The following is a 54245-nucleotide window of genomic DNA, read 5'->3' as shown; positions in this document are numbered from 1 at the left end:
ACGCTTTAGCAGAAGACAATCTAGTTCATGGTTCCTTTACAAACTGGATGACAGGAACTCTTCTACAAACAATCGGGGGCGTACCTGCAAATGCCACCCTTGCGATTTCCGCTCTTTCCTCCGCGAGTAGAACGATCAGTTTCACTTGTTCAGCGGCGAACTCCAGTGGTTCTCTTTCGGGAGTGAAAGTTCGTTTTTACAAACATCGACTGCCTGATGCGATTCAAGGAACTACCATTACCAATCAAGTGCGACATTTTGCTATGCAGGGACGGGGATTCGTTTCTGTCATGGATGCTGATAGTGAATGGATCGGTGGTTTAAGAAGAAGGGATCGGTTTCAGGGGCATAGACATGATTCGAGTACTACTGCTTCCAATAATACGGGTTTTGGGAATGGATGGGGTGTGACTACTGCCGAAGTATATATTCCCAGCGGAGTAAAGGTTGAATTACCAATCTCCGACGGAACCAACGGAACTCCCCGTACAGGCAAAACAACCGACGCTCGGGGTATATCAGCTTTTCCTTATGTGTTTGCAAAAAGGGTGCTATGAAAACAAATTTCTTCAGTGCAAAAGTGTGTGCGCAAACCGGTTTTCAGAGTTGTGCGTAGATAGTAAGAAGAATATCATAAAATTGCACAAAATAAAGTTCGCATGCGGATCTTATAAAAACCCGCATGCGAACTTTTAATCTCACTTTACCAAAATGTCAAGCTGCGTAATTCAACACTTAGCTCCCGATGGTTTGCTTCGACGTAACTGACCGCCACGTTTTCTTGTGTCAAGTTCTAATATGACGCGTCAACCGAGGTCGTCCTATTTTTTCGCAGATTTAAGAATTAAAGGAAAGGTTTACTTCCTTAAATCAAAAAAATTAGTATTCCTTTTCAAGGATGACCCATTCCAAACATGTTGCAAAAGAACTGTGGAGAAAATAATTGTCTTTACCGTAAAGTTTATATTTTCTTTACTTATTCGTATTCTATTAAACCATAGAAAACGTTATTCAAAATGAATAACGCAAAGTCCCTAAGGGAGATTTTAATCCTACAAACTTTGAAGAAAGAAACATTGGGCTCTTAAAAAAATTGAAAATGGAGTCCGTATTCTCAAAAACAAACGGATAGGATTTAGTTTCAAAGAAAACCCATTTCGTAAAAATATTTGTATGCTTGCTATACTAATTTCCACTGTCTTGTCGTTGTATATCTTTCTTTCCTTCGGAAGCTTTGCTGAAAGAGTTTTGAAAATAAAATTTCAATTTACGGATAAATTTTTTATAGGTTTATCCGTAACGAACGCCTTTGTATCATTTATATCCTTATTTTTTCCGATTACAACATTAGTGCTGATTGTCTTTTTGATTTTCTGCTCCACGCTTTTATATTTTGTAAAGGAAAATTTGAAGGTATTAGCGTTTAAATTCATTCATAAAGGTCTCGTTCTTGCCATAGCGGCTCCCGTTATTTTATATGCTCTGATCTTTTCCTTAAATCCTCCGTTTGCATATGATTCGGGGCTCTATCACATTCAATCTATAAAATGGATCGAAGAGTATGCGGTCGTTCCCGGTCTTGCAAATATACACGGAAGATTCGGATTTAATCCCAATGTATTTACGATTTTTGCACTTACCTCCTTAAGGGATGTTTTTAATCAGGAAATATTCTCTGTGAATTTTACCGTTTATTCAATATTAGTTTTGCATTATATAAATAGAATTTATGCGATTTCAAAACAGGAAGGATTTACGAACTCGTTCTTGCTAAATATCGCCGCATTCGTCATAATATTGGATCAGATTGTAAATTTATCATCGCCTACACCGGATCTTATTTCCATTGTATTTCCTTTGTATATTCTGACAAACTTACCCAAAACTGGAAGTACCGGATCGGATTTAAGTTTGAAAAATTATTTTCCGTCTATCATTTTATCCGTATATACGATCAGCGTTAAATTGGCAACACTGCCGCTTTTTTTATTAGTTTTCATATTAATTATTAAATTCAGGTTCGAGAAAAAAAAATTATTACTAATAATGTCAGTTATATCGTTCCTTCTTTTACCTTGGTTGACTCGAAATATTATCTTATCGGGTTATTTGATTTATCCATTTCCCGCAATCGATCTTTTCGATTTCGATTGGAAGGTTTCGATAGGAAACGTTATTTCCGAAAAATTAGCCATAACCGGATGGGCAAGAAACCCAGGTGAAGGATACATAGAAGCTTCTCGGATGAATTTTTGGGAATGGTTTCCAATTTGGTGGAGAAATAGGTCGATATTTAGTCGACTCATTTTTTTCGTATCGTTCCTATTTCCGGTGTTGGCGTTGATTCTTACTATATTTAAAAAAATAAAAATAAATTTTCAAACATTCCTCATACTTTCCACTTCCTCGGTCGGCATAATCTTTTGGATTTTTCTCGCACCTGATCCGAGATTCGGTAAAGCATTTCTTGGAGTTGCAGCGATTTCACCGCTCTTTTATTTAGATTTTAGAATTAAATTTCATTGGATAAACCGTTTGAAGAGGCCATCAAAAGTAATTTTCATTTTTTGCTTAATCATAATTCTCGTTTCACTGCTGAATCACAGAACTTATAATAGGCTTAAACGATTCGTTGAGGAAAATTCCGCTTTTTTCGTTCGTCCTCGAAAAATTGAAATTCCTCCGAATCTGGGTTTCAAAACGATTAATGTTAAAGATTTGGAAGTTTTTATTCCCGCGGAAGGAGATCGGTGTTTCGATCATAAGATCCCATGTATGCCTTATAAAAATGAAACACTTACTTTAAGAGGAAAAACTCTACAAACCGGATTTAAAAACATTCAAAATCCATAATGAAGTCGTTCCAATTCGGAATCCAGTGGAAGTTGCGAAAAACCAAAATCAAATAAAAAAGGGACGATGATTTCTCATCGGCCCTTTCTGAATCGAATCGGATTTCCGGTTGATTGGTTTTATTGTTGAGGTGCGGAAGTAGCGAAACGGAAGGTAACTCTTCTGTTTTTAGCGTCTTTCGCATCGAGCCCGGAAACAGGTTCGGAAGAACCGGCGCCTTTCGTAACGATACGGTTTGCGGGAATTCCTTGTTTGATCAGAGCTTGTTTAACTGCATTGGCGCGAAGTTCGGAGTAAAAGATATTCCCTTTTTTAGCGCCTTCAGCTTGCTCGGGACCGATCGCATCGGTGTGTCCGGTAATTTCAAGAGCGTAGCTATCGGGAAGTTTTCCAAGACCTTCTTTGATTACCGGAGCGTTTACTTTCGACCACTCGCTGAAATCACCGGCGGTAACATCCGCTTTTTTGTAGCTGAATCCGGGACGAGTCATTCCGTCCGGATATCTAAATTCCTTAATTTGTTCGTTTAAGGAATCGGCGATCGCTTCGGGAGAATTAACGTCGACGTTTCTGTTTGCTGCAGCGGACTGCTCTTGCCCGGATGGCTCAGGAGCGGCAGTTTCCTCTTTTTTTTCAGCGGAGGAGCAAAGAGTGAATGAAAATGCAATTGCACCGAGCAGAATCAGATTCAAAATCTTTTTGACCATGTTTCTTTCCTTCCTTAGATCTAAGGGGTTTTGGTTTCAGTGTGTCATATTAAGGTTTAGGAAGGAAAATGGAAACTGTTTTTTTAGAGTGCTAAAAACGCGTGAAGTAAAAATCTGGAATCCTCTTTTATTTTCAATGAACATAGAACTAAAAGCAGAGGTATTGGAAGAATTTTCCGGAAATCGATTGGATCGATTCCTGAAATGTTCATTCGGGGACGAAGTATCCCGTGCAACGATTCAGAAATGGATTGAATCCGGGTACGTTCGCAATCAAGACGAGAAAGTTTTCGGCAAAAGTTCCTGGAAGGTGAAAACCGGCGAAAGATATTTACTTTCCATTCCGCCAAGGCCTCCCCTCAACTTGGAACCGATCCCGATGGACTTACCGGTCGTTTTGGAAAGAGATAATTTTCTAATCATTCACAAGCCCGCCGGAATCGCAAGTCATAGTGGACCGGGTGATCGTTCTCCAAGTTTAGTCAACGGACTTCTCTATCATTTTAAAGAGTTGTCAAAAGCGGGAGGAGAAGCAAGACCCGGAATCGTACATCGATTGGATAAACCCACGGAAGGATTGATTCTCATCGCCAAAAACGATCGGGCCCACGGAAAACTTTCCGAACTTTTCAGGAAAAGAGAAATCGAAAAAAAATATTATGCTTGGGTTCAAGGACATCCTCCGGAAGAAACGGGAACCATCGATCTACCGATAGCAAGACATCCGGTAGAAAGATTAAAGATGACCGTATCGCCGAAAGGAAGAAGATCGATAACACATTATAAAGTTCTAAAATACATCAACTCTCGTTCCGGAAGAAAGTTCAGCTTTGTAGAAGTGGGATTGGAAACGGGAAGGACCCATCAAATCAGAATTCATTTTCAAAGTCAGAGATGTCCGGTCGTAGGAGATTTATTGTATTCGAGAGCGGGGTCCCAGTTCGAATCGTACGGATTACAACTATTATCCTACTATCTCAAATTCGAGGATCCGTTTACGGGAGAATTGATCGAAGCGACTCTTCCTCTCGGCGAAAGATTTCTTAGGTTCGAGAAGAATGCTCCGCTATTCTGACCTGAATTAGGTTTTGATCCTTACGATCCGCAAGAACCGGAAAATTTTCCCTATAATCCAGAATCGATTTTTTATAAGCCTTGTAAAATAGAATCGTTTCCGCGTTCTCACCGGCGTCCTCAAAGTCTCCGTTAGGCGCCACCGCAAGAGAATGCCCGTTGTGATGAACGCTTTTGTTGTGTCCCGCGATTCCGATCCGATTGACTCCGAAAACGTAAGCCTGATTTTCGATGGCCCTCGTTTTTAAAATCAGTTCCCAGTGATGAATTCTCGGAATCGGCCAGTTTGCGTGAACGGTGAATATATCCGTTTCACCGGCGAGTCTCCGAAAAATTTCCGGAAAACGAATATCGTAACAGATAAAAGGAGTGATCCTAAAACCGTTCAAATCGTAACCGACTATTTCGGAACCGGAACTGTAATGACGATCCTCGCCGCCGAAAGTGAACGGATGAATTTTAGAATAACGTAATACGATTTCCCCGGTCGGACTAACGACGCTGACTGTGTTGAACGGTTTTCCTTTCGGGTTTTTTCGGATCCAACCCGCGCAGATCGTAGCCCGAGTATCTTTTGCGATTTCTTTTAAAAAGGTTTCGGTCGGGCCTTCGTCCTGTTCCGCGATCCTTTCCGATCTCATCGTAAATCCGGTCGCAAAGGTTTCCGGAAGCAAAATCAAATCCGGATTTTCGTCCGGCTTTTTTTCAAGCGTGGAGTGAATCAGATTTCGAACGTGTTCGTAGTTCGTTTCCTGATTTTCCCAAGAAAGATCGCATTGTACAAGAGCGACGTTCAGTTCACCGTGGTTCAATTTTTTTCCCCCTTCGATTCGTTTTTATCCTTCTGAACAAAAGTTTCGGTATCGTTTTCATTCTTTCGAACGAAAGGTTTTTTCGAAACGCGATGGTACTTAGGACGAATCGTAATTTCCGTAAAACCTAAATTTTCCGGACCGGAAAGGGCGTATTCGAACGCATTCAGAATTTCGGAAACGTTCAGATAAGAATCCGGATCGGAATCTTTTTCGAAATCCAGTCGTTCGTAAAACTCGGTATCTACGATATCCGGATTGATGCTTATAAATTTGACTTCCGATTTTCGAATTTCTTCGAATAAATTTAATCCGAAATGCCTGAGTCCGGCCTTGGTTCCGGCGTATGCGGCCCCTCTAACGGATTCTTTCAAGGCCGAGATCGAATGAATTTGAAAGATCCAACCTTTATTCCTCTTTAGATCCCTCAGAAATAATTTAGTGATTAAAATCGGGGAAACAAAATTGACGACGAGCATCCTTTCCAATTCTTCGAAAGGGATTTCCTCATGCGGAGAAAAATTACCTAAACCTGCGTTGTTTACCAAGATTTTCAGAGGAGGTTCCTCTTTGAGAATATTCAATAATTTGAATTCGATTTTCTTTGTGTCGGAAAGATCCAGTGCGACGTGTTTATACAAAAGGGAATTTTTTAAAAGGGAGGAGTTCGGTTCCGTTCTCGAAATTCCGATTACTTTGTAACCCTTGGAAACTAAAAGTTCCGAAATCGCTTTTCCGATCCCTTTGGAGGAGCCGGTTACGATCGCCAAAGAGTTGTTAGTTTTTAAGTCGGTATTCATTCGGATTTCATTTCGCTTGCGAGTAACCTGTGGATTTTTTCCCGAGGGACGAATTTTTCGAGTTCATTTTGGACGATTGTGAACATTTCTTTTTCCAATTCTTCCGGGTAGGATTTTACTCCTGCGCGAGTATTCATCGGAAGATAAAACAAGTAGGAATCGGGTCTTCGTTTTTTGGAATTCTTAAAATAATCCGAATTCATCCGAAAGGATCCAAGACTGATCTCCCTCAGTTTTTCTCCCGGAATTTCCTCGAAAATTTTTCGAATCAATTCCGAATAAACGGATTTCCAATTCGGGACGTTCAAGATCGGATCGATACAAATACGAACCTGCCAGCCCGCGTTCAAGGCGTTCTTGATATTTTTCAATCGGGACGAAAGCCTCGGAGTCAGCGGTTCGTGTTCCTCAACCGCGGAGTCCGGCGAAAGGGTCCAAGCGAGGATAACGTTCGGAGTCGGTTTCAGATCGGAGATGGATTTGAAATTGGCGCTTTTGGTTCTGATTTCAACGATCAGATCCGGATTCGAGTTCGCAAATAAAATCCATTCTTTACAATATCCTAATATATTTTCCAACGCCAAAAGGTCCGTATCGTAGGAAATACAAAGATAAAGAGGATTGGAAAGTTTGAGTTGTTCCTCTGTTTTTCGGATGTATTCTTCGTTGTTTACGAAAATCACCATATTTGCGGAGGAATACATTCCTTGAAGATAACAATAGGAACAATTGTAAGGACAATTTAAAACAAGAGCGTTGTAATAAAAAAAACGATAACCGAAGTCGGGAGCGACTCCCGAACCGGAATACAAAAATTGTTCTTTCCGTTTTGCTAATATGAGTTTCGGACTTCTTTTCTGTGCCTGAAAATTTTGAGAGGAAGGATTGAATACTTCCTTGTAGGAATCGATCGGAATCGTAACCGATTCGGGAAACTTGGAAAGAATCTCCAAAGTTTTCGGATGATCCTTTGCGGAATCTTCCACATAAATATGGGAGAATCTTTTAGGACTGGTAGAATTGTTTGAGTGCATGTAGTCCCTTTTTACCTTCGTCTCTCGTTTTGACTCCGATTTTTTCCGAGTTCAAGATTCCGATCGTACTCTTCAAAATATCAAGACCTTGTTCCGGGGAATTTCCGGTTCTGATTTTATAACCGATCATCCAGTCTTTCAATTGAATCGTTTCCGTTTCCGATAAGCGTAAAATTTCGGACATGATTAAAAGAGCGGAAGTTTCATCCTGTTTGAGATCGACTCCGTTTCCTTGGGAAATCGGAATCGACAAAATCGAAAGAATATTCGGAAGCGCCTCGTTGATTCTAAGAGAAACTTTATCGGCGGCTCCGATTTCCGATTTCGTAAAATGATCCGAAACCGTTTTAACGATCCGAATTTTATCCGAAGAAAAGAATTTTCTGGAAGCTTGAAAAAAGCCGAAAGCTTCCATGTCGACTAACGTGTCCGGGAGTTCGGAGGTTTCGCTTTCGAATAAGGGTTTATCTACGGTCAACAAAGTCGATTCGAGGATCGGAGATTTAAAAAGAATATCCGGATAAACGCTTTTGGACGAACCCTCGTCCGTGATTTTATGGATTAAAAAGGATTCTCCGATTTTCGAAAATACTTTCGGCGCGCCGCAGATTCCGAAATTCAAAATCCACGAAGAAGCTATAATCGAATTTTTGAATTCGTTTAATAAAAATGCGACGGACATGGCCGAATGAATTTTACCCGTTCCGGAAACGACCAACGTATAACTTTCGTTTTGGAAGACCGGAAAGGGAGTTTTGTCCCGGAAAATTTTCAACCCCAACGTTTCGATCAAGGGTTTCGCTTCCGAGAAAAGTGCGACGGAAATAAAAATCATCTTTCTTTCTTGATATCCGGAAGTAGAATTTGGGACAAGAGAGAAATCATCGACTCGAAAGAAAAGGAACCTTTTATGGATTTGATTGAAAATGTAAAAAGGGAATTTTGGCCGAAATTAAAATCCGTAATGTCCAAGATACCGTTTACGGAAGATCTTGTGGCGTTATATTATTCCATGATGGATTCGGAAACGCCTCTTCGAACCAAACTTATCATCGCGGGCGCATTGGCTTATTTCATTTCTCCGATCGATGCGGTTCCGGATTTTATTCCGGGCGCTGGATTTCTGGATGACGCCGGAGTGATTGCGGCCGTACTGGCAAGTGTTCAATCGGCGATTCGAGAAGAACACAGAGAAAAGGCCAGAAAATTCTTGGAGAAAGAATGAGTTTAGACAACGAAATCAAAATCAGATACGAACATTTCCTGAACTTTGTTCCCAAGGTGATGGAATTTTTGGCAACCACGCAGGAAGAGGCCGATCTTGAAATCGTTTACAAAGGAGAAATCGATCTCGTAACGAAAGCGGATCAGGGATCCGAAAAGAGAATCATCGACGAAATCGAAAGAATGTTTCCTGAGGACGGAATCTTAGGAGAGGAAGGAACCGATAAAAAAGGAAGTTCCGTTTTTAAATGGATCATAGATCCGTTGGATGGAACGATCAATTATTCTCATAAACTTCCTTTGTACTGCGCGTGTATCGGTTTGGAAAACCTGGAAAACAACGAAGTTGTAATGGGAATCGTTCCGCTTCCCGCGATGAACGAAATCTATCACGCTCGCAAAGGTTACGGGGCGTTTAAAAATCAAAAACGAATAACCGTTTCCAAAACGAAAGTTCTGAAACAATCCTTGCTTTGTACTGGCTTTCCGTACGATCGGGAAAAGAAAATAGATCGTCTTATGTTTTTTTATAGAAATTTTTTATTGAAGACGAGAGGCGTTCGAAGGACCGGAGCCGCCGGACTCGATCTTTGTTGGGTCGCCGAAGGAAGGTTCGACGCGTTTTGGGAGGAAGGTTTAAAACCTTGGGATATGGCTGCGGCCTCCGTGATTCTCGCCGAAGCGGGCGGAAGGATGTCGACTTACGACGGTAATACGTTCACTCCTTATATACCGAACTTGGTTGCGAGTAACGGACACATTCATGAAAAGATGATGGAAGGAATGGGAATGGGGGATTATCTCTACGACTTGAGTTAGGAACAAGCTCATAAGTAAATTATAATATAGTATAACGAAGTTTTAATGACGCGAGTTTGGCGTAAAAAGCTGGGCGAATCCAGCCCTTGGCTTTGCCAAGGCTGGACCGCGCTTTCTGCTCTGATCAACAAATTGACGGATCGTTCGAAAAGCGAAATTCTTTCGTCATTCCAATTTGTTGATCTCGCTTCAATCGCTTTCGCATTGATTATATCACTTCCTGACAACTTTTTCTAGGATGCACAAGGTCATCTGACTCCTAGTGCGCTCCTGCAAATTTCCATCAGGTTTTTAGGACAAATTTCTCGTATAATTTTACGGGTAATTGTTTAAGATATTTTAAATTAGACTATTGAAATGTAACTATAAACCTACCGCTTAAGGTCTCATGTATGTAAGCGGATAATCGCCAAAAGAGCTTCCTATAAAATTAAGAACTCGAATATTTTTTCTGAATCGTCTTATCGATCAATCGAAGCAATTTTTCTTTAACGGTTTTCGGATTGAAATTTTGTTCCACGTATCTTTTTCCGTTTCCGCCCATTTCGATCGATTCTTTCGGATGATTCAAAAGGTAATCCAAGGTCGCAAAGAAACTCTTTCGATCGGAATAAAAAAGTCCGCCGTTGCTTCTGAGGCAATGCCCTTTGAGAACGTCCGATCTGCCGTTGACGAGTGCCGGTTTTCCCATTAACCAACCTTCCATGAGAACTATGGAAAAACTTTCCAAAGGAGAAGAGTTGATCAAACAGGCGCAATCCTGAAGAAGTTCGAGTTTTATTCCCTCTTCGACGAATCCTAAAAATTCTATATTTTGATTCTCTAATATTTTAATCGGGATTTTGGAGACGATCTTTCCGGCGATTTTGAGTTTGTGAGGAAGCTCCGTATTCTTTTTCCATTCCGCAAACCATTCCGCCATTTCCAAAAAACCCTTACCTTGATCCACGCGACCGACGTAGAGTAAAAAGGGAACTTCCTCCGAAGTGGAAGAAATTTCTCGCGAATCGGGAAGTTTCGAACTCGCTTGCGAATTCGAGTTTTTTACGTTTTTTGAGGAACTTGAGGTTTTGGAATTTTCGGATGGATTTGAACTTTCTAAAACATCGGGATCCTTTTTTGAAATCGATTCGTCCAAGTATCGATCCAAGTCGAGATTCATTCCGACGATCGAATAGGTACTCGGTTTGTATCCGAGAATCTTCCGAAAAACCTCCAATTCCTCCGGGGTGTTGAACGAATACGAGCTTTGGTCCGTTAGAACTTCCTTATATATTTGCAGATAAGCCGGAGCCTCGTCGTGAAACGTGGGAATAACTACGGATTTTTCCGCGACCAAAGGTAACCCGAAAACCAAAGGATAATAAAGATAACTCACAAAGAAAAAAAGATCGTATTCGCTTTTTCTAAATTCGATAAATTGAATCAGTTCCGGAACGTAAGGGCCTTGTTCCCGTAACCAACGATGGACGTTTTCCTTGTTTTGCTGAGCCAAAATTTTTTTGGAAAGTCGATCGAATCTTTCGATGTTTCTTTGTTTTTCAACGGTGAACTGAACGACCTTATATTTTCCGCCCAAGGAAGCGGATCTTTTTTCGAACCGGATCGGTTTGGATGGATTTGTTCCTTCGTGGAATAAATTTTTCTCTTCAATCGGGATCGAATTCTTCCAAGTGATATAATCCAAACTGCGAGTCGTTAAAACGGTGATTTCGAAGTCCGCGGCCAACAATTCCACGAATTGAAAGATGAGTTTTTCCGATCCTCCGGAAACCTTGTCCGAAAAAATCGGAGAAACGACCGCGATCTTTTTAAGAGAGGGTTTCAATGGTTTTCTTAAGAACGGATTTCGAATCCGTTTTTTTGAATTCTTTCAAACGAAGGTCTTGGCTTGTTAAAATTTGATTTTGAAAAGGAACGTCGGTCAAAATCTTATCGAGCAAAATTGCAAGGTCCGGAAATTTTTTTTCCGTAAAAATAATCCCGGCGCCGTTCAAAGTTTCGGGAACCGCTCCTCCGGAATAGGCAAGAATCGGAATTCTATGAACCATGGCTTCGATCAAAGGAACGCAGAAACCTTCGTGTTCGCTCATGGAAACGAAAACGTCCGCTTCTTGATAGAGATTGTTGAGTTCGACGTCGGAAAGAAAACCGGTGATCAATACGTTCTTTCTCAGATCGTAAAAGTCCAACATCCTTTCCAATTCTTCCCGATAAAGATACAACTCCCTCGAACTGAAACCGGCGAGATAAAATTGAAATCGATCCGAAATCATGGACTTATACGCGTAAGCAAGTCGGATTAAATCGTCCTGTTTTTTATTGGGAGTAATCCTTCCGACAAATAGGATTTTTTTGACGGCAGAATTCGATCTTTCGATTTTCGGAAAATTTTCGGAAAGTTGATACGTGATAGGAAGGATTCCTACATTCTGAAATTCTAATTCTTCCAATTCTTTTTGATTGAACTTGGAAACCGCAAAGACGAAATCGAATCTCTCCTTCATTTTTTTTAAATCTTCTCTTCCTTTTTTTAAAAGGTAGCTCATCTTTAAGTCGTAGGATTCGAAAAAATGATGCGGAGTCACGTTATGGTAAATCAGAATTCTGGGGGATCGGAAACTTCTTAAAAAATCGAACACTCCCGAATGAATCGAATGATGATAGAATAGAATATCTTTCGAGGATTTGCCGTATGTTTTATACTTTTTTACGAAAGGAAGTTTGGACGCGCCTATGTTTTCGGAAAATATATCTCCTTTATATTCCAAATCTCTTAAGTAGTTTCGGATTTCAAGCATTTGGTTGCTGATCGCGTCGCCCGGATTAAAACCCGCAGAAAATTGCTGAACCTGCCTCATACCAGAATTTTCTCACTGAAAAGATTTTCGAACGGAAAAGCATTGTATTCTTTGGCGATTTTCTGTTCCTTTTCCGAGATCTGTTCGCGTAACGTTTTCTTTTCCAAAAGGTTATCGATCAGAGCTGCGAGAAGACTCATGGCGGAAGAGGATTTATTTTTGAAAAGAATTCCTCCGGTTTTCATCGTATCCGGAGTCGCTGCCGCGTAATAAGAGATCACGGGAATTCCGGCCCCGAACGCGTCCAAAACGGGAATGTTGAATCCTTCGTGTTCGCTCATACAAACGTACAGATCCATGGAGTTTAAAAAGGACTCCATTTCGGTATCGTTCGCGTTCAGACGAATTTGAACGTTTCCAGTCAGTCGTTTGCGTAAAATGATCTTTTTAAGAAAATTATAATATTCTTCGAAAATCCGAGGCACGTTTCCGCAGATTAGGAGTTGAACGTTTTGTCTGAATTTTAAAATCGATTCGAGTAATTCCAAAAGGTCTTCCGTTTTTTTATTGGGTGAAAACCTTCCGATAAATCCGATCGTAAATTCTCTTTTGTCCTTTGTGATTTTTTCCCGAATCGAATACTTCTTTACGATGGGAAGAACGAGCGTGTTTACCGCTCCGAGGGATTGTAGGAAGTTCGCATTAAATTGGGAAGAAGGTAAGAACAAATCCGTTTCGTTTTTAAGCGAATATAATTCCAACAAGGAACGTTTTTCTTCGAGTTGAAGAGTGTTGTAAATTTCGGGACTTACGAAATTCTTAAAGTAACTCGCCGGGGTAAAACTCTGGTAACGAACGATTTTTTTTCCGGGAAGATTTCGAAACCAATTCAGGGGATAACCGCAACCTCCGTAGTTCAGAATGTGCACGTCGTTCCGAGAAAAATGAGAAGAAGTCGGATGAACTTCGATAGGAAAGGGTTCTTTCGAAAAATTTTTGAGACAAACGACGGAGTTCGAAACCTTTAAGTTTTCGAGAACGTTTCGAATTCCTTTGATATCGTTTCCGATTCCGTCTCCGTCCCGAAATTCGGTGACGTGTTGATAAACTTTCATTTTCGAAACGAAAGAACGGTGAAACCGTCTTCCGATTTTTTTTCTACGATGTTCCTAAAACCGAGTTGTTTGAGATAATCCCGGATCAGAGGTTCCTGAATTTTCGTAAGTCTCAAGGGCAAAAACGGGGAGGGATAATTGGAATTCTCGTTTGAAAATCGGAAACGAATTTCCGTTCCGGATGAAACGTGGAGGCTGAGGGCCCTGAGTGTTTTTTCAATCAGCCAATGGGGATGAATCGATAAATTCTCATATATTATAACTTTAGAATATTTTGAACAATCGCCTGGGATGGAACCTGGTTCTTCCAGTTTGACGTTTGTCGTTATCGAATTTCCTATAAATTCCGAGCAGGATTTGTTCCAGCTGACCGAATCGAATTCAAAACCCGATTTTAAAAGTTGTTTGAGTATCTTTCCCCAACCGGGCGATAAAACTAAAACTTTTTCGGAGGGATCGATGGATTCCAATAGGAAGTTTTCACTTTCTTCGATCGAATCTTCCGAGTATAAATTTTCATTGGCCCAAAGAAATTCGGGCCTGACTTCTTTTCCGACGGCTTGGTTCAATTCTAAAAATTCGGAATAAAAAGATTCCATTTTTCTTTTCAGATTTTGATTTTCACAGCGGATTAAAATCAATTCGTGTAACACGCTGTAAAAGGCGCGGGTTCTGTTTTCGGAAAGTTTTTTATCTAAAAAAGAATAGAACTCCGCAAAACGAATCAAAAGCCATTTGAGCGGTCCGCGTACGAATCGAAGTTTAGGATTGGAAAATTTCGGAGGAGCGATTCCTTTTTCAAAAAGATGAGCGATTTCCGCGGGATCGAAATCTCTGTAACCTTCCGGACTTGGGGGTGAGAATTTCCAATGAGTGAGTTTTTCTATATCTTCTTTTGTGGAAGGATTTTTCTTGAGCTTGGATTCGATTTCTTCCATGATCTCGCGCACGTTGATCCTAGAATCTCTGATTTCGAATAGTTCCTGAAATTTATCTTCCATGCTCAAAAGGGGAGAGAATTTTATTCGATTGTTTTTTATTCATTTTCTAAAACAACAGTATTTTTACGGAAAAGCAAGAATTCTATGAAGTGCCTTATAACGGGAGCGGCAGGGTTTGTAGGCGGATATCTGCTGAAGGAATTAAAACATTCCTATACCGATTTCTTAGGGATCGGAATTCAACCGGGCCCTGATAGAAAAGAAGATTCCGAACTTCCAAGATCGTATCGATCCGCCGTCTGCGATATCCGAAATCTAGATCAGGTTCGTTCCATCGTCCATGAATTTTCACCGGACGCGATCTTTCATCTTGCCGCACAACCTTTCGTTCCTAAAGCGGTGGAAGATCCGGGTGAGACATTGGAAATTAACGTACACGGAACGTTGAATCTATTGGAATCTTTACGTTCCCTAAAAAAGAAAGTTCGTTTCGTTTACGTTTCCTCTTCCGACATCTATGGAAACGTTCCGGAGTCTTGTCTTCCCGTTCAAGAGTCCGTCTCTCCTTCACCGCTCAATCCGTATTCTTCCTCAAAGTCCTGTGCGGAAATTTATTGCCTACAATATCATCGATGGATTCCCGAACTTGAAGTCGTGATTGCGAGGCCGTTCAATCATACGGGTCCTAAACAAAGTCTTAATTTTGTAATTCCTAATTTTTGTTCGCAGGTTTTGGAAGCTCTCAAACGTTCCGAATCCGAAAGAAAAATTTTAGTCGGAGATCTATCGTCTACGAGAGATTTTTTGGATGTGCGGGACGTTGCGCGTGCTTATCGAATTCTTGCTGAAAAGGGAAGACCTGGCGAAATCTACAATATCTGTTCCGGCAAGGAAGTCGTAATTCGAGACGTCTTGGATAAAATCATTTTGACTTCGGGTACGAAGATTCCTGTGGAAGTCGATCCTTCGCGTTTTCGTCCGGCGGAAATGAAACGTCTTTTCGGAGACAATGGCAAACTTCAAAAACTAGGATGGGAACCTAATTACGATTTATCGGATACGATTCGGGACGTTTATCAGTGGTATCGAATGATCTAAATCAAAAATTACATTAGAGTTGTTGAAAAATTAATTCTCCATTTGTTTCTGTTTCATTCAAATGGACGATTGAAGTAGTTTTGTTAATCGCGACTATTGAATTTTTCAACAACTCTATTATAAAATCCTAAAACGCAGAACCTTTCCAGGTTTTAACGCCGCTTCCTTCGATGGGAAACGGATCACCCAGATATTTCGGATTCGTCTTGAATAAATTCATATCGATCCAGGCTAGAGTTCTTGCAAAAAATTCCCTGAACCTGCTGAAAGGTCCGCTCGTATAAATTCTTCGATCCGATTCAAAGGCTTGAAATCCGAGACCGATCTTATTCGCAAGAAACGCGGCCCGGGGTTGATATACTCTCTGGCTGACAAAAATCAGATCTTTTATCCGAAAAATTTCTTTTGCACGAACCAATGTGTCTAACGTTCTAAAACCCGCATGATCGACGAATACGTCCTTTTCGTTCACTTTGTTTTTAAGGATGTAGAGCAACATCGGTTTTACTTCATTATAATAAATCGAACCGTTGTCTCCCGAGAGAAGAATCTTTTTCACCTTTCCCTGATGATACAATTCCAGAGCGCAGTCCAATCGATCCTTTAAAACTGCGGAAGGTTCGTTTTTATAAACGGAGGCTCCTGGAACGACCGCTACCATTGCGGGACGGGCGGATCTGTGATTTTGATACTTTTCGGTGCGGAGATATAATTCTTCAAAACTAAAATCGATCGCGATCGGCAAGGCTATAATGAGACAAAAAACGAAAAGTCCCCGGTTATATAGTTTGGATTTTTTGAGGAAATTTAGGTTAAACACGAAATCGCGAATCCGTCAAAATCAGGAAGGTTTTTTGATCGGCTTACAAGCCAAATTTCAACGGAGAAAGTTCTTTTTTTCTTTTCAACGGATCCAAGCCCGGAAAAAATTTCGAAACAGGAAACAAACTTTTGAACCAAGGGTCTTATCGATTGAGAAAAAACCTCATGAAACTCCTGAATGCATTTGTCAGAATTACTGTCGCCGGTTGTTTCGTTACACCGGCGGTCATTTTTTCCCAGGAATTGATGGGGCTTCGTTCCGGCATGGATTCCAATCCTCCTCCGGTTCGGCAGTTTGCGCCGATTCGTCAATTGAGAAGTTTCGGTCTCGTGTTCGGAAACGTGGACACGGTAAGAGAAAGATTCGCTCTTTCCGAAAAACAATTGGATGCGATTTCCAAAATCAATGAGAAACACAAACAGGAACATTTCAAATGGCTCCAAAAAATTTCTCCGATCGAAATAGAACTGGAAGGGCTTTTAATGGAGCCTAACGTTGATCTAACGAAAATCAGAAAACTCCTAGTCGAGATCGGAAAGTATACCGCAGAAATTCGGATCAATCAAATCTCACATCGTCTTGCTATAGAAAAAGTGCTTACTCAGGATCAAAAATCCAAAATCAAAGAACCTTCCGCTCGTCCGGAGCCCGGATTCCCCGTGAATCTTTTTTCTCCGGAGAGAATCATCCTTCCTATACAAGGAATTTTACACTGAGGTATCCATGGATCAGAAAGAATTTACCGAATTGATCGACTCGACCAAACATATCGTACTTTCGGCGATTAAGAAGAATTTATTCGAGGAATTTCACGATTCCATCGACGACGTAGTTCAGGAAACTTATTTCCGCGCATACAAAAGTCTTTCCGCAAACAAGTTTCGCGGAGATTCATCCATAAGCACTTGGCTTTATACGATCGCAAGAAACGAATCTTTGAGAATGAATCAAAAAAGATCGAGACAAACCGTGCTTGCCGGTAAGTTGAAAGAGAAAGTGATATTGGAAAATTCGATTCAGGAAAAAGAAGCGGCGTCTGCGAGTTTTACGGATTTTGAATTGAAAGATCTTTTAGCCATACTTCCCTGGAAATACAAATCGGTGTTGAGTCTTGTCGGAGAGGGTTATAAGGAACAACAGATTGCGGAAAAGCTGAGTATTCCCGAAGGGACCGTAAAGTCTCGAGCGTTTCGCGGAAAACAAATGCTAAAGAAAATCTTCGTAGAGAAGTCGTAGATAGGATCGAAGCAGCATGAAATCGAACGGATTCGAGAAAGAAATTTCGGACAGACTTTCGAGCAAGGTCTGGAGTTCTAAAATCTGCGACGCGGTTTACAAAAAACGTCGCTGGAGAATGATTCAGCTTGCGTTCATTACGTTCTTATTCGCGTTTTTTTCCACCTCTTTCGTATGGCTCGCTTTTTTCGAAAATCAGGGAGCGGGACTCGCTCGTAACGAACTTCATTCTTGGATTCAGGAACAGATTTACGGAGCGACTGTCGAAGCTGAATCTAACGTGCAGAATACGATTTATAAAGCGGAAGATCCGATGAAAAACGCTCCCGTTTCCTTGGACGTGGATACTTTGATCGAGACCTCTTTGGACCGAAGGTAACGACGGATATTAGACAATTCTAAATTTCCGACTAAAAACACGCCCGGTTTCCACTTGACCTATATTTCCCCCGGATAGACTCTTAATCTGGAGTCTATTTCGATGGAAAAGGAAATCCGCAAAAGATTGGATCGGGTTAAGGAGAAGGGTCATCAAAGACTGACCGTGCTTCTCATCCCTCACGGCTTCGATAAATCCTTTCATTTTCAAATTTCGGTTTTTACGATTTTCTTTTTGTTCAGTCTTTTGATTTCCATTTTGGGAATCGCCGTTTTCGGAATCGTAAAATACAATAATACAAGAAAACAAATCAACGCCTTGGCGCAAGTCTACGGAAAATACTTCGACGAATATATCGAATACTCGGAACAACTCGAAGGAGTTCAGGACGATTTTCTCGCGCTTACGGAAAACTTAGAGGAAATTTATTCTCTTATCGACGGACACGGAGACGAGATGTTGAAACTTCCGGATGAGTCCGATATCGAAACGATCGCGCTCGCGGAACTAAAAACGGAAGAATCGGCGGACAAGGATCTCATGTTGGGAAGAAGTTATCTTTCGGAAATCTACGGATATCGCACGACGCGGGTTTACATGGACAAACATCGACCCTTGATGGATAGCGTTTATGATTTTCTAAATCTCAGGTACGACGTGATGGATGCGATTCCTTTCGGAGAACCGTTGTATTCCTACAATCTCACCTCTTATTTTGGAACTAGGAGATCGCCTACGACCGGTTATATGGAATATCACGACGGGATCGATCTTGCAAACGTGCCGGGAACTCCGATCTATGCGACGGGTAACGGAAAAATTCATCGAGTCGTTTATTCGAACCGCGGTTACGGAAATCATATCGTAATTCAACACGCGAACGGCTACTTTTCCCTTTTCGGACATTGTACGAAAATTTTCGTGAAAGACGGACAACAAGTTCGTAAAGGAAATCTGATCGCAACGGTCGGTTCCTCGGGAAACGTCACCGGACCTCACTTACACTACGAAGTATGGATCGGGGAATCCAACCGAACCGATCCTATGGAATATCTCAAAATCCCCGTTTATTGATTTCATCGGAGTCGATATGCCAAAGAAAAAAGACGATTCTCGGAAGCTTCTTTCGGAGAAGGAGGCTAAGAAAGTAATAGCCGAACTTTCCGACGAAATCCGCCGTCATCAATATTTATATTATGTAAAAAATCGACCTAAGATATCGGATTTCGATTTTGATAAGTTGTTCCGACAACTTCAAGACTTAGAGGAAGAATTTCCGCAGTTCAAAGATCCGGCAAGTCCTACTTTGGTTGTCGGTTCGGATTTGGACAAGGACTTCGAAAAGTTTCAGCATAAACTCCCCGTATTATCTCTCATCAACACATACAACGAAGACGAACTGATGGATTGGGTCAATAAGACCGATCCGGACGGGTTGTATTCGGTGGAATGGAAAATAGACGGAGCGTCCATCGTATTATATTACGAAAATGGAATGCTTCGGAACGGAGTTACCCGAGGTTCCGGCGGGATCGGGGACGACGTCACCGATAACATTCGAACGATCCGCAATATTCCTCTTCGCCTTCCGGAACCGATTACGGTTTATCTTCGAGGCGAGGTTTTTATGACCTTCAAGGACTTCGAGGAATTCAACGCGCTTTCTTCCGGTAAATACGCGAATCCCAGAAACTTGTCCGCCGGTTCCATCAAACAAAAAAATTCTTCGGATACGGCAAAACGTCCTCTTCGAATTTTTACATACGACGCAACTTTTCCGGACGCCGTGAAAAAATTCAAAACGCACGAAGAGATTCTTTCCAAACTCGAAAAACTCACGTTTCCGGTTCCGCCTAACACAGTTTTTGTGGCCGGATCCAAGATCGCAAAGACGATCAAAGATTTTAAAAAGAAAAAAGATAACTTAGGATTTCCGACCGACGGACTTGTGATTAAACTCAACGACGTTTCCAAGCGGGACGCTCTGGGTTATACTTCTCATTCTCCCAGATGGGCGAGAGCGTATAAGTTCGACGCGGTGATGAAAGAAAGTAAAATCGTCGATATCACTTATGCCGTCGGTCGAACCGGAAAGATTACACCGAGAGCCGAAATCGAACCGGTGAGTCTTGCGGGTACGACGGTTACTTTTGCGACTCTTCACAATCAAGATTATATAGACGAACTCGGAGTCGGAATCGGTGCGATCGTGAGAGTCGCTAAACGCGGGGAAATCATTCCCGCTGTGGAAGAGGTCGTTACTCCGGGCAAAGACGTTTTTAAGATTCCGGATCGTTGTCCTTCTTGTGACACCAAAACGATCAAAAAAGAAACGTTAGTCGATCTGTTTTGTCCGAACCCGGATTGTCCCGATCGAGTGAAAAACGGAATTATCTTTTATTGTCAAAGAAAGCAGATGGATATCGAAGGACTCGGCGATAAACAAATCGAATTCTTATACGACCACGATTATATAAAATCCGTCGCCGATTTGTACGATCTAAAGGATCAAAAGGAAAAGCTGATGGAAGAGGAAGGTTTCGGAGAAAAAAGCGTAACCATTATTCTCAACGGAATCGAAGAATCCAAACAAAAGGATTTTCGTTTTTTGCTTCCTTCGATCGGACTTTCGGAACTCGGTCATAAAGTAACCGAATTGTTGATCGAACACGGAATCGATTCCATGGATGAAATTCTTTCCATCTCCAAGGATCCGAAAAGAATCGAGTCGCTTTTGGAAATTCCGGGTATCGGACCTTCTACGGTTCAGGCGTTTCAAGAGAATTTTGCCGATCCAAGAATCTTAAATCTCATAGAACGTCTTAAAAAGGCCGGACTTAAGTTGAAAGCAGATCCGGTAAAAGTCGCGGACCAACAGCCGTTTGCGGGACAATCTTGGTGTGTCACGGGCTCTTTTGAAAATTTTCAACCCAGGGATAAGGCCATGGACTTGATCGTCTATTTCGGAGGAAGAAAAGTGAGCGCCGTAAGTTCTAAAACCACTCATCTTTTGGCCGGACCGGGCGCCGGATCTAAATTAGAAAAAGCGAATGAACTCGGAATCGCGGTCTTCGATGAAAAACAATTCTTGGATTTGCTGAAATCTTTGAAAATCGATTTTAAGAATCCGATTTAGAACCCGTCCTTAAACCTCGTTTTCATTTCGATAAAACTTTATTTTGATTTAGAGCCCGTTCTAAAATTCTCCGGTTCTATTTTAGAAAGCGACTTTCCAAATTGAACGTATGTTTATTTCTTCGCTTCAAGTGGCGGATTCAAAAATAACTTGATGGGGTCAAGTTCCCTTTCTATTCTTTCTGCCGAAACCCGATTTTCAGAATCTATCTCAAAATAGGAGGTGTAGGACTCGTACAAAATTCGATAACAAAAAAATCGAAGATTTTTTAGAAATGAAACAGAGTATTATGGAATTCTAAAATGTAAAAGCGGAGTCGACAAGGTGTATGTTGTTTTTAAATCCATATTTAGAAAGCGAAGACCGGGATTTTTACAATACGGTCAAAGAGTTCGCAAAGGAAAAGGTTCTTCCTTCCGTGGAGCAAAGGGACGAAGATTGCGCTTGGGCTGACGAGCTCTGGAAGGAGATGGGTTCCATGGGATTATTAGGAATTCCTCTTCCCGAACAATATGGAGGACAAGGAGGTACTTGTTTTCAATGTTGTCTCGCGCAAGAGGCGTTTAACGCGGGTTCGCTGGACGCCGGTTTCGGACTTTCTTGGGGAGCACATATGATCATCGGAACTCTTCCGATTTTATTTCAAGGAACGGACGCGCAAAAAAATAAATATTTGCCGAAACTTGCATCCGGCGAATGGATCGCGGGTTTGGGTTTGACTGAACCGGATTCCGGTTCCGATGCGGCGGGAATGAGAACTTATGCCGAAAAAACTACGGGAGGTTTTGTTCTTAACGGAAGTAAAATGTTCATCACCAACGGACCGATCGGACAAGTGTTTATCGTAATGGCGAGAACCGTAAAGTCTCGAGGGCCGATGGGAATTTCAGCGTTTATCGTTGAGTCCGATAGGAAAGGTTTCAGCGTTTCCAAGGTTTTAAAAAAATTAGGCCACAACACTTCGACAACTGCGGAACTTTCATTCCAAGATATGTTCGTTCCCGATGAGAATTTGTTAGGTCCTTTACACTCCGGATTTTTAAGAATCGGTAAAGCGACTTTGGAATGGGAAAGAACCGTACTTCTTGCCGCATTGATGGGCGGAATGGAAAATACGTTGGAAAGTTGTATACGTTATACTTGGCAAAGACAACAGTTCGGCAAACCGATCCTTTCTTTTTTTGCAATGAAGGAGAAGATCGCGAGAACCTGGGTTTATCTCTGCGCTTCCAGAAGAGTCGTTTATTTTGTAGCTCGTAAAAAAGATTCCGAGCCGGACGTGAGTCTTCCCATGGAAAGTTCCATCGTAAAACTCTTCGCTTCGGAGGTAGGTGAAGAAGTCGCTTCCGACGCGGTGCAGATTCACGGGGGGATGGGTTACATGCGCGAGGTTCCCGTAAGTCGATTTTACAGGGACGTAAAGTTGGCGACAATCGGAGGAGGTACATCGGAGATTCAAAGAAGTATCATTTCCGCGAGTTACGGAGGTTACGATAAGTTTAAAAGTATCATCCAAAGCGCGGCCACGGAAGAAATGAGAAACCTTTCCGAACAAAAAACGGAAGGAACTCCGATCGGGACTTTGATACGTTGTTTGGATTCTTTAATTCGATCCGTGGGAGAAAATCCGGAAAGGAAAAAAAGCCAAGCTCTTGAATTCGGTTTTGCGGATCTTTTGACATTAACGACGATTTTAAAACTGAGCGTTTGGGATTTGACGAAAGACGACAATCACTACAAAACTTCCGATAAGGAAAAGGATCTTAATATTCTCGCGTATTATCTGACCGCACGATATATTAGAGGAATTGCATATTTAAAAGAACTGAATGAGGATGGAGTGAACGAACTTTTGCGTGCGTTCGGAAATCTAAACGCGCCCGAAAAAGAAATAGAAAGTTGTATCGAATTTTTGAAAGAAGGAATTTTGGGTAATGCGGCTTTCGGAGTATAAAGACTAAGAAAACGGACAACCAAAAAACGGACGGCTTTAGGAGAAAATACTTCATAATACACGAATTCGTGGAGAACGTTTGGGCGAATCCCTCGCCGATTTTTTCCGTAAGAAAAAACGGCGAGGGACCGCGCTTTATGCTACAATTCCTTCGGAATTTTCGCTTCAATCGCTTTCGCATCGATTATACCGAATTCACGCTAAATGATCGTATTCTATAAAAATTGCTTTTTTAGTTTCTCCGAAACCGGTTTTATCGACTCCGCCTTGATCCCTGCCACAACCCACTTGCCGTAGCGGAAAGTGACCGATCTTTTTTACGCCGAATGTTCGTTAAGAACTTGTGTTAAAAACTTAAAAATGCGGGAACTCCTGCGTTTTTTCTTTTCGGATTTTGGGACAGGCGCCGAATAAAACGATCGGAGAAATCGAGAATGTATCAAAAAGGGAAATCTTACGAAGAAATTGAAATCGGAGATAAGGCGAGTTTTACGAAAACGATCACCGAGACGGATATTTATCTTTTTGCGGGGATCAGCGGGGACTTCAATCCGCTGCACGTAGACGAAGAATATGCAAAAACCACGATATTCGGAACTAGAATTGCACACGGGGGACTTGCCGCTTCTCTTCTTGCGCCCGTTCTGGGAATGAAACTGCCGGGACTCGGAACCGTTGCTTTGGAAACCGTGACCAAGTTTCGTAAACCGGTTTATCCGGGTGACACCGTAACTTGTACGGTAGAGGTAAAAAATAAGATCCAAAGGACGAAGATGGTCGAAATGAAAATTTTTTGGACCAATCAAAAAGGGGAAACGATCGGAAAAGGAGAATGTAAGGTTCTTCCGCCCGGTTCGAATTCACGAACAAAAATAAAATCCATAAGGTAAATTTATGAGTCCTGTTTTGCTGGGTATAAGCGATTCCGTTGCGTCCGACTTTTCTGAAGAGTATAAAGAATGGTCCGGAGAAAGAAAAGTATTAGAACATTATAAAAAATCAATATCCGATCTGCTCGAATTTTTAGAGATGAAACCGGAAACTCTCAAGGATATTCTTACGGATTTTGTGAGCATAGAACCCGCGTCTTTGGGAAAATCCGGCTATGGACATAGCGTTAAGATCGCAAACGAACTGGGATTTGCCGGATTTCGTTCTCATCTCGTGGATTTGGGAGGAGCAAGTGTGACGGGTGCGCTCGGACAAGCGAGAATTATTCTCCAATCCGATCCGGAGGCGGTCGTATTGATAGCCGCCGCGGATATTCCCAAATCCGCATTCAGACAAGTTTCCGATATGAAACGTCTGAACGAAACCGTCTGTCATCCCGTGTACGAACTCAAATACGGAGCGACTTTGATCGCTATGTACGGACTTCTGATGAAAAGAATGATGTTTGAAAACGACATCACTCGGAAAGATTTGGAAACGATCACAAAAAAATTCAGATCCAACGCGATCTCCAATCCCAGGGCCAATGTTTACGGGCAAGAGATCACTGAAAAACAACTTACCAGAACGATCGCCGATCCTTATTCCGCACCGATGATTGCGATCGTTACCGATCATGGATTTGCGACTCTTCTTCTATCCGAAAAAAAAGCCAAGAAACTTCAATTACAAGGAAAGATTAAAAAAGAAATCGATCCCATGTATCTGATCGGAGCCGGTCACGCCGCACATGCGGAATATTTTATGTTCAAGGGAGACTTTGACACACCGGCGGGAAGAGCGGCCGATCTCGCTTTTGCATCCGCGGGAATTGAAAGTGAAGATATCGATTACGCTTGGATCTATGATTGTTTTACCGGAATGGTGATTCTCCAATCCTCGGAATACTTTGGAATTTCCAAAAAGGAAACGACGGAGAGTTTAAAAAACGGAAACTTAAAATTCAAAAACGGTAAAACGATTTCGATCAACGAAATGGGAGGAATTTTAAATTACCAAGCGGCCATGTCCGTTTCTGCGGCCACGGGATTGATCGATGTTGCCGCCCACTATGGATTGTATTCTAGAACAGTACCCGATATTCAAGTAACTCGTCCGGAAAAATCTTTGCTGGGAGGAAACGGAGGAGTGGATAGTATCAATTCGGTCGCGATTTTTTCATCCACACCTTCCAAACTAAAACCGAAAAAAATAAAGGCCCGGCGTTTGTTTTTAAATCAAAACGGTGCCAAGAATAACGAAGTCGGTACTCTTTATTCTTCAACGACGGTAAATATGAATCCCGGATCTTTTACAAAGGCGCCGTACACTTTGGCGCTTGTAAAAATGAAACCCGGAAGATACGTAATGGTAAACGTTTTCGATTCCAAAGGAGAACTATTAAAAACGGATCAAACGCTTCAACTCGATTCTTCAAAATTAAAAATCGCGAACGAAAACGGTTTTTTAAAAGGAATTTTATCTTAAGCTGAAAGAAATTTCCAAAATCATAAGTCAGACATTTTCCAAGGTTTCGCAAAATTCAGGATTGGGTCGATTTATGCATATCAAGGCTGAGAATATTCAAACGGGTCAGGTTCGAACCTTTAACGGTTCCGATCTGATTTTGGTTCCTGATTCTTCCAACGAAAAAGAAGGAACCATGTTTCTTCACGGAAGAAAGGTCGAAAACTGCCTCAATCTCAGAAAGTATTCCACCTTTTTCGTAGTTTCCGATTCCGTCTCTAAAACCGGATTTCCCGATTCGATTAAATTGCAGGAAGTCGGACCGGACGGATCCATTTTTGAAATCTCCCAAAGTAAAATCGATTGTTATCGAGTGATGGGAATATTTTTAGAATAAGAATCACTTTCTGCTGGATTCGAACCCGACCGATAATAGAATCCGTAATGTAGCATTCTTTTCCTAGGGGAATTCAATCATGGTCCAAAAAAAGAAGAAGACCAAAGCTCGGAAAACCACTCCTAAAAAAAATAAAAACTCCGTAAATTCTTCGGTTAATAAAAACGACATTCGGCTTTCGGACATGTTGGATCTTGCGGCGGAAGAATTTGTGAAAACGATCGAAATTATGTCTAAGTTGACTTCCGGTAACAGGATAAAACTCAAAAATTCTATCAAGGCAGCAGTTAAGAATATTTTGGAAGATTGATAAGAACGATCTTCTTTTCTAAGACCCGTTTTTTATTCAGTCAATTTTTTTCCAAAAAGTCGGAATTGTTTCGTGAAAACTTTGGAAAAAAATTTCCAAAATGATTCGATTTTTTATTAGAATCGTAGTCAATTGTAAGTATGGAAAACTTATTTCTGATCACACTATTATTCTTAATCCTATTCGAGCAGTATAAAACAAGGGTTTCCCGGGAAAGAATTCCGATTCGCGCTTTGAAACAGTACGTCCATCGTTAGTTCTCGAGTCCTTTTGAAGCCGGGAAAGACGTTAAGGCTCTTAAGCGTTCCCGGTTTCTTACTTTTTCACCTTCGCCTTTTTTAGAATCCTTACGTTCATTCCATTCTTTAGAGAGTTGAAACATTCTCATTCCGTTATAACCTTGTCTAAAGACCTATGTACAAAAAACCGATGACACCTACTCGAGCCGTCGAGACTTTCATTCTGAGCAAAAAAAAACAAGAACCCGTTTCCGAAGAAGTGATTTTAGTTTTGGATTCTTTTCAATCTTGGAACGAGATCGAACTTACCGGTCTTCTAAACGCTTCTTTTTATTTTCCGGATATTTTAAACGAAACTAGATCCGAACAATCGATTCGACCGCTTCTTGAAAAATTCAACCGAAGAATCGTAGATATTCCCATTCAATGACTCCTTTTGCAGAACCTAAAGTAATCTATCAAGAAGCGAATCCATACGGAACCTTTACAGCGTACTTAGAGGACGACGGAAGAACCGTTTATCTTTATCTTCAGGGAGAACAAAATCCCGAATTCGGAATCAAGTCCGTGTGGGTTTGTAATCGTGTGGAGGCGCCCGAAAAAAGAAGCGCGGAGGATCTTTCCAACGGATTAGCCCCGATTCTTCTTCGTTCCGAAGTAAACGAATCGAAACCGCATCCCGCTTTGGAAGAAAAAGAAATTTATTTTATCTGGACGGAAGAAGGGGACGGAGTCGCTCTTTTTTACAAAGAAGTTTTGATCGCGTTTCTTCCCCCATGGTCGGGTGTGAAAGGATTTCACGGATATTCGTTTCACACAAAAATAGAAGCCCTTACGGCGTACCCTCTGGGCAATTCGGAGTTCGGGATCATTCCGGATCGTGTGCGTGCGTCTCGAGATTTTTGGGAGGCTCGTTCTAAAACGGGAGGATGGAAGGAAATTCAGGAAAAACGACTTCTCTTTTTGGAATCTATATTCGGAAAACATGATAAATATTGGTCCGCAGACGGAGGAAAATACCCGCAACTAGGAATCGCACGATTTAGATCGAAGAAGTTCCCTGAAGTTCTAATCTATTCTACGATCGGAATGAGCGCGCAAAACATGCCCACGGTGGAACTCTTTCATAAAGATTATGGGGACTATGCAAGAATCGAACTGATTCTTGCCGTTAAAATCGGTTCCGAAGGATTGGAAAGGTCGGAATCCTGGGTTCCGCATTTAATCGGGGAATTGATTCGTTTTCCTTGGAATATGGCGAAGTGGTTCGGTGACGGGCATACGATCACTATGTCCAGAAAAGATCCGGAAGCTCTTTATTTGAATTTTACCTCCATTCTCTTTCGGGATATCGAAAGTTTTACTTCTGCGCCGGACCTTTCGGAACTCGTCTCCGAAAACGGAAAGAAGGTTCGATTTTTAACCTTATTACCGTTATCGGAAGAAGAAAAAGAATACGCGCAGAAAGACGGAATTCAATCTTTCAATCGGATATGGAACGAAAAAGGATTTCCTTGGTATCACGACGCGGAAAGACAAAGTCTCATATAAAATTTTATAGAAAATGACTCTTTTAGAAGACATTACTCACTCCATCAGACGTTGCAGGGATCACTTCATGTTTTTATCGGTTTTGATTTGTGCGGTTTCAGTGTGGATTACGCTTCCTCCCTCTCTTTTATCGGAAAGTACGGAGGGCGCGCAAGTGCGGGAAAAGATCTGGCAAGAAATTTATAATCAAGATTTTCATTCTTCCAAGAAGTTGGTTCAACTTGAACTTGTTAAGAGTGGTAAAAATGAGACGATTCCCCTTTTATCGTTGTTGGAAATTTCTTTGAACGGACTTCAGAGATATAAACAAGCGAAGGATGTCCGTTTAAAAATTCTATCGATTTGGGAAAGTAAACATAAGAAGTCTTTCTTAGAGGAAAATTATCCGATCAATCTTGCTACTTGGACGAGAATGGTGATCGTAAAGCCGGATTCATTGCTTGTCGGTGCGGAATATTTTATGCCTTATCCGATCAATACAAACAAAGAAGGATTCTATTATCATAAATTTACTTTATACAATCGTTTCTCAAAGAATCCTACTCGCTTCTTCAAATTAGAAAAATCATCCGCAACCAATCAAGAATATCGTCTTTATGAGATCAATGTGGACGGAGAGTCCAAACAAATCAAGGGTTACGGAGATATTTTGCCCGAGATGAAGGATGAAATGAGTTTTCTCGGCGAATTTTTAGGTATTTAAGTCGATTGACGTTTGATTGAGCGATCTTAAACGTTTGAAAGAGTGTCTTTAAAAGAAAAAACCCGCTTGGTAAAGCGGGTTTTAAAATTTCATCCCTTCTTAGAATGAAAATGTGTTGCTAGATTTACTTATTTCTTCTTCGCAACTTTCTTTTTAGCTGCTTTTTTCTTTGCAACTTTTTTCTTAGCTGCCTTCTTTGCTGCTTTCTTTTTTGCAACCATTGACTCTTCCTCCGTGTTACTAACGTTAAGTTCTGAATGTTCTCAGAGCTTAACGCCGTGATTAGAGACATAATTAATGGATCAAGATAAAAATGTAAAGTGTTTTAATAATTTTTTACATTTTTTTTTAAATTTATTTATCTCACTGATTTCTTTTTCATTCGTGAGTCTTTTCATCTACTTCAATGCAGATGAAAGATATATCATCGCTAAGATCTTTCTTACCTCTAAAGTCTTGAATCGTTTTTAGTACAAGATCAGTAAGATCTTTTGGATTCAATTGATGATTGTTCTTTAAGAGATTTAAAAAATTCTCATCGCCGAAGATCTCTTCGTTATCATTAAACGTTTCGGTGACTCCATCGGTGAATAAAATTAATTTATCGCCCGGATAAATCGGAATCGTTAAGTGTTTGTATTCGGTTGGTAAGACGCCTAGAACTCTTTGAGTTTCCGTTCTTAACTCTACTTTTCCTCCTTTTCGAATACAAATCGGAAAGGAATGACCTGCGTTGATGTATTGAAACGTTTCTTCTTGGGAATTATATTCTCCGCAGATGAAAGTCATGAACTCGCTTCCTCTATATCGTTCGATTAGAAACGAGTTGATCACTTTGAAAATCGTAGATAAGTCCGATTTTTTTCGAATTTGATTTTGTATGATGCCTCTGATCGCGCTGACTAAGTATCCCGTTCCCAATCCGTGACCCGAAACGTCTCCTAAAGCCAACAACATCGTGTTTGAATTCAATTTTTGAATGTCTAAGTAATCTCCGGAGATTCCGACGGCGGGTATCGAAAAGAATCCGATCTTTGTTCCTTGAATCTGTCCGCCTTCCGCTACGTGGAGAGTTTTATCGATGATCGAAGCCATGTTGAGATCGCGAACGATTCTTTTTCTCTCCACTTCTTCGGCCAATAAAGCGTAATTCTGTAGAAGCATGGAAGCCATTCGAGTGCATTCCTTCAAAAAATGAAGTTCTCCGAGATTGAAGTTCTTTCTGTTGCTCTTTTCACCCACTAGAAACACGGCCAAAACCTCTTTCCCTTTGGAATAATTGAGGATAGGATATGTAAGCTGTACTCCCGAGTTGTGAAGAAATTTATAAACCGATTCTCTGATCCCGAGTCCGTACGCGAGATGTGTGGTGACAGTAACTTCCGTATTGGTCGCAAAATATTGCCAGATTTCGGAATTGGAGGAAATCCGAATGAAGTTGATGTTTTTCAGATCGGTTCTGGGAAACTTATCCGCCGGTATCAATACAAGAATTTTGGTGATGTCCAACGCTTCCGAAACTTTTTTCATAAGGCTGTTGATGGTCGCTCTCATCGAAATCGGAGCGCTGATCATTGCAGAAATCGTTTCCATAGCGGCATGTAATTTCTGGTTTCGTTTAAAACTCCACGTGTCCACGAGATTGGAAAGACGTCTATTGATGGAACTTAAAGTATAAACGCTCGAACAAAGAAAGAGAATGTTGAATTCTTGCAAATATTTATCCGCGGCGATCGGATCGAATTTGAAAAACGCTCCGAGCAAAAATAAATAACCGCCCGCTAAGATGAGAATCAGATAAATCGAAGTGAGGGAAGAACTGAATGCGATTTGAACCGGAACGATCGAATACATAAAAGTTCCGTAGATGATCAACGCGGGAAAGATCAGAAACGCGAATAAGATCATAAGTTTGGAGAAGTTCGGAGGGATCAGTTCCGAAAACTCGACCGAAACGAAAGGGAGAATGGAAATCGCGCTGAATGCCAGTATCAAACTTAACTTCTTGAATAAACTCTGGAGAGGGAACAGATTTCGTATCGAATCCAGAACGAGAAAGAAAATACAGATTACGGAGCAGAATAAGATGAAATAAACTCCGTTGGTCGCGAGTATTCCGAAAATATGAGGGTCCGCTTTTTGCGATCTGCCTACGAAACCGGCGATCAAAGAAAAGATAACCTCCGGAGCGAACCAACGCGTAGGAAGTTCCTTCCCTCTGAGTCGGAAGGAAATATTCAAAATTACGAATGCGGTAAAGTATAGAAAAAAGAAAAATAAGAAGTGAAACTCGTGAAATCCCACTAAAAAGAAATTAAACAAGCTCAAACACGATAAGGACCCGAATAATAAAAGCATATAGAGGTCTCTCGTATAAAAGAAAAACCAAATCGCCACCGAAAGATACAAGAGCGAGATCAGAATATCTCTCGTAAATTCTTTGATGACCAAGTAATAGGATTTAGGCGCTAAAATCACAGGAATCGTTTCACTGACTCCCTTGTCGTAAACGTGTATTCCGTTTTCGTAAGTTTGCCCGGACTCGGCCATCTTTACGGCGATTTCCAATTCCAGAAGATCGACTTTTTTTCCGAGAATACCGGGAAACTCTTCGCTGCTTTGGATGATCGTTCCGTTCGGATAATAATAAAACGGAGGTTTTAACGTTTCGGAAGAAGTTTGTAAAACTCCGACGAGCAAAGCGATGCTGAGTAAGATCAGGGAGATAAACAGTAAAAGTATATTTCTCACGACGGGAGCCTCAGATCGTGAATCGAAATCATGGTGCGACTCTTCCAGGTAAGGACCAAAGGATCGTTTTCTATGTTTTCTTCCACTTCCCACCCCGTCGAAAGAAGGTTTTTACCGAAATCGGAGTTTCTATGAACTTTGAAATTTTTTCCCGACGTTTTTAAGGAAACCGTATTTTCGTTTCTTCGAATGACTCCGACGAGAAGATCGTATTCCTCGTTCCAGGAAATTTCTTTGAGGTAGGATTCCACGAGACTCTTGACGTAACTCAAACTTTGAACGGATCTGGAAGTTCTCGCCGAATATAATGTTCCCAGTATATAACAAAGAACTAATACGGAAACCTGATTCGTGATTCCCAGTTTTAAAATGACGAAGTAAGTCTCGTCTCCGTCCGAATTCAGAAACTCCACGAGTTCTCCCGGTTCTCTGGAAAGAAGTTCGATCCGAATGTTTCCGATCATAGGCGGTTCCGCGGCTTCCAGGAATTTTCGGATTTTTCCGGCGGTTTCCAATTCCTTTCTGTATTTTTTATTTTCCGCAACCTGCGAGGAAAGGATATGATTGTGAACGGCGATTCCGCATTTTCCGGAAAGAAAACTCAGATCCTGTCTGACCGAATCCTTGGGAATGTTGGATACGGCTAAAAAACCGAAGAGAGTTTCTCTATAAACGAAAGGTAATATGAAATTGGCCCTGAGACTCACAAAGTCTTCGTTGATTTCGTGATTTTGATCCGGTTCTCCGATGATCGCGCCGTTTTTCTTATTCAAAATGTATTTCAAAAGTTTTGCCTTAGGGTTGATCCCGTCGTGTGTGATCACTTTTCTTTGTTTCTTTTTTGCGTACGTATAAAGTTCGAACGTTCTCAAATCGTTGTTGAGTAAGGCGAGTTTTCCGTAATTACTTTCGGACAATCGAACGAGATCGGGAAAAACGTTTTTAATCAGACCTTCGTGATCGAATTTACGATAAGCCAATCGGGAAGAACGGGGATCATCGCTCAAATATTCGGAAATCAGAATGGACTTAAGTTTGCCGCTGAGTTTTTCTTGAAGAGGGAATATGATAAAAACCGCAAATATCAAAGTGGAAAGTAAGCTTACTTCCATGTAGTACTCGATCGCCGTCGGGAACACGGAGAGAATAAAAAAATAAAACCCCAACGCGACGAGAACCGATGTCCCTTTTGCGAATAGATTAATGATTCCGGAAATGAGATAATAATCCGTTACAAGAGAACGGAATGTTTCCTTAAATCCCCGCCGGGTATCTTTACTTTCAGGTAGTGTAGTAGGCATTCTCTTCTATGTATTTTTCCGTAAAATCGCAGCCCCAAAATTTCATGGAAACCGTTCCAACATTCAATACCACATTTAAGGAAATTTCAGTATTATTTTTAAGATATTCGGAAAGCTTTTTTAAGGTTTCCGGGTTTGCTTCCTTGACCGGAAGGGTTCCGAAATGAATCTGAAGTCCTTCAAACGGAATCGGTTCGTCAAAGACCTTACCCACGGCCATCACCAACCTTCCCCAGTTCGGATCTCCGCCGTAGATTGCGGTTTTCACTAAGGGAGAATTGAGAATGGACTTGCCGATTTTTCTCGCTTGTGTTTCGTTTTTCGCGTCCGTAATCGTAAGTTCGATCAGTTTAGTGGCGCCTTCTCCGTCGATCGCGATGAGTTTCGTAAGATCGATACAGATTTCCGAAAGGGCCTTTGAAAAATCTTCGAGCGAACTTTCACCGGATAAGCCGTTGCAGAGTAGCGCAACGGTGTCGGATGTGGAAGTGTCCGAATCGATCGTTAAACAATTGAAACTCCGATCGACCGAAGATTTTAGAACGTCGTAGAGGTCGCTTCCTTCCGGAAGAGAAACGTCGGAAAGAATGTAGCAGAGCATCGTCGCCATATTCGGTTCGATCATTCCGGCTCCTTTTGCGATCCCGTAAATCGTTCCTTCTCCCGATTTCGTTTTAATTTTTCGGAAAGAAATCTTTTTTCTTGTGTCCGTCGTCATGATCGCTTCCGCGACTTCTTCCAAGTTTCCCGGTTTTAAAAGTGATTTCGCTTTTTTGCAAGCGGGGAGAATGATTTCCATTTTGAGAGGAACTCCGATCACACCTGTGGAGGAAGGAAGGACTAACGTTTCGGAGATGTCGAGAGATTCTCCGATGGTTTTGCAGATTTCTCTCGAGTTTTGAATTCCTTTCTCGCCGGTTGCAACGTTTGAATTTTTTGAGTTGATGACGATGGCTTGAAGGACGCCCGATTGAAGGTGTTCCTTTCCTACGATTACGGGAGCGCCCGGAAAGTTGTTTTTAGTGAACACGGCGGTCGCTTTACAAGGCACTTCGGAATAAATAACGCCGAAGTCTTTTGTGTCGTCTTTGATACCGATATTAATTCCAAAAGATAAAAAACCTTTAGGCATGGTCATGAATAAGATCCCTCAACGTGTCGATTGGATCTATCTTTGGAAAATTATCTCTGTCGGAAAGAAGAATTCAGGACGTTTCGGGTTGGTAACGTATTGGAATCGTGACTGAGAAAATCGTTCCACCTTCCGGATTGTCAAAAACTTTCACCGAGCCGTGATGAAGACGAACGATATGTTTTACGATGGAAAGACCGAGGCCGGTTCCGCCTTCTTTTCGGGAACGGTTCTTATCGACTCGGAAAAATCTTTCAAAAATTCTGCTTTTGTCCTCGTCTTGAATTCCGATTCCTTGATCGATCACTTGAAACTGAACCTGATCCGATTTTACTGTGAGAATTTTTAGAGTAATCGTTTTTCCTTCGGGAGAATAAGAAGACGCGTTCGAGATTAAGTTGAGAAGCATGTGTTCCAGAAGAATCCAATCCCCCGAAATCATTAAGGGTTCGGGCATCTCAACGGCGAATTTCTGACCCTTGGAAGACACGACTCCTTCGACCGTATAACTTAGATTTTCCACGAGAGATTTTAAGGAGAATTCTTCGTCTCCGGAAATTTTCGTTTGGTTTTCGATTCGAGTGATGGTGAGCATGTCTTCCACGATACGAACCATACGATCCGTGTTTCTTGAAATCGCGTCCAAAAATCTTTTCTCGTGACTTTCGGGAGAAAGACGAAGACGATCGAGTAACGTTTCGGTGTATCCCTTAATGGATGTGATCGGGGTTTTGAGTTCGTGAGAAGCGTTTTGAACGAATTGTTCTCGGATGATATGAGATTGTTTTTCTTCGGTGATGTTTCGGATCACTCCGATGTACATCAGAGTTTTACCGTTCGTTTTGAGCGGATACATTTTGATCGTGTAAAAATTTTGTCCGAGATCCAGTTCCATTTTGGAATCGCCCGATCCTTTGAGATGACTCGATACGAATTCCAAAAGTTTCGGGTTCCGAATCGCGTTCGCGACTTTTCTAGATCTCGAATTCGGTTCGATGAGAGAACCGGGAATACTTTTGTTTTGGAAAAGGATGGAAGCGTTTTCGGGATCGATCGCAAAAACTCCTTCCTTTAAGTTTTGTAAAACGGAATCGAATTTTTCTTTTTCGATCGTGAGATCCACGAATTGATTCTTAAGTCTTGTGGACATTAAGTTGATGGAAGAAGCGAGGTCCGCAAGTTCTCGTATGTCCGAAAGGGGTAATTCGGAACCGAAGTCACCCGCGTTGATTTCACCGGTTTTTTTTTCGATTCTATCCAGAGGTTCCGAAACGCTCTTTGCGATCGAGTAGGACATGTAGAAGGTCCCGAACATAGCAAAAAGAACGTAAAACGAAAACAGGAGAAATCGAAAATCGGGATGAATAAACTTCTCCGTAAAAAGAACCGCGCCCGCGGCAACGATCAGTACGAGCAAAAGCAACCAGTTGCTGAGAAGAAGTTTTGAAAATAAGCTACGCCTCATTGAATCTATAGCCGATTCCGCGTATCGTCTCGAGTCTTTCCTTTTCGTCTCCGAGTTTATCGCGCAATCTCTTAATATTTACGTCGACGGCCCTGTCCGTAACGTAAATATCTTTTCCCCAAACCCGGTCCAATAATTTGTCCCTGGTAAAGGCGACGCCGGGATTGGTCATAAAAAGATTCAGAATTTTATATTCAATCAAGGTTAAATCGACTTCGGAGTTGTTGATAAAAGCCTTATGCGCTTTCAGGTTGAGAAAGATATTTCCGATGGTGACGTTTCCTTCGAATTGTTCTTCTTCCTCTCCGTCTTTTGCTCTTCTTAAAACGGAACGTACTCTTGCGATCAGTTCTCTCGTGCTGAAGGGTTTACGAACGTAATCATCCGCGCCGAGTTCAAGTCCGAGAACGGCTTCGGTTTCTCCGGATTTGGCGGTGACCATAATGATGGGCATTGAATATTTTTCTTTGATCTTTTTGCAAAGATCCATCCCGCCGATTCCGGGAAGCATAAGATCTAAAATAACGAGGTCGGGAGTATTCTTTTCAAGTTTTGGAAGCACTTCTAATCCGTTTTGACACGTGTCAACTTGGTAGCCGTTTTCTTCGAGGTGAAATCGGATCAGTTCGGCGATATCTTCCTCGTCGTCGACGACGAGGACTTTTTGCCCTGGGTTCCCTGATTGGTTTTTCATGAGTCCTATTCTTTTTGCCGATCGCCGTTTTTTTACAAACCGATTTTCCTATTTTAGAAAATCGTAAACCGCGAACTCTTCTTCATTCGACCGGACAAAATTATAATCTTAATAGAGTTGTTGAAAAATTAATTCTCTGTCTGTTTCATTGAAACGGACGATTGGAGCAGTTTTGTTAAACGCCACTATGGAATTTTTCAACAACTCTAATATTCCAGAAATTCGTTACAATTAGAATACGAAAAAATTACAAACTACAGAAATTCGATCTTCCTCTTCAAAACTATTTTGTTATCGGCAAGGCAAAGTCGGTTTAAAACCTAACCACTCGCTAATTAAAACGCGGGAGTTCCCGATTACTCTTTATCTTCCAGTTGAGCGTTGATTTTACGAATGAGGGAACGTTGACGGAAAATCGAAAAAACCAGAAATCCGCTAAGTAACAAGGCGCCGATTAAATAGACTTCGTTCAAACTTTTCAATCTTTCGTGTTCTTCTTCGATCGCTTTGATACTTTCCAAGTGAGAAATTAAAAAGTAGAATTTATCCGCGTTGGGCCACTCTTTCTTGGATGTTTCTCGAATCTGAGTGATTAAGATCGCCGCTTCTTCTTTTTTCATCTTTTGAATGATCGGGAAGATTCGATCCAGATCGGAATCGAGATATTCTTTGGCGCTCATAACCTGTTTTGCGCTTCCTTCGCTACTGGGAGAATTTTTATCCGCCAATAGGCCGTTTGTCGAAGTGAAAGCGAAAACAATTAAAAGGGAGAGGATCGAAGTTCTAAAAGTAGCGTGAATCATTCAAAAAAGCCTAATTTGTTTTTCCATTCTTTAGTGTATGGATTTCTATAATGGACAAGGTAGATTCCGGCTAAAATAGCGAAAACACAAAAGAGAATACTACTCGTGGCTAAAATGAAAGGAAGAAGGCCGGTCTCGATCAAAAGTCCCAGATCCAAAAAAAACAAAACGGATAAAGGAGAGAATCCAAGAAAAAACAAACCGAATAAGATAATTTTAATGTGACGCACGGGAACGATGTGTAACATCACTCTACGTTTTAAGTCCGGCGGTACGGGTGTACTCTCCTGAGAATTCTGCGGCCCTTCCTCGAAGAAATGCAGTTTTTTTTCGAGTTCTGCCGGAACGCGATCGATTTCGGCGGAATGGGAATCATTCTTGTTTTTCATTGTTTAACCATTCTCTCATGATTTCCTTTCCCCTAAAAATATAACTCTTTAAAGTGTTCATTTTCAAGTTTAATTTTTTCGAAATTTCTTTGTAGGACATATTCTCAAAATAGTGGAGTGTGATCGGCTTTCGATAGAGTTCCGGTAAGTTTTTTACGAGGGTCCTGATTTTTTCGGAGCTTTCCTGTTTTAAAAGTTTCGCTTCTTGTTCGGATTCGATCTTTTTGTCTTTTTCGTTTTCCGCGAGAAAGAGAGCGTCTAGTCCAGCAATTTCCGGGTGTTCTTTGCGGTATCTTCGAATGATTTCGTTGCGAGCGATTACGAACAACCAAGTAGAAAATTGGGATTTACCTTGAAATGTGGATAAACTTTCAAAGGCCTTTAAGAAAATATCCTGAGTGAAATCTTCGGCTTCCGTTTCATTGTGAAAGGCTTTGATTGCCTGAGAATAAACCAGCCCTTGATACCGGTTCATCAGCAGTTCGAAAGAATTGAAATCGCCGTGTAAAACTTTTTGAATGCAATCCCAGTCTTCCCGGTTGCATACAATCGGTTCCCTCATCGGGACCGTGAGAATTTATAATAACAGAGTAATCCCAAGCCGGTTCCGAGAGGAACAAGTCCGCCGAGCATTGCGAGCGATTGTCCCAAAACGGAAATGAATCCGATGGAAAGCGCAATTCCGACAAAGGTAAGAATCAAACCTAAAAAGAAAGAATACGTTCTCAGATCGAAGGTTTCTTTTTTATAAAGTCCGGCTTTGATGATTTCGATCCGTTGTCTGTACCACCAATAAAAAACAAAAAACAACAACGCACAACCGAATACGATTCCAAAGATCGGAACCAAATAAAGAACCACTTTGTAGTCGGAGCCGGAATTGGAACTTTGACTTTGAAGGTGTTTCAAAATCAAATCCAGCGTTTCCAGTAGTTTTGCTTTTTCTTCCGGGTTCATCTTACGATGGCTGCCGCTTTTTCATTTTCCGCTTTGGTTTTAAAGTATGGAATTCTTTCCTCAATGCCGGGTCGGTTGATCAAAGATTGATACCATTCTTCCTCTTGAAAACTTTCTTTTAAGTATGAATTACGAATTTCCGTTTGAAATAAGTTTTTAATCGTCTTCATTGTTTTTATCTCCTTTTATGATTCCAGTATGTTTTAAAATTCAAATGACATTGTATTGAGTTTTCCGCGTAAGCGATTGAACCGGGTGTTTCCACAAACTTGCCGAGCGATTCATAAAGAGCGAAGCGAGTTTAGGTTCTTATGTCTTATTAAGATTATCGGCAGACTAAAACGATCCGCCGCATAATTTCCCGATTCTTTTCAAAGACCTAACTCCGTTTTTGAAGCTCAGATCTTATGTACTCGCGTTTTTGCGCGTTATATAAAACAGGAACTTACCCACAATTCTCAAAGGGCAAACTAGCTGAAGAAAAAAATGTCTTTTTAATTTTTTTTAGAGAATTTTCGAATGGGATCAAAAAAAGGAGGGTGGCTTAAATTGGGTTCGACTCGGGTCGCTTCTCGTTCAAAGTCCGCGAATTCCCTTAAAAAGTTTACGATAATTCTTCCCGTGGCTCCCCAGAGTAAACCTTCTTCGAGGTCGAAATAATAAATTTCGATTTCTTTTGCGCCGGATCTTCGAATTCGAATCGAATAGAACGGAGAAGTTTCGAGACGATTCAGATCCAACAGAATCGAACGTTCTACTTCGTCCGGATTTGTGTTAAACAGAAACGGGCCTTTGTAACGCGCAATGAACGGAGAAATATGAAATCCCGTAAAAGTAAAAAGTCCCCGATATTCCCCCAACACGTCCAGAACGGAACTGGATTCGCCCATTTCTTCTTCCCATTCCCTGAGCGCCGTATCCAAAAGATTTTTATCCTTTTGGGAATACGCTCCGCCGGGAAACGAAATTTGTCCGGGGTGCGCCTTAAGGTTGGAATTCCTTTTTTGAAGAATGATTCCTTGAGTGAAGTCCGGCTTTTCATAAATGGGAAGAATGACCGACGAGGCCCTTGATTTTTCTTCTCCCGTCGGCGGTTCGGGAATTCCGGTAAAACTTTCCTGAGGGACTGAAAGTCGATCTTTGAGGGATTGAAAATCAAATCTCATCTTTTAACTGCATTCAAAAGTTTGAATATTTCTATTCGAATTTTTTATTGATCGGAATGAGTCCCTTGATATTCGATTCGTAAGGTACGTTCTCCAACGCGGCCAAAATCGAAGGTCCGTAGTGAATCACTTTCCATTCCGAAAAGAGATTCATCTCTCTGAGGTCGTCGAGAGTCTTAGGATTTCTCTGCGCGAGTTCGGCGATCATTTTATTAGAAGGCATCATCTGATGGCTCATTCTTCGGATCGACATGATCGTTTCTCTCCAGATTCTCAAACGTTTAAAACGTTCCCCTTCTTCATTTGTCAGATTTTCACCCGGCTTTTTAAACAGTTCCGATTTTTGAATCGGAGGTCCGCTGGGGTTCGCATAAATCCGAAAGAGAGTTTCGGCGTCTTTTTTACCGACGATTTCGGTTAACTTGGCCATATCTCTTCTGGACTTTACGAGAAGAACTACTTTATCGTTATTGAATACTCGAAAGGGAGCCTTGTTCAACTTTCTGGATTTATCGTCTCTGAAAATCAGAGTGTCATAGATAAATCTCCTTTCGTCAGCGCTGTATTCCAAAATCTCGGGGAACTTATCCATGGAGACGGAATTTCCTTCGGCGCCGGGTTCTTCGCATGCGATCTTTTCAAACTCGGAAAGCGCCTCTTCATAGAGATTTCTCTTGGTAAGTTCTTCCTTCATCTTTTCCCAAATCGTTTCCAGATAAACCGTATCCAAAGCGGCGTATTGAAGTTGGCTTTTTTCGAGAGGTCGCTTTTCCCAGTTAGACTTCTGTTCCTTCTTGGAAAGTTTGATCTTATGATAATAATCCACAAGATAAGTTAGAGAATATTGATCGTGATCTAAAAGACGAGAACTGAATCCGGTATCCGCGATATTCTGAAATTTAAAACCGAAATCCTTTTTGAGCGCTTTGATATCGTCGATGGCGGAATGGAATATTTTTAGAATTTTTTTATCTTCAAATAAGTTTCCGAGGCCATCTAAGTTTTGTAACTTCAAAGGATCGATGATGTAATTTTTTCCTTTGGCCGAAATTTGGATCAGACAGACCTTTGAGAAATAGGTATAATAGCCCGAAGACTCCGTATCGATGGAGATGGAGTCGGCCTGACTCAAATTAATGAGAACGAGTTGTAGGCTTCGAATTGTATCTACGACTATGTAATCGGAATTTATTTGCATGAAAAACGCGACCTGAGATTTTAAGCTTAAGAAGGCAGAGAATGAGTCGAATTCCCGATAAATCCAGAGTAAGAAGACAAGCCCAGGATGACAAACCAAAAGATGAATGTGCGATTTTTGGTATATTTAATTCATCGGAAGCTTCTAATTTCACATATTTAGGTCTTTACTCGATGCAACATCGGGGTCAGGAATCGAGCGGGATCGTTTCCTCGGATGGGGAGCATCTCTATCGATACGCCGGGATGGGTTTGGTAGCCAATATCTTTACCGAAACGAAACTTAAAGAACTTCAAGGCAATTCCGCGATCGGACACAATCGTTATTCTACAACCGGTGCGAGCTTTTTAAGAAACGCCCAACCGCTTCGTGTTGAATCTCATCTCGGTGCCGTTTCTCTGGCTCATAACGGAAATTTGGTCAATTCTTGGGAGCTTAGGAGCCAACTCGAAAAGGAAGGAAGTATCTTTCAGACGACCATCGACTCGGAAGTCATCGTTCACCTAATGGCTCGTTCCGGAGAAACCGATTTCCTTTCGGCGCTTTCCACCGCTCTCAAAAAAGTGAGAGGCGCGTATTCTCTCGTAATTCTTAACAAGTCCCAGTTGATCGCGGTCCGCGATCCGAACGGGTTCCGCCCTTTGGTGATGGGCCGTCGCGAAGACGGATCGATCGTGTTCGCCTCGGAAACTTGCGCGTTCGACATTACGGATACGAAGTATGAAAGAGACGTAGAACCGGGCGAGATGGTCGTAGTCGATAAGAACGGAGTCAATTCTTACTATCCGTTTCCGAAAGCGACTCCCAGTCTTTGTATTTTTGAATATATTTATTTTGCGAGGCCCGACTCCAATATCTTCGGAGAATCCGTTTATAAGATTCGGAAGAATTTAGGGAGATTCTTAGCCAGAGAATTGCCCGTCGAAGCGGATGTTGTGATTCCGGTTCCGGATTCCGCGAACATCGCAGCCTTGGGTTACGCGGAAGAATCCGGAATTTCTTATCAGTCCGGTTTGATTCGTTCTCATTACATCGGTAGGACTTTTATCGAACCCGATCAGAAAATCCGGGACTTCGGCGCTAAGATCAAGTACAACGTGGTTCGAAACGTAGTCGAAGGAAAAAGAGTTATCGTAGTCGACGATTCCATCATGAGAGGAACGACGAGCCGAAAGATCATTAAAATGATCCGAAACGCAGGCGCCAAAGAAATTCATCTCAGAGTTTCCGCTCCTCCTACCATCTCGCCTTGTTATTACGGGATCGATATTCCGACTCACAACGAATTGATCGCCGCGACCCACACGATCGAAGAAATTCGAAAATATCTGAGAGTGGACAGCATCTCATATCTTTCGGTCGAGTCTATGAACCGCGCCGTGATGGATCATAAGGGCGGGGGATTTTGCAACGCTTGTTTTACGGCTCAATATCCGGTGGAGTTTCAGAGCGAGTTGGGAAATCAAAAAAGTCTTTTTAAAGAATACCAAGTGGAAGAAAGGGTCGTTTAATCGGAACCGATCCGTCTTTTGCTTCGCGAAGCGCGCGGTCGTGAGCCATCGGGAGCGAACGCACTTTAGTTTCTTATTCGCCCAAATTTTTTTACGCCGAACTCACGTTAAGTAATTTCGTTTTTGAAACCCTTATTATGTTTGGAAAGAAGTTCTTTAATGAGATTTTTTTCGGATCTTCCCAACATTCCTTTCTCTTCGAATATTCCCAAGATTTCCATTGTAATTTCCGGTTCTAAAGCGGATAAATCCGCAAATAAAGATTGGTGATTGAGTTTTCCCGATTTGTATTTTTCAAGTATGACGTGCGAGGATTCTATGATTTCTTGTTTTCTCAAAACCAACTCTTCCATCGTGGATAAGATTAAAAAGATTTCCGGATCGTCTTCGAACAATGCCAGAATATGCCGATAGATTCCGGGACTTTGAATCGGCAATTCGTAAATTCCGTCTTTGAGAGAAAGATAAAGTTCTTTTTCTTCTTCTACGTTCAGACCCGCTATATTTTTTAAATCGGAAACGGCATCGGGGGGAAGGACGATTAAAAATTGAGAAGCGAACTCCGGATCTTTCGCTTCCTTAAGACAATACGCTATAAAACTACATATTCTTTTTGAGGAAAGAGAAGCCCAATACGCGTTGGATTTTAAATCCAAAAAAGAAGCCGTTTTTCTTAGACGTTTTCTCTCGTCCTCGGTTTGTTGAAATATATTATATTCGTAAATTATGATTTTATAAAGTAACTTATTGCTGAACGCGTCTATTATTTCCTTGATTTTTTCCGGCTCTATGATCGAGAGAAAATATCTCAGAACCTCGAAATAAACGTCTCCTCTGGAAATAAATTCTTCCAAAACCAGAGGATGCGCTTGTAAAAACGCCGAGGCCCCGACGTTAATTCCCGCTCGGCCTTCCGCGAAGGCGGCCATTTTTTCGCCTGCGATACAGGATTGTCGAATTTCCCGACTCCATTCGTTGGGCAGCAGATTTTGTCTACAATTGGGAGGACACGATTCCCCCATGGAAATGCCGATTTTGCAACGATGTTTAATTTCTTTATACCGGCAATCTTCCACTTTTACTGGATTAAATCTCCGCAATCTCTCATTTCGGGAGCGTAAGGATTTTGAATTTTGGTTCCTTGGCTCACCCAAGTTTTATTTACCATCGGGCAATAGAACCGATTAAAAACGCCAGTTCCACCCGCAAGTTTTAGACTCTCCGCAAGGTTTTCGGAAAATAAAGAATAGGCCTGGAAAAATTTTTCGATGTCTTTGGCGTCTTGATTTTTCAAAGAATTTTGCATCTTTTCTGCCGAGCCTTTAAGCCCTCCGTTTAAAGAAGCGAGTTCTCCTATACGAGCGACTAACTTGTTTGTGTCGGGAATTTTATCTTCTTCTTTAATTAAAAAATTATGAATGGATTCGTTTTCCATGAGAATTTGTTGTAAGACGTCCTTTTCCGGTTCCGTCACAACGAGCGGAGTTTTTTTACAGGACGATAAAAAGATAAGAATACCGATGGATAAGATTAAAAATTTTTGCATTCTACAAATCTCCGATAAAAAGCGTATAAACCTAAGTCTATAATTCCTGAAAAAACCTCGGTGTAAAGTACGGAATCGTCTAAAATCTAAAAAATGCGAATCTCACGTTGATAAGCATGCCGAAACTTGTTTAGAATCCATAAAGAAGCGAAGTTGAGTTTCGTTTACTTATCAAAAACGTCAAGATGGTACTCAAATACAACATTCACTGATTTCAGTATTACGAACGTCGTGACGGATTCTTACTTCTTAGAGCTCTCAAAAGTAGCAAATCGTATCGAAATTATTCAGGATGACAAGTTAATATCATAATCCTTTCTGGTTAAGGATATTTGCCGGAACGGTATTCGGTTTTTTATGATGTTTTTTGAATGATTCTTTCAACGGAAACGGATTGCAGAACCGAGCGGGCGTCGGACTATATTGAAACTAGAAATCGAGGTTCTTACTTCATGTCGAACTTTTATACCAAACACGTTTTTGTATGCGAGAACGTGAGAGCCGAAGGGGAAAGAGTCTCTTGCGGTCGATCCGGTTCGATTCAATTACTGGCGTCTCTCAAGAAAAAAATGAAGGACCTTTCGATGGAAGGGAAGGTGAGAATTCAGAGAGCCGGTTGTCTGGATCGATGTGAACTCGGTCCCGTCCAAGTGAGTTATCCGGAAGGAAGGTGGTTTTCCTTGAAAACCGAAGAAGACGTGGATATATTCTTAAAATATTATATACAATCCGAACAAATTGAAAAAATCGAACATTTAATCATAAAGGAAAACCAATGAATCTCCCAAAAACTTACAAGGCTTTTGAACTCAGAGAATACAGCGAGAATAAGGACAGGGCTACCATCGTTGAAAAAACGATTCGCCCGTTAAAAAAAGGGGAAGTGCTGATTCGAATGCACTCCGCATCGATCAACCCTTCGGACCTGATGTTTATGAGAGGTCTTTACGGAATCAAAAAGAAACTTCCGGTGGTTCCGGGTTTTGAAGGAAGCGGAAACGTCGTCGCTTCCGGCGGCGGTCTGTACGGTTCCTATTTAAAAGGGAAGAATGTCGCGTGCACCGCATCCGGCAAAGGGGACGGAGTTTATGCGGAATATATGATCACCGATGCCTTTAGTTGTTTTCCGATCGGAAAAGATCTTTCCTTGGAACAAGGAGCCTGTCTTTTTGTGAACCCGATTACGGCGATCGCGATGGTGGAACAAGCACAAAGGGTCGGAGCCAAGGCTTTGATTCAGACGGCTGCGGCGAGCGCGTTAGGAAAAATGGTCGTAGGAATTGCGGCTCGCAAGGGAATGAAGGTAATCAATATCGTTCGTAAACCCGAACAAGAGGCCGCTTTAAAAGCGATCGGGGCGGAGTATATTTTGAATTCGGAAACTTCCAACTTCGAAAGACGGCTCCGAGTTCTTTCCAATGAACTGAGCGCCACCGTTTGTCTGGACGCGGTTGCGGGAGAGTTGACCTCCAAGGTTTTATTAGCGATGCCTTATGGAAGTCGCGCAATTGTCTACGGGGGACTTTCGGAAAAAGAGATTCCATTGCATGCAGGAATTCTGATATTCCAAGATAAAAAGTTGGAGGGATTTTGGTTGTCCACTTGGGTTCCGCAACAAAGTCCTTATAAAATCTGGAAAATTTCAAAGGAACTCAGATCCTTAGCCAAAAAAGAATTAAAGACCGATATCGCCGCGAGATTTCCGTTGGAAAAAGCGTCGGAAGCGATCGATAATTACGCGGCTAACATGACAAAGGGAAAGGTTTTGATTCAGACTTTATTTGCGGAAGGTAAGTAAGAGGTTGAAGAAGGTATCTTTTAAACTGATTCTTTTGTGCGGAGTTTGGATTTCTTCTTATTCCTGTTCGGCTCTGAAGGAAAACTACCAAGCCCTTCAGAAATGCAAATTTCAGGTTTTGTCTTTGGAAACCCAAAAAGCGGAATTGATTTCCTTTCCGCCGGTTCCGAAAATCATTTTTTTAGCGAAGGTTGAAATCGAAAATCCCAACGAAACGGACGTGACGCTTCATAAGTTCGATCTTTCTTTTTACGTACCCGACGGCTTTGAAAAAGAATCGGAACTGGCCCGCGTTCTCTCGAACGAAAAAATTGTCGTTCCCGCTCTCCGGAAAAAAATAGTCGAGTTTCAAGTGGAAACGCTCTTTGAGAAAAGGATGGACCGGAATCTTCTTCAGATCGCATTAGGAATTTTGCAAGCAAGGATGGCGGGCAAAGAACTCAATTTTTCGATCCGTGGAAGTTTCGAATACGAAACGATTTTCGGTTCCGTTCAGATTCCGGTGAACGAAAAAACTCCTTTGAAAGCGGGAAAGAAGAACGGTTTTGGAATTTGAAAAAATTCTTTGCGGTTTGATTTCAATCCTTCTTTGGTGAAACTGGTAAATAACGTGAACTCGGTATAAAAAATGCGAAAGCGGTTGCAGCCTTGTATTTCAATCCAGAGAGAAATATGATTCCGGAATTTGTGAAGTCAGTATGAAATTCCTTTTTAAGAAAATAAAGGGCCTGTCCCAAAATCTGTCGAGCGCCAATAGAAGCGAGACATTGAGTTTCGGAAATTTGCAGGAGTTCCCACGTTTTAGATGTCGGTGGATAGATGGCAGGGTTAAAATTTTATCCGTAACGACACGGAAGAGATCCAGCTTATCTTCGTTTAAAAACGTAGTAGTTCCCACATTTTTGTGTAACTCAATCTCACTCCCTACGGGTCGTGAGATAGGTTTTGGGACAGGCTCAAAATTCCATACAAAAAGAAGAACACAATTTGTGGTTCTTCTTTTGGCGTTATTTTTAAACGCAACAGGATGTTATCAGAAAAATACGGATGCGGATTTTTATACGTTTGAAGACGCAAATTCGAAACTGATCACCGCCTACGAATCCAAAGACGTGACGTGTAACACGAGTCGAAGAATCACAGCCTTTGTTCCGGGTCGCGCTCGGAAAAAAGATATTGATCTTTGTGTGAACGCGGTACTTGCCGTCAGTTGTCAATCTTGGGCTTCCACTTCCGTCGACTCCACACCTTCGACTTGTAAGACGATTGAGTTTCGATACTGAGGAAATGGATGAAACCCCCAGAATGGTTTTTTGGAATCAGTCTTTTACTTGCGGGTTTGATTTATTTGTTTCTTCTTCTGGTAAGAAGGAAGGAGAAAACCGCTCATAATTCCATCGTAAAATACTCGCTGCCTAAGGAAGATCTGAATTCCTCGATCAATCGATCCGATTCCAGAGAAAATAAGAATCCCAACACGAACATCCTGGAGGTATTCGACTATAACGGAATCAAGATCATGCACGAAAACGGAATTTATACCGTAAACACCGGCGGCGAGATCGAAGTCTACGGTTCTTGGCAAACTCTTCCTTCCCGTTATCAAAGAATGGTGAAGGAAATGGATCATCGCGCCACCGGTGAAAAAAAAGCAGGTAAGTATTACATGGAAATTTTAAACGGGGTTTACTATGTGATCTTTCCGGACGGTAAAAAACATAAATATAAACACTTTGAAGACATTCCCGAAAAGATCCGAAAAAATCTCGGTTATTGACGGACACGAGTTTTCGGATAAAATCTTCAAGCACGTTAGTCGGTATTTCCACTCTTGCCGATCTCTGTAAAGTCGGGTACCGTTGATTTTTATCGCAAAAACACCGCTTCAATGCAAAACATTAGATAATTATTATATAACTATAACTATAAGTAAAAGTCAAACGACGATCGATAGGATGGCTGAAGTTTTTCCGATTTTTAGAACTTACTCAACTCGAATCGCCCTCGGAAACGTGGGGCAGGCGGAAACACATTGACCGCAACCGGTACAATTTTTTGAAAAAACAGGTTTGTTTCCTTTGAAGTCGACGACCCCTTCCACGGGACAACTGTCCTTACAATTCGAACAAGTGGATTCTCCCGTTTTATGATTCAAACAAAATTCGAAAATCCCTTTTGCTTGGCCGAACTTCGGAGAAATATTCAAAGGAAGGAGCGCATCGTCTTTGCAGGCGTTGATACAGGGCCAATCCTTACAAAGCATACAAGCGTTGAGATTGACGTCCATTCTTGGAATGTGTTTTTCCGCGGCTTCGTCAAAAACCGGAAACAAAACGCTGTAAGGACAAGCGTAGATGCAGTCCCCGCAACCGGTACATTTCCGGAGGAATTCAGTTTCGTCTAACGCGCCCGGAGGAAGTTGAACGTTGGAGATTTTTCTTTTTCGGTTCGGTTTGATTTGTTGAGGAAGGAAAAATTCCGCTTCTTTCTTGGATTTTTTCGTTTTGGTTTTTTTAGGCGTAGGTTGACGAGAAGGGGGTTCTTCGGAAACGATTTCTTTAAAACCGGAAGCGATGTCGGCTGCGCTTTCTTCCGCAAGGTCCAACATTCTCGCGAGACCTTTTTTAAAAAAATCCTTCCGGTTCAATCTTGTTTAACTCTTTCGATTCTGGCGCCTAAGGCTCTCAAGCGGGTATCTATGTTTTCAAAACCCCGATCGATTTGTCCGATGTTATGAATGTAACTCGTTCCTTCCGCACAAAGAGCGGCGATGATCATCGCCATACCGGCGCGGATGTCGGGACTTGCCACTTTTTGTCCGTACAATCTGGAATGTCCGATGACGATCGCTCGATGCGGATCGCAAAGAATGATCTGAGCTCCCATCGCGATGATATTATCCACAAAGAATAATCTCGACTCGAACATTTTTTCATGAATCAAAACCGTTCCCTTACACTGAGTCGCCGTCACGAGCGCGACTGAAGTCATATCCGCGGGAAATCCAGGCCAGGGAGAGTCGTCTATCTTCGGAGTGGCTCCGTGATAATCGGGAATGATTTCCATCTTTTGATCGGAAGGAACCAAAATTCCGTTTTCATGCGGGCGCACTTCAATTCCAAGTTTTGAATATACCATTCGAATCATACGAATGTCTTCGAGTTCCACGTCTCGGATCATGAGTTCCCCGCCTGTGACCGCGGCCAAACTGATAAACGAACCGACTTCCAAATAATCCGATCCGATTCTGTGTTCTTTTTCGGGAGGTTTTAAGGAAGTAATCCCTTCGATCGTAAGAATGTTCGAACCGATTCCGGAAATTTTAGCTCCCGCAGAATTTAAAAAATGACAGAGTCTTTGTACGTGCGGTTCGCTCGCCGCGTGACGAAGGATCGTGGTTCCTTCCGCAAAGACCGCCGCCATTACGGCATTTTCGGTTCCGGTTACGGAAGCCTCGTCCATCAGAATATCGGTTCCTCTGAGTCGGTCGGCTTTGATTTCGTAACCGTCCGGAAAAACTTCGATACTCGCGCCTAATGCTTGTAATGCGAGAAGATGAGTGTCTAATCTTCTTCTGCCTATCTTATCTCCTCCCGGTTTGGGTAAAAAAACTCTTCCCGTTACGGCAAGGATCGGACCCGCTAAAGTGACGGCGCCTCGAATGTGAGAGCAGAGTTCTTCGGGGAGTTGATTTTTAAGATTACCGTCGTGTTTAAAAATATAAGTTCCGGGTTCTTCTTCGGTGATTTCCATACCTAAGTGACGGAGGACTTCCATGAGCATGAGTACGTCCGAGATAACCGGGATATTGCCGATACGAACGGTTCCGGGAACCATACAAACTGCGCCGAGTAAAGGTAGGGCTTCATTTTTATTTCCCTGCGGAACTACGGTTCCATGAAGCGGGGTCTTTCCAATGATCTTGAAATACGAAGAACTCATAGTGATAAGCTGTAGGATCCGGTCTTTCTGGCAAATCGAATTGTGATTCAATGTTACTTTTGAATCGCTTGTGGGCTGCTTTCAAATCCCTTTCTCGAAAATGATTGCATTCAATTGAATCAAATCGGCCTTTCTCGATGAATTCTGTTGACTTCCGATTCCAAAATGGAGATAAACGTTTTATTCATGGATAATTTACATCATCGTTTTCAAGCGTTTCAAAAAACAATTTGGTTCAACTTATTCTGTTATTTTTGGACCGGCTTTTTTTCCTTCTTAGCGTTTGCACCCATTTCATTGACTCACTTCGTGTGGATTGCGCCTTTCGGTTTTTTTTGGCTGAGTTTGAAATACCATGGAAAGTATAAAAAATTATTTTACCAAGGGCTTATCATCGGAGTCGTTTTTTATGCGATCTCCTTTCACTGGATCGTTCACATGGCGATCACGTTCGGAAATTTTCCGTATATCGTTGCGATTCTGATTCTTCTATTTGCCGGACTTTTATTCAGTTTAAAGTTTCCGATTTTTATGATGAGTTTTTCTTTTCTTTCGGGAAAGATCGGCCGTCATTCCGTATGGGTCGCGGGTTTTTGCGGGCTCGTATCCGAGTTGATCGGACCTCAGTTGTTTCCTTGGTATTGGGGAAATCTCGCGGCGGGAAATATCATCCTCGCGCAGAACGTAGAAATCACCGGGGTTTACGGGATCAGTTTTTTGGTTTTTGTGGTTTCTTATACGCTCTTCCAATCCAATCCGTGGCATTGGAAGGAAATTTTTCATTCTAAAGAAAAAACAAAACAGTATCTTCGTTTTGTTACGTTACCCGCTCTTTTACTTTTGAGCTTTATCGTTTCCGGAATCGCTCTTTATAAAAAATGGGAGAGCGTAAAACCAGTTAAATCTTTAAACGTATTGATCGTCCAACCGGACGCTCCGTTGAGTTTTAGAGACGGAAGGGAAGTCAAGGAATCGATCGAGGCTCTGATGTCTCGGATCGAAAAACTGACCGATGAAGGTGTCGCAAAAATGGGGAAAAAACCGGATCTCATCGTGTTGCCCGAGGCCGGTGTGCCGTTCTTTTCCGCGCACAATACGACGGTGACCACTGTGGCCCGCAGACTTTATTGGCATCGTTTCGATTCTTTGATGTTTCTTCTTGCCAATCGATACAAGGCGAACGTATTTTTCAACGAGATAGACGCCGGATACAAGGGCGAGCCGAGCAATCGTAATTTAAGATATTATAATAATAACGTATTGTACGATCCGAACGGAGATCGCCGGGACTCCTATCAAAAGAAATTTCTTTTGATGTTCGGCGAATACATGCCCTTCGATTTTCTCTACGAGCTCAGTCAACAAACCGGAAGATTCGAACCGGGGCTGACTCATAATCTCATTCGATATTATACTCCGCTCGACAAGGAAAAGTCGCCCAAGGGAAGGCATTTGGGTTGGGTTGATACGGAAAACTTAGGTCACGAAGCCGTTCGCGTTTACTACGAATCCGCAAAAACCGAAGTTCAGGAAACGGGTAAATTTCTTCCTTTGATTTGTTACGAGGTGATTCTTCCCGAGTTTGTCAGGGAATTTAGAACCGCCGGTAATCCCGAGTTTATCGTAAATCTTACGAATGATAAATGGTATGGAACGACAACCGAAAGCGATCAGCACATGGAACTAGGAAGATTGCGTTCGATCGAACTCCGGCGATGGATGGTGCGTTCGACGAATTCGGGCATTTCCGCAAATATCGATCATTTGGGCAGGTTCGTGGGCGGAAAAAAAACCGGTCTTATGACTGCGGAAGCGCTTTCCGAGACGATCGACGTAATCGATTCTCCGCCTACGTTTTATACCCAGTACGGAAATCTGATTCCTTGGTTAATGCTTGTTTTGACCGGACTTTATTATCTGAATCTTTTGATCGGAATTCGGAAAGGGAAGAAGGTTAAGATTGCCTGATTGAAAGATTCTTTTAGGAAAAATTGGTTTGAATCTGTTCGTATTTTGTTTAAACGAACGTCAATCGGGTTAATTAGAATTATGGAATTTTCAAAAACTATCATATTGAATGTAAATGAAATTCTTATTTTTATTCTTATTGCTCATTCAAATTTCCTCTAAGAATTTACTGTCGGAGACAAAGGGTGTTCTTACGATCGAAAAATTACCGGACTCGGAACACTTTATAGACGAAGGCAAGGGCGCCGCTGTCTATGAGGACAATCATTCGGACGGCGATCTTAAAAGTGGAATTCAAAAAGAATATAAGGCTTATCTAATCATCAATGAAAAAAAATATTCATTGGATCAAAAGAAAAACATAGTAATCAAGGATCTAAATCTGCGAAAAAGACATACTTTCAAAGAAGTTACGAAAGAAGGTATCGCGGTTACTTCCTTCTTCTTTTCTTTTCCGAGAGGAACTCGAAAATTAAAATTGCGTTATTATCCCTTTTATGGCAATTGGGGTTTCGCCCCATAGGGTTTGTTTTGAAGGAAATTTGGATCTAAAAAGAAGAACGGATGTTTTTACTATAAACTAACAAATGTTAAATAAAGTTCATTCCGGTAAAATATCCTTAGCAAAAATGTTTTTGGCGGGGCTTATAAATTGGATTGGAAAGGCAGTTCCAAAAGAAAGCGATTTAGCGGGAAAACGAATTTTGAGACTTCATATAAAAACAATCCATGAGACCGGATTGGATGGAAGTATATTAGGGTATAGAAATTTATGTTTAGATAATATAGAACCCAATTTTTTTTAGATCTCAAGACGGTTATCAACTAGGTACTTCTAAATTGATGAAAGGATATAAAGAAATCCGAACCTTGGCAAAAGATGAATCGGATCTTTATCCAACTTTTTCAACTTGGGGTTATGGTTTGATTCACGATCTGGCGGAAGAATTAATTTCCGAAGGAATCTAAAAGGCTCGTTTCGTATTCTTTTTTAAACCAACCAAGTTTCCTTAATATATTATGTGCTTTGTCATTATTAGCAATTTTTTTTAAAAGGGCGGGATCGGTAGCGATTCCGCCTTTTTTTATTTCTTCTTGAATATATATTTTATTGAATATACGTTTTGGAAATATTCTAAATTCATTTTTGGAATAGCTTCTAAAAAATTTACTCAAAGCGTAAAAAGGAAAATGACTTCGAATACGAAAATTGTTCTCTAAACCTTGAAAATGTTCGCAGCAAATTGTATGAGTTCCCACCGTTAGTCGCATTGTGTGATTATAAGAGATTTTTCTTACGCCGAACTTACGTAAGAGTTCCTACATTACATAAGTAAACCTTTATACTTACTACTCTGATTTTTAAAGACTAAAAATATAGAAGTTGTTGTATTTCGATTTTATTTTTTACGGAAAAATTAACTTTTAGGAAACGAATTCCTATTTCAAAGTCACGTTAGCCGAAATTTAAACTTACAAAAAGGAGTTTTATTTTGATTCGAGTACAAAAATATTTTTATTTGCCTTGTTCATGAAAAAAATGAACTTACATTTGTTAGATTATCGCAAATGCGAGAAGTATGAATCTTTTATGTTTTTTTATGGTCAATAGTGCCAACGGATTAGATTCAGAATTTCTCGTAATTTTAGGAGTAAATAAACGATTATGAGAATCAAAAATAAATTTGCGATTCTATCGGCTTTCACGCTGGTATTTGTCGCGTGTTTGAATAAGTCATCTGGTGACAATACGGTTTTAAGCGGATTACTTTCGCTTATCTCTAACGAGCAGGGATGTGTCGGATTGGATTGTACGAAAAATCGTACAACACTGGCGGCGGATCGGATTGCGAGCGGTAATCAGCTTCAGAGCGGACAAGGTCTACAATCTGCTTTTCCACAAGGCATGACTCCGTATATCTTTACAACATCTTCTTCCGGTGTTGTCCACAATGGAAATTTTGGAGGAATTTCTGGAGCGGATGCGTTTTGTCAGAACAATATTCCTTCGAATATTTCAAATAACAGAATATTCAAGGCAATGCTAACGGACGGAGTCAATCGAGTAGCGACTACAATAGGCCCTAACTCCGCGGATGGACAAGTAAACTGGGTGTTCCAACCGAATCAACAGTATCGAAGAGCCGAGGACGGTGCGATCGTAATGACTACGAATAGTTCCGGTATGTTTGATTTTGCGAACGGCGCAAGACTGGAAAATTCGTTTGCACTTAAGGGCGAGTCTGGTCAGTGGACCGGCTTAAATTCGGATTGGACAGTTTGGAAATCTGGAAGTTTACCGATTACTTGTAGCTCCTGGAATAGTTCGACTCTCACTCTTTATGGATCGTTTGGGAGTTCGACTAGTACGGACTCAGACATTCTTGCAGCTAGGACTTCGACGGGAGGAAACTTTACGTCATCTTGTTCCAGTACTCGCACAGCCTATGGTCGATATAATTTAGGTCTGGTTTGTGTGGAGCAGTGAGTAACAAAATCGAATGATGGTTTTAGAATATTCTATTTTGTAGAAATATCACACGATCCAATTTAGAAAAGTAATTTGAATGGCGGGATAAGAAACGATCCCGCTATTTTTATTTCTTCTATGTATTTACATTTTTTTGAATATATCTTTTGAAAACGGGCTTAGGCTTTGGTTTGAGAATGTTGTCAATCAATTGCGGTAGTTTTCACGTACTAGGAATCAGTGGATAGAGATCAGATGTCAGATGTCAGGGTTAAAATTTTTCCGTTTTATCTATTATGGTACGGAAGAGATCCGGGTTTCATCGTTCGTTTAAAAATGTGGTAGTTTCCACGGGTCGTGAGAAATGTTTTAGGACAAACTCTGATATGGCGCACCCAACCGAGCCGTAAATATTTTTTCGCATTTTTATCATCAAATAGTTTAACTCGTTAGAGAAAAGCATTCGCGACGATTGATCAGACTGATATTCGCGGGTTGGATACCGCAGGATAATCTATACATCGGGAGCTGTTCTTAGTCTAAAAACGAAGGTCAAATTTGAAATTCAAATTTGCTTCAACACTGAGTCAACAAGTATTCCTCCTTTATCGTACATCTTCTCTAACGAATAAAACCATTTGATGAAACATTATTCTAACTCTAAGCTACTAGATTCATCGCTGCCCAAAGAAAACCGGATAGCTCTCGTGAGACTGCCGTTATCATTACTTGAGGTGTTTTTCCTCTTTGC

53 protein-coding genes and 3 pseudogenes are annotated in these 54245 nt (G+C 41.4%); 29 read left to right on the top strand and 27 right to left on the bottom strand.

What is annotated here, in order from left to right; genetic code table 11:
* Together LEP1GSC194_RS18745 and LEP1GSC194_RS22770 are read left to right on the top strand one after the other, a co-directional pair.
* Positions 1-557 (top strand): annotated as a pseudogene (locus LEP1GSC194_RS18745) (hypothetical protein); the annotation flags it as partial.
* Between the two features lie 616 nt (positions 558-1173).
* Complete coding sequence (locus LEP1GSC194_RS22770; RefSeq protein ID WP_036043767.1) at positions 1174-2853, top strand: LIC_10190 family membrane protein; 1680 nt, start codon at positions 1174-1176, stop codon at positions 2851-2853.
* Between the two features lie 119 nt (positions 2854-2972).
* On the opposite strand, the gene loa22 is transcribed toward LEP1GSC194_RS22770, so the two are convergent.
* Positions 2973-3560: an OmpA family outer membrane lipoprotein Loa22 gene (gene loa22, locus LEP1GSC194_RS18735; protein WP_020775038.1), complete on the bottom strand. Its 588-nt coding sequence runs from the start codon at positions 3558-3560 to the stop codon at positions 2973-2975.
* Between the two features lie 136 nt (positions 3561-3696).
* Here loa22 and LEP1GSC194_RS18730 point away from each other — a divergent pair, with 136 nt between their 5' ends.
* Positions 3697-4635 (top strand): RluA family pseudouridine synthase, encoded by a 939-nt coding sequence (locus LEP1GSC194_RS18730; protein WP_036043775.1) that lies wholly within the window; start codon positions 3697-3699, stop codon positions 4633-4635.
* Here the strand turns inward: LEP1GSC194_RS18730 and LEP1GSC194_RS18725 are convergent.
* From LEP1GSC194_RS18725 to LEP1GSC194_RS18710, 4 genes are read right to left on the bottom strand one after another with little or no spacing between them, the layout of a single operon-like run.
* Positions 4604-5446, bottom strand: coding sequence for a carbon-nitrogen family hydrolase (locus LEP1GSC194_RS18725; protein ID WP_020775051.1), 843 nt, complete (start codon positions 5444-5446; stop codon positions 4604-4606). The genes LEP1GSC194_RS18730 and LEP1GSC194_RS18725 overlap by 32 nt on opposite strands.
* Positions 5443-6246: an SDR family oxidoreductase gene (locus LEP1GSC194_RS18720; protein ID WP_017809529.1), complete on the bottom strand. Its 804-nt coding sequence runs from the start codon at positions 6244-6246 to the stop codon at positions 5443-5445. The genes LEP1GSC194_RS18725 and LEP1GSC194_RS18720 overlap by 4 nt, the downstream gene beginning before the upstream one ends.
* Positions 6243-7280, bottom strand: coding sequence for an SPL family radical SAM protein (locus tag LEP1GSC194_RS18715; protein ID WP_020775054.1), 1038 nt, complete (start codon positions 7278-7280; stop codon positions 6243-6245). The genes LEP1GSC194_RS18720 and LEP1GSC194_RS18715 overlap by 4 nt, the downstream gene beginning before the upstream one ends.
* Positions 7252-8115 carry a 5'-methylthioadenosine/S-adenosylhomocysteine nucleosidase family protein gene (locus LEP1GSC194_RS18710; protein WP_017809528.1) on the bottom strand — a complete coding sequence of 288 codons (864 nt, stop codon included), beginning with the start codon at positions 8113-8115 and terminating at the stop codon, positions 7252-7254. The genes LEP1GSC194_RS18715 and LEP1GSC194_RS18710 overlap by 29 nt, the downstream gene beginning before the upstream one ends.
* A gap of 75 nt (positions 8116-8190) precedes the next feature.
* On the opposite strand from LEP1GSC194_RS18710, the gene LEP1GSC194_RS18705 reads away from it, so the two are divergent.
* Positions 8191-8505, top strand: a complete 315-nt coding sequence (locus LEP1GSC194_RS18705; protein ID WP_036043773.1) for a YkvA family protein — start codon at positions 8191-8193, stop codon at positions 8503-8505.
* Positions 8502-9323, top strand: a complete 822-nt coding sequence (locus LEP1GSC194_RS18700) for an inositol monophosphatase family protein (RefSeq protein ID WP_020775067.1) — start codon at positions 8502-8504, stop codon at positions 9321-9323. The genes LEP1GSC194_RS18705 and LEP1GSC194_RS18700 overlap by 4 nt, the downstream gene beginning before the upstream one ends.
* A 430-nt stretch (positions 9324-9753) precedes the next feature.
* Here the strand turns inward: LEP1GSC194_RS18700 and LEP1GSC194_RS18690 are convergent, their stop codons facing one another.
* Genes LEP1GSC194_RS18690 through LEP1GSC194_RS18675 form a run of 4 tightly spaced genes read right to left on the bottom strand, consistent with a single transcriptional unit; the run spans position 9754 to position 14240 of the window.
* On the bottom strand, positions 9754-11151 hold the full coding sequence (locus LEP1GSC194_RS18690; protein ID WP_020775056.1) for a glycosyltransferase family 4 protein: 1398 nt from the start codon (positions 11149-11151) through the stop codon (positions 9754-9756).
* On the bottom strand, positions 11135-12184 hold the full coding sequence (locus tag LEP1GSC194_RS18685) for a glycosyltransferase family 4 protein (protein ID WP_020775025.1): 1050 nt from the start codon (positions 12182-12184) through the stop codon (positions 11135-11137). The genes LEP1GSC194_RS18690 and LEP1GSC194_RS18685 overlap by 17 nt, the downstream gene beginning before the upstream one ends.
* Complete coding sequence (locus LEP1GSC194_RS18680) at positions 12181-13239, bottom strand: glycosyltransferase family 4 protein (protein WP_020775052.1); 1059 nt, start codon at positions 13237-13239, stop codon at positions 12181-12183. The genes LEP1GSC194_RS18685 and LEP1GSC194_RS18680 overlap by 4 nt, the downstream gene beginning before the upstream one ends.
* Positions 13236-14240, bottom strand: a complete 1005-nt coding sequence (locus LEP1GSC194_RS18675) for an LIC_10202 family protein (protein ID WP_017808166.1) — start codon at positions 14238-14240, stop codon at positions 13236-13238. The genes LEP1GSC194_RS18680 and LEP1GSC194_RS18675 overlap by 4 nt, the downstream gene beginning before the upstream one ends.
* A gap of 84 nt (positions 14241-14324) precedes the next feature.
* Here LEP1GSC194_RS18675 and LEP1GSC194_RS18670 point away from each other — a divergent pair, with 84 nt between their 5' ends.
* Complete coding sequence (locus LEP1GSC194_RS18670; protein WP_020775061.1) at positions 14325-15278, top strand: GDP-mannose 4,6-dehydratase; 954 nt, start codon at positions 14325-14327, stop codon at positions 15276-15278.
* Positions 15279-15405: 127 nt separating this feature from the next.
* Here LEP1GSC194_RS18670 and LEP1GSC194_RS18665 read toward each other — a convergent pair whose 3' ends face one another.
* Positions 15406-16098: a SanA/YdcF family protein gene (locus LEP1GSC194_RS18665; protein WP_020775041.1), complete on the bottom strand. Its 693-nt coding sequence runs from the start codon at positions 16096-16098 to the stop codon at positions 15406-15408.
* A gap of 167 nt (positions 16099-16265) precedes the next feature.
* Between LEP1GSC194_RS18665 and LEP1GSC194_RS18660 the strand changes: the two genes are divergently transcribed.
* From LEP1GSC194_RS18660 to LEP1GSC194_RS18615, 10 genes are all read left to right on the top strand, one after another.
* Positions 16266-16817 carry a Spy/CpxP family protein refolding chaperone gene (locus tag LEP1GSC194_RS18660; RefSeq protein WP_020775045.1) on the top strand — a complete coding sequence of 184 codons (552 nt, stop codon included), beginning with the start codon at positions 16266-16268 and terminating at the stop codon, positions 16815-16817.
* Positions 16818-16824: 7 nt separating this feature from the next.
* Positions 16825-17337: an RNA polymerase sigma factor gene (locus LEP1GSC194_RS18655; RefSeq protein WP_020775057.1), complete on the top strand. Its 513-nt coding sequence runs from the start codon at positions 16825-16827 to the stop codon at positions 17335-17337.
* A gap of 16 nt (positions 17338-17353) precedes the next feature.
* A complete protein-coding gene (locus LEP1GSC194_RS18650) occupies positions 17354-17716 on the top strand; it encodes a hypothetical protein (RefSeq protein ID WP_020775047.1) in 363 nt (120 codons plus the stop codon).
* A 102-nt stretch (positions 17717-17818) separates the two neighbouring features.
* Positions 17819-18790 (top strand): M23 family metallopeptidase, encoded by a 972-nt coding sequence (locus LEP1GSC194_RS18645; RefSeq protein ID WP_020775071.1) that lies wholly within the window; start codon positions 17819-17821, stop codon positions 18788-18790.
* Positions 18791-18806: 16 nt separating this feature from the next.
* Complete coding sequence (gene ligA / locus LEP1GSC194_RS18640) at positions 18807-20852, top strand: NAD-dependent DNA ligase LigA (RefSeq protein WP_020775027.1); 2046 nt, start codon at positions 18807-18809, stop codon at positions 20850-20852.
* 328 nt (positions 20853-21180) lie between these two features.
* A complete protein-coding gene (locus LEP1GSC194_RS18635) occupies positions 21181-22806 on the top strand; it encodes an acyl-CoA dehydrogenase family protein (RefSeq protein WP_020775031.1) in 1626 nt (541 codons plus the stop codon).
* Positions 22807-23240: 434 nt separating this feature from the next.
* Positions 23241-23696, top strand: coding sequence for a MaoC family dehydratase (locus tag LEP1GSC194_RS18630; protein ID WP_017809359.1), 456 nt, complete (start codon positions 23241-23243; stop codon positions 23694-23696).
* A gap of 4 nt (positions 23697-23700) precedes the next feature.
* Positions 23701-25224, top strand: coding sequence for a thiolase C-terminal domain-containing protein (locus tag LEP1GSC194_RS18625; RefSeq protein WP_020775053.1), 1524 nt, complete (start codon positions 23701-23703; stop codon positions 25222-25224).
* A 19-nt stretch (positions 25225-25243) separates the two neighbouring features.
* On the top strand, positions 25244-25600 hold the full coding sequence (locus tag LEP1GSC194_RS18620) for a hypothetical protein (protein ID WP_173644592.1): 357 nt from the start codon (positions 25244-25246) through the stop codon (positions 25598-25600).
* Positions 25601-25679: 79 nt separating this feature from the next.
* A complete protein-coding gene (locus LEP1GSC194_RS18615) occupies positions 25680-25910 on the top strand; it encodes a hypothetical protein (protein ID WP_017809357.1) in 231 nt (76 codons plus the stop codon).
* 253 nt (positions 25911-26163) lie between these two features.
* Here LEP1GSC194_RS18615 and LEP1GSC194_RS23385 read toward each other — a convergent pair whose 3' ends face one another.
* The gene (locus tag LEP1GSC194_RS23385; protein ID WP_017809355.1) at positions 26164-26292 is read right to left on the bottom strand and encodes a hypothetical protein; all 129 of its coding nucleotides are present in this window, start codon (positions 26290-26292) and stop codon (positions 26164-26166) included.
* A gap of 32 nt (positions 26293-26324) precedes the next feature.
* Here LEP1GSC194_RS23385 and LEP1GSC194_RS18610 point away from each other — a divergent pair, with 32 nt between their 5' ends.
* The 3 genes from LEP1GSC194_RS18610 to LEP1GSC194_RS18600 are packed head-to-tail and all read left to right on the top strand — an operon-like array spanning position 26325 to position 28403.
* Positions 26325-26579, top strand: a complete 255-nt coding sequence (locus LEP1GSC194_RS18610) for a hypothetical protein (RefSeq protein WP_020775048.1) — start codon at positions 26325-26327, stop codon at positions 26577-26579.
* The gene (locus LEP1GSC194_RS18605; RefSeq protein WP_020775023.1) at positions 26576-27700 is read left to right on the top strand and encodes a suppressor of fused domain protein; all 1125 of its coding nucleotides are present in this window, start codon (positions 26576-26578) and stop codon (positions 27698-27700) included. The genes LEP1GSC194_RS18610 and LEP1GSC194_RS18605 overlap by 4 nt, the downstream gene beginning before the upstream one ends.
* A gap of 13 nt (positions 27701-27713) precedes the next feature.
* On the top strand, positions 27714-28403 hold the full coding sequence (locus tag LEP1GSC194_RS18600; protein WP_036043765.1) for a hypothetical protein: 690 nt from the start codon (positions 27714-27716) through the stop codon (positions 28401-28403).
* A gap of 378 nt (positions 28404-28781) precedes the next feature.
* Here LEP1GSC194_RS18600 and LEP1GSC194_RS18590 read toward each other — a convergent pair whose 3' ends face one another.
* From LEP1GSC194_RS18590 to LEP1GSC194_RS18540, 12 genes are all read right to left on the bottom strand, one after another.
* The gene (locus tag LEP1GSC194_RS18590) at positions 28782-31154 is read right to left on the bottom strand and encodes a PP2C family protein-serine/threonine phosphatase (protein ID WP_020775024.1); all 2373 of its coding nucleotides are present in this window, start codon (positions 31152-31154) and stop codon (positions 28782-28784) included.
* Positions 31151-32455, bottom strand: coding sequence for a hypothetical protein (locus LEP1GSC194_RS18585; RefSeq protein WP_020775065.1), 1305 nt, complete (start codon positions 32453-32455; stop codon positions 31151-31153). Before LEP1GSC194_RS18585 ends, LEP1GSC194_RS18590 begins: the two co-directional genes overlap by 4 nt.
* A complete protein-coding gene (gene argJ / locus LEP1GSC194_RS18580) occupies positions 32436-33587 on the bottom strand; it encodes a bifunctional glutamate N-acetyltransferase/amino-acid acetyltransferase ArgJ (protein WP_036043764.1) in 1152 nt (383 codons plus the stop codon). Before argJ ends, LEP1GSC194_RS18585 begins: the two co-directional genes overlap by 20 nt.
* 73 nt (positions 33588-33660) lie before the next feature.
* Positions 33661-35052: a HAMP domain-containing sensor histidine kinase gene (locus LEP1GSC194_RS18575; RefSeq protein WP_020775040.1), complete on the bottom strand. Its 1392-nt coding sequence runs from the start codon at positions 35050-35052 to the stop codon at positions 33661-33663.
* Positions 35042-35746, bottom strand: coding sequence for a response regulator (locus tag LEP1GSC194_RS18570; RefSeq protein WP_020775020.1), 705 nt, complete (start codon positions 35744-35746; stop codon positions 35042-35044). The genes LEP1GSC194_RS18575 and LEP1GSC194_RS18570 overlap by 11 nt, the downstream gene beginning before the upstream one ends.
* A 356-nt stretch (positions 35747-36102) precedes the next feature.
* The gene (locus tag LEP1GSC194_RS18565) at positions 36103-36549 is read right to left on the bottom strand and encodes a hypothetical protein (RefSeq protein ID WP_020775030.1); all 447 of its coding nucleotides are present in this window, start codon (positions 36547-36549) and stop codon (positions 36103-36105) included.
* Complete coding sequence (locus tag LEP1GSC194_RS18560; protein ID WP_020775059.1) at positions 36546-36938, bottom strand: hypothetical protein; 393 nt, start codon at positions 36936-36938, stop codon at positions 36546-36548. Before LEP1GSC194_RS18560 ends, LEP1GSC194_RS18565 begins: the two co-directional genes overlap by 4 nt.
* Positions 36922-37500 carry an RNA polymerase sigma factor gene (locus tag LEP1GSC194_RS18555; RefSeq protein WP_020775037.1) on the bottom strand — a complete coding sequence of 193 codons (579 nt, stop codon included), beginning with the start codon at positions 37498-37500 and terminating at the stop codon, positions 36922-36924. Before LEP1GSC194_RS18555 ends, LEP1GSC194_RS18560 begins: the two co-directional genes overlap by 17 nt.
* Positions 37497-37895, bottom strand: coding sequence for a hypothetical protein (locus tag LEP1GSC194_RS18550; RefSeq protein ID WP_020775050.1), 399 nt, complete (start codon positions 37893-37895; stop codon positions 37497-37499). Before LEP1GSC194_RS18550 ends, LEP1GSC194_RS18555 begins: the two co-directional genes overlap by 4 nt.
* A complete protein-coding gene (locus LEP1GSC194_RS22065; RefSeq protein ID WP_020775070.1) occupies positions 37892-38065 on the bottom strand; it encodes an LIMLP_16695 family PerRB-regulated protein in 174 nt (57 codons plus the stop codon). The genes LEP1GSC194_RS18550 and LEP1GSC194_RS22065 overlap by 4 nt, the downstream gene beginning before the upstream one ends.
* A gap of 324 nt (positions 38066-38389) precedes the next feature.
* On the bottom strand, positions 38390-39061 hold the full coding sequence (locus tag LEP1GSC194_RS18545; protein WP_020775026.1) for an NUDIX hydrolase: 672 nt from the start codon (positions 39059-39061) through the stop codon (positions 38390-38392).
* A gap of 31 nt (positions 39062-39092) precedes the next feature.
* Entirely contained in the window at positions 39093-40259 is a 1167-nt protein-coding gene (locus tag LEP1GSC194_RS18540) for a ribonuclease D (protein WP_036043763.1), read from the bottom strand.
* Between the two features lie 41 nt (positions 40260-40300).
* On the opposite strand from LEP1GSC194_RS18540, the gene purF reads away from it, so the two are divergent.
* Positions 40301-41770 (top strand): amidophosphoribosyltransferase, encoded by a 1470-nt coding sequence (purF, locus tag LEP1GSC194_RS18535; RefSeq protein WP_036043762.1) that lies wholly within the window; start codon positions 40301-40303, stop codon positions 41768-41770.
* A 107-nt stretch (positions 41771-41877) separates the two neighbouring features.
* Here the strand turns inward: purF and LEP1GSC194_RS18530 are convergent, their stop codons facing one another.
* Both LEP1GSC194_RS18530 and LEP1GSC194_RS18525 read right to left on the bottom strand, forming a co-directional pair.
* Positions 41878-42792, bottom strand: coding sequence for a hypothetical protein (locus LEP1GSC194_RS18530; protein ID WP_021064539.1), 915 nt, complete (start codon positions 42790-42792; stop codon positions 41878-41880).
* 56 nt (positions 42793-42848) lie between these two features.
* The gene (locus LEP1GSC194_RS18525; RefSeq protein WP_020775034.1) at positions 42849-43316 is read right to left on the bottom strand and encodes an LIC13259/LIC11441 family protein; all 468 of its coding nucleotides are present in this window, start codon (positions 43314-43316) and stop codon (positions 42849-42851) included.
* A gap of 452 nt (positions 43317-43768) precedes the next feature.
* Between LEP1GSC194_RS18525 and LEP1GSC194_RS18520 the strand changes: the two genes are divergently transcribed.
* From LEP1GSC194_RS18520 to LEP1GSC194_RS18500, 5 genes are all read left to right on the top strand, one after another.
* Positions 43769-44095: a (2Fe-2S) ferredoxin domain-containing protein gene (locus tag LEP1GSC194_RS18520; protein ID WP_020775072.1), complete on the top strand. Its 327-nt coding sequence runs from the start codon at positions 43769-43771 to the stop codon at positions 44093-44095.
* The gene (locus tag LEP1GSC194_RS18515; protein ID WP_020775021.1) at positions 44092-45114 is read left to right on the top strand and encodes a zinc-binding dehydrogenase; all 1023 of its coding nucleotides are present in this window, start codon (positions 44092-44094) and stop codon (positions 45112-45114) included. The genes LEP1GSC194_RS18520 and LEP1GSC194_RS18515 overlap by 4 nt, the downstream gene beginning before the upstream one ends.
* A gap of 4 nt (positions 45115-45118) precedes the next feature.
* Positions 45119-45670 (top strand): NDR1/HIN1-like protein, encoded by a 552-nt coding sequence (locus LEP1GSC194_RS18510; RefSeq protein WP_020775055.1) that lies wholly within the window; start codon positions 45119-45121, stop codon positions 45668-45670.
* Positions 45671-46103: 433 nt separating this feature from the next.
* On the top strand, positions 46104-46397 hold the full coding sequence (locus LEP1GSC194_RS18505) for an LIC13255 family lipoprotein (protein WP_020775032.1): 294 nt from the start codon (positions 46104-46106) through the stop codon (positions 46395-46397).
* Between the two features lie 8 nt (positions 46398-46405).
* On the top strand, positions 46406-46891 hold the full coding sequence (locus LEP1GSC194_RS18500; protein WP_020775063.1) for a hypothetical protein: 486 nt from the start codon (positions 46406-46408) through the stop codon (positions 46889-46891).
* A 207-nt stretch (positions 46892-47098) separates the two neighbouring features.
* Here the strand turns inward: LEP1GSC194_RS18500 and LEP1GSC194_RS18495 are convergent, their stop codons facing one another.
* Positions 47099-47761 (bottom strand): 4Fe-4S dicluster domain-containing protein, encoded by a 663-nt coding sequence (locus LEP1GSC194_RS18495; RefSeq protein WP_020775064.1) that lies wholly within the window; start codon positions 47759-47761, stop codon positions 47099-47101.
* Complete coding sequence (gene murA / locus LEP1GSC194_RS18490) at positions 47758-49056, bottom strand: UDP-N-acetylglucosamine 1-carboxyvinyltransferase (RefSeq protein ID WP_020775046.1); 1299 nt, start codon at positions 49054-49056, stop codon at positions 47758-47760. The genes LEP1GSC194_RS18495 and murA overlap by 4 nt, the downstream gene beginning before the upstream one ends.
* 186 nt (positions 49057-49242) lie before the next feature.
* Between murA and LEP1GSC194_RS18485 the strand changes: the two genes are divergently transcribed.
* The 4 genes and pseudogenes from LEP1GSC194_RS18485 to lenF form a co-directional block, all read left to right on the top strand.
* Positions 49243-51024: an apolipoprotein N-acyltransferase gene (locus LEP1GSC194_RS18485; RefSeq protein WP_036043771.1), complete on the top strand. Its 1782-nt coding sequence runs from the start codon at positions 49243-49245 to the stop codon at positions 51022-51024.
* A gap of 115 nt (positions 51025-51139) precedes the next feature.
* Positions 51140-51547 (top strand): hypothetical protein, encoded by a 408-nt coding sequence (locus tag LEP1GSC194_RS23295; protein ID WP_020775058.1) that lies wholly within the window; start codon positions 51140-51142, stop codon positions 51545-51547.
* A 103-nt stretch (positions 51548-51650) separates the two neighbouring features.
* A pseudogene (locus tag LEP1GSC194_RS18475) lies at positions 51651-51993 on the top strand (immunity 26/phosphotriesterase HocA family protein); the annotation flags it as partial.
* A gap of 697 nt (positions 51994-52690) precedes the next feature.
* Positions 52691-53509 (top strand): annotated as a pseudogene (gene lenF, locus LEP1GSC194_RS18465) (endostatin-like outer membrane lipoprotein LenF); the annotation flags it as partial.
* Between the last annotated feature and the right edge of the window lie 736 nt (positions 53510-54245).

Source organism: Leptospira alstonii serovar Sichuan str. 79601 (genome assembly GCF_000347175.1).
Lineage (GTDB): Bacteria > Spirochaetota > Leptospiria > Leptospirales > Leptospiraceae > Leptospira > Leptospira alstonii.
Note: the sequence above shows the minus strand (reverse complement) of the source record. Positions and strands in the feature narration are given on the sequence as shown.

Bases quoted from the DNA above. Each gene is read 5' to 3' on its own strand.
- LEP1GSC194_RS22770 (WP_036043767.1), top strand. From the start codon at position 1,174: ATGCTTGCTATACTAATTTCCACTGTCTTGTCGTTGTATATCTTTCTT.
- loa22 (WP_020775038.1), bottom strand. From the start codon at position 3,560: ATGGTCAAAAAGATTTTGAATCTGATTCTGCTCGGTGCAATTGCATTT.
- LEP1GSC194_RS18730 (WP_036043775.1), top strand. From the start codon at position 3,697: ATGAACATAGAACTAAAAGCAGAGGTATTGGAAGAATTTTCCGGAAAT.
- LEP1GSC194_RS18720 (WP_017809529.1), bottom strand. From the start codon at position 6,246: ATGAATACCGACTTAAAAACTAACAACTCTTTGGCGATCGTAACCGGC.
- LEP1GSC194_RS18715 (WP_020775054.1), bottom strand. From the start codon at position 7,280: ATGCACTCAAACAATTCTACCAGTCCTAAAAGATTCTCCCATATTTAT.
- LEP1GSC194_RS18710 (WP_017809528.1), bottom strand. From the start codon at position 8,115: ATGATTTTTATTTCCGTCGCACTTTTCTCGGAAGCGAAACCCTTGATC.
- LEP1GSC194_RS18705 (WP_036043773.1), top strand. From the start codon at position 8,191: ATGGATTTGATTGAAAATGTAAAAAGGGAATTTTGGCCGAAATTAAAA.
- LEP1GSC194_RS18700 (WP_020775067.1), top strand. From the start codon at position 8,502: ATGAGTTTAGACAACGAAATCAAAATCAGATACGAACATTTCCTGAAC.
- LEP1GSC194_RS18685 (WP_020775025.1), bottom strand. From the start codon at position 12,184: ATGAGGCAGGTTCAGCAATTTTCTGCGGGTTTTAATCCGGGCGACGCG.
- LEP1GSC194_RS18680 (WP_020775052.1), bottom strand. From the start codon at position 13,239: ATGAAAGTTTATCAACACGTCACCGAATTTCGGGACGGAGACGGAATC.
- LEP1GSC194_RS18675 (WP_017808166.1), bottom strand. From the start codon at position 14,240: ATGGAAGATAAATTTCAGGAACTATTCGAAATCAGAGATTCTAGGATC.
- LEP1GSC194_RS18670 (WP_020775061.1), top strand. From the start codon at position 14,325: ATGAAGTGCCTTATAACGGGAGCGGCAGGGTTTGTAGGCGGATATCTG.
- LEP1GSC194_RS18660 (WP_020775045.1), top strand. From the start codon at position 16,266: ATGAAACTCCTGAATGCATTTGTCAGAATTACTGTCGCCGGTTGTTTC.
- LEP1GSC194_RS18655 (WP_020775057.1), top strand. From the start codon at position 16,825: ATGGATCAGAAAGAATTTACCGAATTGATCGACTCGACCAAACATATC.
- LEP1GSC194_RS18650 (WP_020775047.1), top strand. From the start codon at position 17,354: ATGAAATCGAACGGATTCGAGAAAGAAATTTCGGACAGACTTTCGAGC.
- LEP1GSC194_RS18645 (WP_020775071.1), top strand. From the start codon at position 17,819: ATGGAAAAGGAAATCCGCAAAAGATTGGATCGGGTTAAGGAGAAGGGT.
- ligA (WP_020775027.1), top strand. From the start codon at position 18,807: ATGCCAAAGAAAAAAGACGATTCTCGGAAGCTTCTTTCGGAGAAGGAG.
- LEP1GSC194_RS18635 (WP_020775031.1), top strand. From the start codon at position 21,181: ATGTTGTTTTTAAATCCATATTTAGAAAGCGAAGACCGGGATTTTTAC.
- LEP1GSC194_RS18630 (WP_017809359.1), top strand. From the start codon at position 23,241: ATGTATCAAAAAGGGAAATCTTACGAAGAAATTGAAATCGGAGATAAG.
- LEP1GSC194_RS18625 (WP_020775053.1), top strand. From the start codon at position 23,701: ATGAGTCCTGTTTTGCTGGGTATAAGCGATTCCGTTGCGTCCGACTTT.
- LEP1GSC194_RS18615 (WP_017809357.1), top strand. From the start codon at position 25,680: ATGGTCCAAAAAAAGAAGAAGACCAAAGCTCGGAAAACCACTCCTAAA.
- LEP1GSC194_RS23385 (WP_017809355.1), bottom strand. From the start codon at position 26,292: ATGTTTCAACTCTCTAAAGAATGGAATGAACGTAAGGATTCTAAAAAA.
- LEP1GSC194_RS18610 (WP_020775048.1), top strand. From the start codon at position 26,325: ATGTACAAAAAACCGATGACACCTACTCGAGCCGTCGAGACTTTCATT.
- LEP1GSC194_RS18605 (WP_020775023.1), top strand. From the start codon at position 26,576: ATGACTCCTTTTGCAGAACCTAAAGTAATCTATCAAGAAGCGAATCCA.
- LEP1GSC194_RS18600 (WP_036043765.1), top strand. From the start codon at position 27,714: ATGACTCTTTTAGAAGACATTACTCACTCCATCAGACGTTGCAGGGAT.
- LEP1GSC194_RS18585 (WP_020775065.1), bottom strand. From the start codon at position 32,455: ATGCCTACTACACTACCTGAAAGTAAAGATACCCGGCGGGGATTTAAG.
- argJ (WP_036043764.1), bottom strand. From the start codon at position 33,587: ATGCCTAAAGGTTTTTTATCTTTTGGAATTAATATCGGTATCAAAGAC.
- LEP1GSC194_RS18575 (WP_020775040.1), bottom strand. From the start codon at position 35,052: ATGAGGCGTAGCTTATTTTCAAAACTTCTTCTCAGCAACTGGTTGCTT.
- LEP1GSC194_RS18570 (WP_020775020.1), bottom strand. From the start codon at position 35,746: ATGAAAAACCAATCAGGGAACCCAGGGCAAAAAGTCCTCGTCGTCGAC.
- LEP1GSC194_RS18565 (WP_020775030.1), bottom strand. From the start codon at position 36,549: ATGATTCACGCTACTTTTAGAACTTCGATCCTCTCCCTTTTAATTGTT.
- LEP1GSC194_RS18560 (WP_020775059.1), bottom strand. From the start codon at position 36,938: ATGAAAAACAAGAATGATTCCCATTCCGCCGAAATCGATCGCGTTCCG.
- LEP1GSC194_RS18555 (WP_020775037.1), bottom strand. From the start codon at position 37,500: ATGAGGGAACCGATTGTATGCAACCGGGAAGACTGGGATTGCATTCAA.
- LEP1GSC194_RS18550 (WP_020775050.1), bottom strand. From the start codon at position 37,895: ATGAACCCGGAAGAAAAAGCAAAACTACTGGAAACGCTGGATTTGATT.
- LEP1GSC194_RS22065 (WP_020775070.1), bottom strand. From the start codon at position 38,065: ATGAAGACGATTAAAAACTTATTTCAAACGGAAATTCGTAATTCATAC.
- LEP1GSC194_RS18545 (WP_020775026.1), bottom strand. From the start codon at position 39,061: ATGAGATTTGATTTTCAATCCCTCAAAGATCGACTTTCAGTCCCTCAG.
- LEP1GSC194_RS18540 (WP_036043763.1), bottom strand. From the start codon at position 40,259: ATGCAAATAAATTCCGATTACATAGTCGTAGATACAATTCGAAGCCTA.
- purF (WP_036043762.1), top strand. From the start codon at position 40,301: ATGAGTCGAATTCCCGATAAATCCAGAGTAAGAAGACAAGCCCAGGAT.
- LEP1GSC194_RS18530 (WP_021064539.1), bottom strand. From the start codon at position 42,792: ATGGGGGAATCGTGTCCTCCCAATTGTAGACAAAATCTGCTGCCCAAC.
- LEP1GSC194_RS18525 (WP_020775034.1), bottom strand. From the start codon at position 43,316: ATGCAAAAATTTTTAATCTTATCCATCGGTATTCTTATCTTTTTATCG.
- LEP1GSC194_RS18520 (WP_020775072.1), top strand. From the start codon at position 43,769: ATGTCGAACTTTTATACCAAACACGTTTTTGTATGCGAGAACGTGAGA.
- LEP1GSC194_RS18515 (WP_020775021.1), top strand. From the start codon at position 44,092: ATGAATCTCCCAAAAACTTACAAGGCTTTTGAACTCAGAGAATACAGC.
- LEP1GSC194_RS18500 (WP_020775063.1), top strand. From the start codon at position 46,406: ATGAAACCCCCAGAATGGTTTTTTGGAATCAGTCTTTTACTTGCGGGT.
- murA (WP_020775046.1), bottom strand. From the start codon at position 49,056: ATGAGTTCTTCGTATTTCAAGATCATTGGAAAGACCCCGCTTCATGGA.
- LEP1GSC194_RS18485 (WP_036043771.1), top strand. From the start codon at position 49,243: ATGGATAATTTACATCATCGTTTTCAAGCGTTTCAAAAAACAATTTGG.
- LEP1GSC194_RS23295 (WP_020775058.1), top strand. From the start codon at position 51,140: ATGAAATTCTTATTTTTATTCTTATTGCTCATTCAAATTTCCTCTAAG.